The organism is Brevibacterium yomogidense, from assembly GCF_900163715.1.
GTDB classification, from domain to species: domain Bacteria; phylum Actinomycetota; class Actinomycetes; order Actinomycetales; family Brevibacteriaceae; genus Brevibacterium; species Brevibacterium yomogidense_A.
Genome location: NZ_FWFF01000019.1, coordinates 1 through 57,671, shown reverse-complemented (window position 1 = coordinate 57,671; position 57,671 = coordinate 1). Strand labels below are relative to the sequence as shown.

General features: G+C 66.8%; 50 protein-coding genes and 1 riboswitch (1 of these 51 running past the window's edge). Of the genes, 26 read left to right on the top strand and 24 right to left on the bottom strand.

All coding sequences use genetic code 11. The features are described from left to right. The 4 genes from FM105_RS11980 to FM105_RS11965 all read right to left on the bottom strand — a co-directional run. On the bottom strand, window positions 1-776 hold the 5' portion of the coding sequence (locus FM105_RS11980; protein ID WP_087008562.1) for an ABC transporter ATP-binding protein. Its footprint begins 1,018 nt before the window's first position; only the first 776 of its 1,794 coding nucleotides appear in the window; it begins with the start codon at window positions 774-776; the stop codon falls past the left edge of the window. Further along, window positions 776-1,921 (bottom strand): ABC transporter permease, encoded by a 1,146-nt coding sequence (locus tag FM105_RS11975; protein WP_256970375.1) that lies wholly within the window; start codon window positions 1,919-1,921, stop codon window positions 776-778. The genes FM105_RS11980 and FM105_RS11975 overlap by 1 nt, the downstream gene beginning before the upstream one ends. A 68-nt stretch (window positions 1,922-1,989) precedes the next feature. Next, window positions 1,990-3,531, bottom strand: a complete 1,542-nt coding sequence (locus FM105_RS11970) for an ABC transporter permease (protein WP_087008560.1) — start codon at window positions 3,529-3,531, stop codon at window positions 1,990-1,992. A 128-nt stretch (window positions 3,532-3,659) separates the two neighbouring features. After that, a complete protein-coding gene (locus tag FM105_RS11965) occupies window positions 3,660-5,504 on the bottom strand; it encodes an ABC transporter family substrate-binding protein (RefSeq protein ID WP_087008559.1) in 1,845 nt (614 codons plus the stop codon). A 213-nt stretch (window positions 5,505-5,717) separates the two neighbouring features. Here FM105_RS11965 and FM105_RS11960 point away from each other — a divergent pair, with 213 nt between their 5' ends. After that, window positions 5,718-6,377, top strand: a complete 660-nt coding sequence (locus FM105_RS11960; protein ID WP_087008557.1) for a hypothetical protein — start codon at window positions 5,718-5,720, stop codon at window positions 6,375-6,377. A 33-nt stretch (window positions 6,378-6,410) separates the two neighbouring features. Here FM105_RS11960 and FM105_RS11955 read toward each other — a convergent pair whose 3' ends face one another. After that, a complete protein-coding gene (locus FM105_RS11955; RefSeq protein WP_087008555.1) occupies window positions 6,411-7,055 on the bottom strand; it encodes an MBL fold metallo-hydrolase in 645 nt (214 codons plus the stop codon). Between the two features lie 31 nt (window positions 7,056-7,086). Beyond that, window positions 7,087-7,151, top strand: a riboswitch (guanidine-III (ykkC-III) riboswitch). A 13-nt stretch (window positions 7,152-7,164) separates the two neighbouring features. On the opposite strand from FM105_RS11955, the gene FM105_RS11950 reads away from it, so the two are divergent. Both FM105_RS11950 and FM105_RS14950 read left to right on the top strand, forming a co-directional pair. Beyond that, complete coding sequence (locus FM105_RS11950) at window positions 7,165-7,500, top strand: DMT family transporter (RefSeq protein ID WP_256970374.1); 336 nt, start codon at window positions 7,165-7,167, stop codon at window positions 7,498-7,500. A 1-nt stretch (window position 7,501) separates the two neighbouring features. Then, entirely contained in the window at window positions 7,502-7,993 is a 492-nt protein-coding gene (locus FM105_RS14950) for a DMT family transporter (protein ID WP_256970373.1), read from the top strand. Between the two features lie 120 nt (window positions 7,994-8,113). Here FM105_RS14950 and FM105_RS11940 read toward each other — a convergent pair whose 3' ends face one another. The 4 genes from FM105_RS11940 to FM105_RS11925 form a co-directional block, all read right to left on the bottom strand. Continuing rightward, window positions 8,114-9,259: an NADH:flavin oxidoreductase/NADH oxidase gene (locus FM105_RS11940; RefSeq protein WP_087008553.1), complete on the bottom strand. Its 1,146-nt coding sequence runs from the start codon at window positions 9,257-9,259 to the stop codon at window positions 8,114-8,116. A gap of 147 nt (window positions 9,260-9,406) precedes the next feature. Beyond that, window positions 9,407-11,173: an SLC13 family permease gene (locus FM105_RS11935; RefSeq protein ID WP_256970372.1), complete on the bottom strand. Its 1,767-nt coding sequence runs from the start codon at window positions 11,171-11,173 to the stop codon at window positions 9,407-9,409. Between the two features lie 326 nt (window positions 11,174-11,499). Further along, window positions 11,500-12,276 carry an alpha/beta fold hydrolase gene (locus FM105_RS11930; RefSeq protein ID WP_087008550.1) on the bottom strand — a complete coding sequence of 259 codons (777 nt, stop codon included), beginning with the start codon at window positions 12,274-12,276 and terminating at the stop codon, window positions 11,500-11,502. A gap of 179 nt (window positions 12,277-12,455) precedes the next feature. Further along, the gene (locus FM105_RS11925; protein ID WP_087008548.1) at window positions 12,456-13,085 is read right to left on the bottom strand and encodes a thymidine kinase; all 630 of its coding nucleotides are present in this window, start codon (window positions 13,083-13,085) and stop codon (window positions 12,456-12,458) included. A gap of 515 nt (window positions 13,086-13,600) precedes the next feature. Here FM105_RS11925 and FM105_RS11920 point away from each other — a divergent pair. Next, entirely contained in the window at window positions 13,601-15,817 is a 2,217-nt protein-coding gene (locus FM105_RS11920; RefSeq protein WP_087008546.1) for an NADP-dependent isocitrate dehydrogenase, read from the top strand. 146 nt (window positions 15,818-15,963) lie between these two features. Here the strand turns inward: FM105_RS11920 and FM105_RS11915 are convergent, their stop codons facing one another. The 3 genes from FM105_RS11915 to FM105_RS11905 all read right to left on the bottom strand — a co-directional run bounded on the left by FM105_RS11915 (window position 15,964) and on the right by FM105_RS11905 (window position 19,183). Further along, a complete protein-coding gene (locus FM105_RS11915) occupies window positions 15,964-17,640 on the bottom strand; it encodes an FAD-binding dehydrogenase (protein ID WP_087008544.1) in 1,677 nt (558 codons plus the stop codon). Window positions 17,641-17,762: 122 nt separating this feature from the next. Then, window positions 17,763-18,536, bottom strand: coding sequence for a zinc transporter ZupT (gene zupT, locus FM105_RS11910; protein ID WP_087008542.1), 774 nt, complete (start codon window positions 18,534-18,536; stop codon window positions 17,763-17,765). A 143-nt stretch (window positions 18,537-18,679) separates the two neighbouring features. Further along, window positions 18,680-19,183 carry a LapA family protein gene (locus FM105_RS11905; RefSeq protein ID WP_087008540.1) on the bottom strand — a complete coding sequence of 168 codons (504 nt, stop codon included), beginning with the start codon at window positions 19,181-19,183 and terminating at the stop codon, window positions 18,680-18,682. Between the two features lie 410 nt (window positions 19,184-19,593). Between FM105_RS11905 and FM105_RS11900 the strand changes: the two genes are divergently transcribed. Then, window positions 19,594-20,595 carry a hypothetical protein gene (locus FM105_RS11900; RefSeq protein ID WP_143275882.1) on the top strand — a complete coding sequence of 334 codons (1,002 nt, stop codon included), beginning with the start codon at window positions 19,594-19,596 and terminating at the stop codon, window positions 20,593-20,595. A gap of 25 nt (window positions 20,596-20,620) precedes the next feature. Here FM105_RS11900 and FM105_RS11895 read toward each other — a convergent pair whose 3' ends face one another. The 7 genes from FM105_RS11895 to FM105_RS11870 form a co-directional block, all read right to left on the bottom strand. Next, complete coding sequence (locus FM105_RS11895; RefSeq protein ID WP_087008536.1) at window positions 20,621-21,109, bottom strand: hypothetical protein; 489 nt, start codon at window positions 21,107-21,109, stop codon at window positions 20,621-20,623. A gap of 248 nt (window positions 21,110-21,357) precedes the next feature. Then, the gene (locus FM105_RS11890; protein WP_087008534.1) at window positions 21,358-22,506 is read right to left on the bottom strand and encodes an FAD-dependent oxidoreductase; all 1,149 of its coding nucleotides are present in this window, start codon (window positions 22,504-22,506) and stop codon (window positions 21,358-21,360) included. Between the two features lie 8 nt (window positions 22,507-22,514). Further along, on the bottom strand, window positions 22,515-24,641 hold the full coding sequence (locus tag FM105_RS11885; protein WP_087008532.1) for an AAA family ATPase: 2,127 nt from the start codon (window positions 24,639-24,641) through the stop codon (window positions 22,515-22,517). A 50-nt stretch (window positions 24,642-24,691) separates the two neighbouring features. Next, complete coding sequence (locus FM105_RS14945; protein ID WP_256970386.1) at window positions 24,692-25,432, bottom strand: Fic family protein; 741 nt, start codon at window positions 25,430-25,432, stop codon at window positions 24,692-24,694. Window positions 25,433-25,438: 6 nt separating this feature from the next. Beyond that, window positions 25,439-25,957, bottom strand: coding sequence for a Fic/DOC family N-terminal domain-containing protein (locus FM105_RS14940; RefSeq protein WP_256970371.1), 519 nt, complete (start codon window positions 25,955-25,957; stop codon window positions 25,439-25,441). Window positions 25,958-26,095: 138 nt separating this feature from the next. Beyond that, window positions 26,096-27,196 (bottom strand): diacylglycerol/lipid kinase family protein, encoded by a 1,101-nt coding sequence (locus tag FM105_RS11875; protein ID WP_179207179.1) that lies wholly within the window; start codon window positions 27,194-27,196, stop codon window positions 26,096-26,098. A 36-nt stretch (window positions 27,197-27,232) separates the two neighbouring features. Further along, window positions 27,233-29,344, bottom strand: coding sequence for a 5'-nucleotidase C-terminal domain-containing protein (locus FM105_RS11870; protein WP_087008527.1), 2,112 nt, complete (start codon window positions 29,342-29,344; stop codon window positions 27,233-27,235). A 170-nt stretch (window positions 29,345-29,514) separates the two neighbouring features. On the opposite strand from FM105_RS11870, the gene FM105_RS11865 reads away from it, so the two are divergent. The 8 genes from FM105_RS11865 to FM105_RS11830 all read left to right on the top strand — a co-directional run bounded on the left by FM105_RS11865 (window position 29,515) and on the right by FM105_RS11830 (window position 38,705). Continuing rightward, window positions 29,515-29,766: a Smr/MutS family protein gene (locus FM105_RS11865; protein WP_087008525.1), complete on the top strand. Its 252-nt coding sequence runs from the start codon at window positions 29,515-29,517 to the stop codon at window positions 29,764-29,766. Between the two features lie 288 nt (window positions 29,767-30,054). After that, entirely contained in the window at window positions 30,055-31,269 is a 1,215-nt protein-coding gene (locus tag FM105_RS11860; RefSeq protein ID WP_179207178.1) for a helix-turn-helix domain-containing protein, read from the top strand. Between the two features lie 292 nt (window positions 31,270-31,561). After that, window positions 31,562-33,004 carry an ABC transporter substrate-binding protein gene (locus tag FM105_RS11855; protein WP_179207177.1) on the top strand — a complete coding sequence of 481 codons (1,443 nt, stop codon included), beginning with the start codon at window positions 31,562-31,564 and terminating at the stop codon, window positions 33,002-33,004. A gap of 14 nt (window positions 33,005-33,018) precedes the next feature. Further along, window positions 33,019-34,044, top strand: a complete 1,026-nt coding sequence (locus tag FM105_RS11850) for an ABC transporter permease (protein ID WP_087008518.1) — start codon at window positions 33,019-33,021, stop codon at window positions 34,042-34,044. Beyond that, entirely contained in the window at window positions 34,041-35,753 is a 1,713-nt protein-coding gene (locus tag FM105_RS11845; protein WP_087008516.1) for a dipeptide/oligopeptide/nickel ABC transporter permease/ATP-binding protein, read from the top strand. Before FM105_RS11850 ends, FM105_RS11845 begins: the two co-directional genes overlap by 4 nt. After that, on the top strand, window positions 35,750-36,565 hold the full coding sequence (locus FM105_RS11840; protein WP_179207176.1) for an ABC transporter ATP-binding protein: 816 nt from the start codon (window positions 35,750-35,752) through the stop codon (window positions 36,563-36,565). The genes FM105_RS11845 and FM105_RS11840 overlap by 4 nt, the downstream gene beginning before the upstream one ends. Before the next feature lie 50 nt (window positions 36,566-36,615). Beyond that, a complete protein-coding gene (locus FM105_RS11835) occupies window positions 36,616-38,265 on the top strand; it encodes an amidohydrolase (protein ID WP_087008512.1) in 1,650 nt (549 codons plus the stop codon). A 65-nt stretch (window positions 38,266-38,330) separates the two neighbouring features. Further along, window positions 38,331-38,705, top strand: coding sequence for a nuclear transport factor 2 family protein (locus FM105_RS11830; protein ID WP_087008510.1), 375 nt, complete (start codon window positions 38,331-38,333; stop codon window positions 38,703-38,705). A 195-nt stretch (window positions 38,706-38,900) separates the two neighbouring features. Here the strand turns inward: FM105_RS11830 and FM105_RS14820 are convergent, their stop codons facing one another. Continuing rightward, window positions 38,901-39,104 carry an LPXTG cell wall anchor domain-containing protein gene (locus tag FM105_RS14820; protein WP_143275881.1) on the bottom strand — a complete coding sequence of 68 codons (204 nt, stop codon included), beginning with the start codon at window positions 39,102-39,104 and terminating at the stop codon, window positions 38,901-38,903. Here FM105_RS14820 and FM105_RS11825 point away from each other — a divergent pair. After that, on the top strand, window positions 39,103-39,462 hold the full coding sequence (locus tag FM105_RS11825) for a response regulator transcription factor (protein ID WP_218777955.1): 360 nt from the start codon (window positions 39,103-39,105) through the stop codon (window positions 39,460-39,462). The genes FM105_RS14820 and FM105_RS11825 overlap by 2 nt on opposite strands. A gap of 24 nt (window positions 39,463-39,486) precedes the next feature. Here FM105_RS11825 and FM105_RS11820 read toward each other — a convergent pair whose 3' ends face one another. Next, a complete protein-coding gene (locus FM105_RS11820; protein ID WP_179207175.1) occupies window positions 39,487-40,191 on the bottom strand; it encodes a Crp/Fnr family transcriptional regulator in 705 nt (234 codons plus the stop codon). A gap of 197 nt (window positions 40,192-40,388) precedes the next feature. Between FM105_RS11820 and FM105_RS11815 the strand changes: the two genes are divergently transcribed. The 5 genes from FM105_RS11815 to FM105_RS11795 all read left to right on the top strand — a co-directional run bounded on the left by FM105_RS11815 (window position 40,389) and on the right by FM105_RS11795 (window position 45,243). Next, window positions 40,389-40,622, top strand: a complete 234-nt coding sequence (locus FM105_RS11815; protein WP_087008502.1) for a heavy-metal-associated domain-containing protein — start codon at window positions 40,389-40,391, stop codon at window positions 40,620-40,622. Between the two features lie 69 nt (window positions 40,623-40,691). After that, on the top strand, window positions 40,692-42,707 hold the full coding sequence (locus FM105_RS11810; RefSeq protein ID WP_087008501.1) for a heavy metal translocating P-type ATPase: 2,016 nt from the start codon (window positions 40,692-40,694) through the stop codon (window positions 42,705-42,707). Then, window positions 42,704-43,129, top strand: coding sequence for a cupin domain-containing protein (locus tag FM105_RS11805; RefSeq protein WP_087008499.1), 426 nt, complete (start codon window positions 42,704-42,706; stop codon window positions 43,127-43,129). The genes FM105_RS11810 and FM105_RS11805 overlap by 4 nt, the downstream gene beginning before the upstream one ends. Window positions 43,130-43,194: 65 nt before the next feature. Then, complete coding sequence (locus FM105_RS11800; protein WP_087008497.1) at window positions 43,195-44,100, top strand: NADP-dependent oxidoreductase; 906 nt, start codon at window positions 43,195-43,197, stop codon at window positions 44,098-44,100. Window positions 44,101-44,196: 96 nt separating this feature from the next. Further along, window positions 44,197-45,243: an LLM class flavin-dependent oxidoreductase gene (locus FM105_RS11795; protein WP_087008495.1), complete on the top strand. Its 1,047-nt coding sequence runs from the start codon at window positions 44,197-44,199 to the stop codon at window positions 45,241-45,243. Between the two features lie 500 nt (window positions 45,244-45,743). On the opposite strand, the gene FM105_RS11790 is transcribed toward FM105_RS11795, so the two are convergent. Further along, complete coding sequence (locus FM105_RS11790; RefSeq protein ID WP_087008493.1) at window positions 45,744-46,202, bottom strand: pyridoxamine 5'-phosphate oxidase family protein; 459 nt, start codon at window positions 46,200-46,202, stop codon at window positions 45,744-45,746. A gap of 314 nt (window positions 46,203-46,516) precedes the next feature. Between FM105_RS11790 and FM105_RS11785 the strand changes: the two genes are divergently transcribed. Continuing rightward, a complete protein-coding gene (locus FM105_RS11785) occupies window positions 46,517-47,569 on the top strand; it encodes a zinc-dependent alcohol dehydrogenase family protein (RefSeq protein WP_087008491.1) in 1,053 nt (350 codons plus the stop codon). 42 nt (window positions 47,570-47,611) lie between these two features. On the opposite strand, the gene FM105_RS11780 is transcribed toward FM105_RS11785, so the two are convergent. Beyond that, window positions 47,612-48,769 (bottom strand): LacI family DNA-binding transcriptional regulator, encoded by a 1,158-nt coding sequence (locus tag FM105_RS11780; RefSeq protein WP_218777954.1) that lies wholly within the window; start codon window positions 48,767-48,769, stop codon window positions 47,612-47,614. A 191-nt stretch (window positions 48,770-48,960) separates the two neighbouring features. Between FM105_RS11780 and FM105_RS11775 the strand changes: the two genes are divergently transcribed. From FM105_RS11775 to FM105_RS11760, 4 genes are all read left to right on the top strand, one after another. Continuing rightward, window positions 48,961-50,685, top strand: coding sequence for an HAD family hydrolase (locus tag FM105_RS11775; RefSeq protein WP_087008487.1), 1,725 nt, complete (start codon window positions 48,961-48,963; stop codon window positions 50,683-50,685). Window positions 50,686-50,756: 71 nt separating this feature from the next. Then, window positions 50,757-51,680 carry a cell division protein FtsQ gene (locus FM105_RS11770; protein ID WP_087008485.1) on the top strand — a complete coding sequence of 308 codons (924 nt, stop codon included), beginning with the start codon at window positions 50,757-50,759 and terminating at the stop codon, window positions 51,678-51,680. A gap of 2 nt (window positions 51,681-51,682) precedes the next feature. Further along, window positions 51,683-53,536, top strand: coding sequence for an ABC transporter ATP-binding protein (locus FM105_RS11765; RefSeq protein WP_087008483.1), 1,854 nt, complete (start codon window positions 51,683-51,685; stop codon window positions 53,534-53,536). Further along, window positions 53,517-54,356 carry an energy-coupling factor transporter transmembrane component T family protein gene (locus FM105_RS11760; protein WP_087008481.1) on the top strand — a complete coding sequence of 280 codons (840 nt, stop codon included), beginning with the start codon at window positions 53,517-53,519 and terminating at the stop codon, window positions 54,354-54,356. The genes FM105_RS11765 and FM105_RS11760 overlap by 20 nt, the downstream gene beginning before the upstream one ends. 24 nt (window positions 54,357-54,380) lie before the next feature. On the opposite strand, the gene FM105_RS11755 is transcribed toward FM105_RS11760, so the two are convergent. Continuing rightward, on the bottom strand, window positions 54,381-55,469 hold the full coding sequence (locus FM105_RS11755; RefSeq protein ID WP_087008479.1) for a serine hydrolase domain-containing protein: 1,089 nt from the start codon (window positions 55,467-55,469) through the stop codon (window positions 54,381-54,383). Window positions 55,470-55,643: 174 nt separating this feature from the next. On the opposite strand from FM105_RS11755, the gene FM105_RS11750 reads away from it, so the two are divergent. After that, window positions 55,644-57,080, top strand: coding sequence for a sugar porter family MFS transporter (locus FM105_RS11750; protein WP_087008477.1), 1,437 nt, complete (start codon window positions 55,644-55,646; stop codon window positions 57,078-57,080). Window positions 57,081-57,354: 274 nt separating this feature from the next. Beyond that, window positions 57,355-57,606, top strand: coding sequence for a PspC domain-containing protein (locus FM105_RS11745; protein ID WP_087008475.1), 252 nt, complete (start codon window positions 57,355-57,357; stop codon window positions 57,604-57,606). The last annotated feature ends 65 nt before the right edge of the window (window positions 57,607-57,671 follow it).

Here is a 57,671-nt window from a genome sequence, read left to right as displayed (position 1 = left end):
GGGTCGGTGAAGATCTGGGTGGCGGTGCCCTCCTCGACGACCCGCCCCTGCTTCATGACGAGGATCCGGTCGGCCATGTCGGCGACCACACCCATGTCGTGCGTGATGAGGATGATGCCGGCATCGACCTTCTCGCGCAGGTCCCGCATGAGCTTGAGGATCTCCGCCTGGACCGTCACGTCCAGCGCAGTGGTCGGCTCATCGGCGATGAGCAGACGCGGTTCGCACGCGAGCGCCTGTGCGATCATGACGCGCTGTCGCTGTCCGCCGGACAGCTGGTGCGGGAACGAGTCGTAGCGCTCCTCGGGGTCCGGCATCTCGACCAGGCGCAGGAGCCGCAGAGCCTCCTCCTTCGCCTCGCGCGGCCCCATCACGTTGTGGACGCGCAGGGTCTCGGAGATCTGGAATCCCGCCGTGTAGACGGGGTTGAGCGCTGTCATCGGCTCCTGGAAGATCACGGAGATGTCGTTGCCCCGGACCTTCTGCATCTGGTCTTCGCGCATGCCGATGAGCTCTCGCCCGTCGAGCCTCGCAGACCCGCTCGCCCGACCGTTCTTCGGCACCAGGCCCATGAGCGACATCGACGACTGCGACTTGCCGGAGCCGGACTCGCCCACGATCGCGAGCACTTCGCCCTTGCGCACGTCGTACGTGAGACCCTCTGCGGCGGTCATCCATTCGTCGTTGACCCAGAAGCGCACCCCCAGATCGCGCACGGAGAGGATCACGTCCTTCTGCAGCGGTTCCTCCTGCTGCGTCTCACGCTGTGTCGCCATCAGTGGCTCGCCCCCTTTCCTGTGCTGCCCGGTTCGTCCCCTGTGTCTCCCGAGTCCGGTCCGGACGCACGCGCGTCCGTGTCCGGCCTCGGCGCCGTCGCAGTGGTGGTCGACTGCGCAGCGGTCTTCTGCTGGGTGCCGCCGCGACCTGCGCGGCGTTCGGCGCGGTTCATCTTCCGCAGGGACGGCACGGTCTTCATGCGCGGATCGAACGCATCGCGCAGTCCGTCTCCGATGAAGTTCACGCACAGCGCGATGAGGATGATGAACAGGCCGGCCCACCAGAACAGCCAGGGACGTGAGGCGAAGGCGGACTGGTACTCGTTGATGAGCTGCCCCAGGGACACCTGCGGTGCGCGGATGCCGAACCCGAGGAAGCTCAGAGCGGCCTCGAGCACGATCGCCTGACTCATGAGCAGCGTGGTGTTCACGATGATGACGCCCATGGTGTTCGGCAGCATGTGCTTGACGATGATGCGGAAGTCGCCGGCGCCCGCGACGCGTGCGGAGTCGACGAACTCACGCTCGCGCAGGGCGAGGAACTCGCCCCGCACCAGTCGCGCGAGGCTGGTCCAGAGGATCGCTCCCAGCACGACGGCGAGTGCCGGCGCCATGTAGGTGGCTGACGACAGGCCGAACAGCGAGAAGTTGGGCCCGCTCACGAGCTTGCCGAGGATCGAGCCGACCACGATCGTCGGCAGGATGATGAAGCCGTCCGTCACACGCATGAGGAACGCGTCGAGCCTGCCGCGGTAGTAGCCGGCGAGGGCACCGATCACGGTGCCGAGCACCAGTGCGACGAGGCCGATGATCGCCATGACCATGAGGGAGATCTGGACGCCCTTCATGACGCGGGCGAAGTTGTCCCGACCGATGTCGTCCTGGCCGAACGGATGCTCCCCGAAGGCGAACGGGTTGGCGAACGACCACGTCGGCGCCCCACCGGGGTTCACGACCGGTCCGGAACTGGTGTGGTTGTGGATCCACCATCCCGGGATGGGTCCGACGCCCTGAGCGGAGTATGCGAAGACGGCGATCACCGCCAGGACGATCAGACCTGCCATGGCGCCTTTGTGGCCGAGGAATTTGCGACGGACGATCGCTCCCTGGCTCAGCCCCTCGGTCGCTCGGCTCTCGATCGACATCGGTGCAGCCTCGGCAGCTGGCGGGTCCCCCGGCCGCTCCGGGACAGTGGTGTGTGGTGTGTTGCTCATCAGGCATTCACCCGAATCCGTGGGTCGAGGACTGCGTAGAGGAAGTCTGCGACGAGGTTCGCCACGACTGCCAGCAGTCCGGTGATGACGATGTAGGCCATGATCGGGTCGAGCTCATTGCGATTCATCGAATCGATGAACAGCTTGCCCATGCCGGACCACCCGAAGATCGTCTCCGTGATGACGGCGCCGCCGATCATCGTGATGATGTCGACGGGGACCACAGAGGCCAGCGGGAGCAGCGCATTGCGCAGTGCGTGGCGCATCACGACCGTGCGCTCCGGCAGACCCTTGGCACGTGCTGTGCGGATGTAGTCCTGACCCAGCACCTCGAGCATCGATCCGCGCGTGTACCGCGTATAGGACGCGATGGAGATGAGGATGAGCGCGATCGACGGCAGCAGGAGGTGGGTGAACGAGTCGAGGTTGGTCATCCAGAAGCTACCGGACAGGTTCGGCGTCTGCGCACCGATCGTCGCGATAGGCCGGCCGTTGATCGCCGGGTGCTGGTTGTAGTCGCCCCATCCCTGGAACATCCGGTCGACGAAGACGAAGAAGCTCATGACGACTGCGACGAGCGCTCCGGTGCGCGCCGACACCCACGGGTCTCGTCCACGGAACGCGAGGCCCACTGCGAGCCCCACGCCGATGGCGACGACGAGCAGGAGAAGCATCCACACCCAGGACATCTCGACGTACCAGAAGAGGTTCTGGAGGGGCATGTACAGGCCGATGCCGACCACCGCGACGGTGAGCGACGTCCAGAGCGCCCTGCGATTCTCGAGTCCCGTGGACAGGTATGTCAGGACCACAGCGGCTGCGAGGCCGGTGAGTCCGACACCGACGATGCCGAGCGACGGGCTGTTGAGCCAGCCGGTGGCGAGGATGAAGTAGACGACCGCGAACGTCACCACCGTTGCGCCGATGAGCACGTAGAGCCGCCGTCGACTGCTCCCGCCCAGCGCCCCCATCCAGATGAAGCCGGAGACCACCGACAAGGTGATGATCGTGCCCCAGCCCACCACCGGATCGCCCAGGAAGTTGTTGAATTCGATGGCGCCGTACTGCTTCAGCAGCACCGCCACCCAGAACACGGGCAGCGAGTACATGAGGAAACTCAAGAACGTGATGAAGTAATCGAAGCCGGAGTACTGCCGGATCGCGGACACCAGACCGATGAAGATGCCGATCAGGATGGCGAAGATGGTGGCCGCCGTGACCAGCTTGATGGTGTTGGCGATCGCACCGGGCAGCTGGCTGGTGACGTCCTGGCCCAAATACCACGCGGTACCGAGGTCGCACATGCCGACGAGGCATCCGGACGCTCCCGCCAGCCACTGGAAGTACCTCACCACCGCAGGTGTGTCGAGGTCCAGCAGCCGTGCACGCGCCTCGTACAGCTCACCGATGTTCGGCGCAGTGCTCTGCCGCAGATCGAAGAAGTAGTCGAGTGTGTAGTCCAGGAGCAGGTAGAGGACGAAGGTGACGACCAGCAGGACGAGTGCGGTCGAAAGAGTCCGCCTGAGGAGGAATCTGATCATTTCGCTTCACGGTTCTCTTCGGTGGGCACTCCGGCGGCGGGGGTGCTGGAAGGCAGCACCCCCGCCGCCGGAGCTATCCGCTCGGGATCGGTCTGTCCGAGGACCTGACGGGAGGACCCGTCAGGTTCTCAGCTGACCTGCCAATCCCAGTAGTTCCAGAACATCGTCGGTGACACGGTCGTGCTCGACACGTTCTGCACGCGGTCGCTGTAGATCGTGAGCTCCGGGTGCTGGAACAGCGTCACGCCGAAGGCCTCGTCGACGAGGATCGTCTCCACCTCCGCGAGGATCTCCTCCTGTCGCGCCGGATCCGTCTCGACCTGCAGCTCGTCGTACAGCGCGTCGACCTCGTCGTTCGAGAACCCGCCGTAGTTGTTCTGCTGACCGGTGCGGAAGTTCGCGTCCGATTCGGTGACACCGGTGGTCGTCGACTGCCAGCCGAACAGCGAGGCGTCGTACGTGCCGTCGCCCATGCGGGAGCCCCAATTCACATCGCCCTCGTTGACGATGTCGAAGCCTGCCTCTTCAGCCTGCTCCTGGATGAGGGTGAACTGCTGCTCACGACGCGAGTTCGTGTCGTCGTAGAGGAACCGCACGGTCGGGGAATCGACCCCTGCTTCCTCGAGCAGCTCTGCCGCTCCCTCGACGTCCGCGCCGGGGAACTCTTCGGCCATCCCGTTGGCCTCGACGATGCCGTCGTACATGGGCGAGCCCGCGACCATCGTGTACGAGTTGCGCATCTGCGCCTCAGGGTTGAGCGGGGTGATGAGGGTGTCGAGGATCTGCTCGCGCGGGATCGTCTTGAGGAACGCCTGGCGGACCAGCTTGGCGGTCTCCTCATCCCCACCGTACGACTCGGGGTCGAAGGGGCCTCCGTTGTCGAAGATCAGGTCGACGTGCTCATACGTCGCGCCGTCCTCCGTCTCGACCGTGACGCCCTCGAGCTCTTCCGCCGCGGACAGCACGTCCGAGGTCGACTGGGGCTGGATGATGTCCATCTCACCGTTCTCCACAGCCTGCACGGAGGCCATCGGATCACCGTTGATGCGGTACGTCACCTGATCGACGCCCACCTCGATCGGACCGGTGTAGTTCTCGTCAGCCTCGAGCGTGAGGTACTGGCCCTCCGCGAAATCCGTCATCTTGTACGGACCGTTGTGCACGACGAGGTCTTCGTCCTCGGGCATCGACGTGAAGTTGAAGCCCGTGTTCCACGTGTTCGCGATCTTGGACAGCGCTTCTGAGTCTTCGCCCTCGAAGGCGTCCAGCACTGCCTGCTTCGCCGCTTCAGGATCCTCTTCGCCCAGAGCCTTCTCCGCGACGATGTGCGCCGGCAGCCCGATGCCGTCCGCACCGAGGCCCAGCTCGATCTCCCAGTCCGCGAAGGGCTTCGAATAGGTGAAGGTGACCTCCTTGCCGTCCTCGGAGATCTCCGGGAACTCCTCGATCAGAGCCGCACCGGGGCTGGCCGAGTCGAAGAAGACATTGCCCTCGTCCTGCTCCGTGACCTCGCCCTCGTCATCGCGGTCCTCCGCCACGTCCTCCTCGGACTCCGTGTTGAAGTTCGAGGACTTCGCCGCCCAGTGCAGCACGATGTCCGCAGCGTTCACTGGGGTGCCGTCCGACCACGTCGCGTCGTCGGCGAACGTGTACTTCACCTGGAGCGGATCCTCAGAGACCTTCTCCACGGTGCCGAGGTTGCCGTCCTGCAGCTCGAGGTTGTCGTCGTAGTACTTGAAGTTCTCGTTCATCAGGTACGTGACGATCGAGTTGGCCACGGCGTTGCCGTTGGTGGTCTCGGTGTTCATCGACCGGAACGCCTCGTTCCAGCCGACGTTGAGGACCGAGCTGCCTTCGCCGCCGCCTTCTCCTCCACCGTCTCCTCCACCGTCGCCGCCGGGTGGCGTGCAGGCGGACAGCACCATGGCCGCAGCTGCGAGGCCGGCACCGATGCCCAAGTAGCGCTTGTTCACTTCGTCTCCCGATTGTCATGAGGGTTCGTCATCGCCCGAGCGGCTCGAAGGGGCCTTTCGGCCCCTCCTCACAACCACTCGAGCGATTCATGCACAGGGCATGAATTGATTGAACTCTAAGACTCTGATGTGTCACAGCACACATTGAGAGGCAACCCACAGCCCATCGTTACCCATTCGTAACTACGCCTGTATGGACATACACTCGAGCGCATGGAGCATGACGACGATCACACTTCGGGACAGGAGTCCTCACCTCTCGGACGCGGCAGTGGAACCCCAGGTCAGACAGGTCGCGAGAGCGGTCGGGATGGCAGTCTCGATCTGCGGACGAGCAGTGCCGCGACCATCGGCTGGGTCGCGATCGGGGCTGCGGCGGTGGTCGCGATACTCATCGTCCTGCAGGTTCCCGCGACGGCCGCTGTGAGCATGCTGGGCCTGCCGGCGTTCATCGCCGTCCTGGCGTGGACCTGCTACCTCAGGCCACGTGCGACCCTGCGGCCCGACGGGGTGCTCGTCATCAACATCGTGCGGACCTACGACGTGCCCTTCGCACGCATCGTGGACATCGACCGCCGTCTGGGCGTCACCCTCGAGACCGACTCGGGCAAGAAGATCGGCGTGTGGGCGCTGCCGAACTCCGGCCGACGCGCACGTCGCGAAGGACTGTCGCGCGGCGTCGTCGAGGAGCACACGCCCTCGGAGATCGAACGTCTCGAAGCAGCCCAGCGGGTCTGGCTCCAGGCCGACTCCCCAGGGGGGACCGGTGGCAGCGGGGAGGTCATCACGGAGGTCCGCGCCCTGCCGATCGCCCTCTGCGCGCTCACCGCCGTGTGGGCGCTGTGGGGTCTGGGGTTCAGCGCGGCGCTGTGAGCGGCGGGGCGGCGTGAGTCCAGCCGGCTCGCCTCACCAGCGGCGAGCGCGCCATTCCGCGAGGTGGGGGCGCTCCGCACCCAGGGTGGTCCCGTCACCGTGGCCGGGCAGCACCTGCGCCTCGTCGGCGAAGCGGCCGAAGACGCGCTCCTCGAGGTCGTCCATGAGGGAGTCGAAGTCCTCGTCCGACCAGGTCTTGCCGGGACCGCCGGGGAAGAGCGAGTCGCCGGAGAGGATCACGTCCTGACCGTCCTCATCCGAGAGGACGAACGCGATGGAGCCGGGAGTGTGGCCGCGCAGCGCGACGCAGGCGAAGGACAGCCCGCCCACGACCAGGACGTCCTCGTTCGCCACCGTCTCTGCGATGGGAGCGCCTGATTCCTCCGTGATCGCCTCTGCGTCGTCGACGCCCGCGATCGTGCGCTCCGTGAGTGTCTGGGCGGCGTCCTTGAGCGCGCGGACGTGGTCCCAGTGCCGGTGCGTCGTGAGGATCGCGTCGACCTCTCCCCCGCCGGCAGCGCTGATGAGCTCCTGGATCGCGGGGAGGTCATCCGCGGCGTCGACCAGCACATGGGAGTCGGCTCCCTCAGCGGTGACCAGGTAGACGTTATTCTGCATCTCCGAGACGGAGATGGATCGAATGGTGAACCCTGAGAACTCGCGCGTCGAGATGTCCATGCCACCACCCTAGGTGTTTGCTACCGTCCTGTGCAGGCGGAGCACTCCGCCGGCGGACGAGGGAGCCGTACCCGCACTCGCGACAAGACGGCCGCAGGAGGTTTTTCCCGTGTCCCTCGTTCTTCCGCCCGCTTTTGCCTGGGCCGTGCTCATCGGCTCCGGCGCCTTCGAGACGATGTGGGCCTACGCCCTTGCCGCAGATCATCTGCGGATGCGCCGACGCATCGTCCTGTTCCTCGTGGGGACGGCCATCTCCATGGGCGGACTCGCCATCGCACTGGGCACTATCCCGGTGGGCACCGGATACGCGGTGTGGGTGGGGATCGGCGCCATCACGACTCTCGCCTTCGCGATCCACCGCCGCGAGGAGTCGCTCACCTGGATCCGCGCGGTCTTCGCTGCGATCCTGCTGGCCGGGGTCGTCGGCCTCCAGGCGGTGAGCTGACATGCATTGGATCCTGCTCATCCTGTCCGGCTCGCTGGAAGCCGTCTGGGCGCACGCCCTGTCGGACATTCTCGACCCCGTCAATGCGATCGTCTTCCTGCTGGGGCTGACCGGTTCCGTCTGGGGCCTGCAGCGGGCGATGAAGGTCATCCCCATGGGGACCGCCTACGCCATCTGGGTGGGGGTCGGAGCCTCCGTCACCGCGATCTGGTCGGGGATCGAGGGCGAACCGTTCGGCCCGGCCAAGATCGCCTTCCTCGCGCTCATCATGGTGGGGGTCATCGGCCTGGAGCTGAGTCGGGGGAAGGGCACCGACCCAACCGGGGCCTCGGCGGCGGAGGGTTCGGCGACGGACGGTTCCGGCTCACCGGCCGGGGCCTCGGCGGCAGACGGTTCCGGCGCACCAGCCGCCTTCTCGTCGGAAGACGCAACCAAGCGCGGCCCGACCCGAGGGGACCCTGACCCCGGATCCCGCCGAGGCCTCGGCGAGTGAGTACAACCTGGTCCATTCCAGCGCTCGGGTGGACCAGGTTGCACTCACTCGATGCGAGCGGATGGACGGCTGGCGCAGCCCGACCCGACGCGACGCCGCCAGGGCGACCACCAGTGCGCCTCAGTGGCTCGCGCGGAAGGCGCCTCGTGTGTACTGGGCGGGGTAGGGAGCCTCGCGCCAGTCCATGCCCAGATCGAACGCGGCGCGCTGCGGCCACGCGGGGTCCCGCAGTGCGGCTCGGCCGATGAAGACGACGTCCGCGTCACCGGACACCAGCACCTGCTCCGCCTGGGTCGCCTCGGTCAGAAGTCCGACTGCTCCCGTGGTGGCGCCCGTCGCGGCGATCTCACCGGCCAGCGGCACCTGGTATCCGGGCCCCACCGGGATGTTCGCCGGCACGTTGCCGGACGATGAGACGTCGATGAGGTCGCAGCCCTCGGCGGTGAGCAACGCGGACAGCTCGGCGGCCTGCTCGACGTCGAAGCCCTGGTCCTCCCAGTCGTCCTCCGGCCATTCCGAGGCGGACAGCCGGACGAAGACGGGCATGTCCTCCCCCACCGCTTCGCGGACGGCGGCGTAGACCTCGCGCACCAGGCGGGTGCGGCCCTCGAAGTCGCCTCCGTACTCGTCCGTACGGTGGTTCGAGAGCGGCGACAGGAACGAGTGGAGGAGGTAGCCGTGCGCCCCGTGGAGCTCCACGGCGTCGAAGCCGGCGGCCACGGCTCGGCGGGCGCCGGCTGCGAAGGCGTCGACGACCTCGGCGATGTCGTCAGTCGTCATCTCTGTGGGGGTCGCGAGGCCCGGGTACTGCTCAGCGCTGGGTGCGATCGGCTGCCAGCCGCCGTCGGCCTGGGCGATGACGCCCTTGGGGCCGCCGTAGAAGTTGGGGTGCGTGCTGGCCTTGCGGCCGGCGTGGGCCAGCTGGATCGCGATGGCAGCGTCCTGCGAGTGGACGAAGTCGACGACGCGCTGCCATGCCTCGGCCTGCTCGTCGTTCCAGATGCCCGCGTCGTTCGGGGAGATCCGGCCGTCGGGATCCACTGCGGACGCCTCCGCGATGACGAGGCCGAACCCGCCCTGCGCGCGAGCGCCCAGGTGCACGAGGTGCCAGTCGGTGGGGACGCCGTCGCCCGCGAAACACGAGTACTGGCACATCGGCGGCAGCCAGACTCGGTTCTTCACCGTGAGGCTGCGCAGGGTGATGGGCTCGAACAGGCGGGGCACGGAGCCCGCGGACGGAGCCGGAACGGCAGTCGACTGTGTCATGGGACGGGAGCTCCAGGGGTCGGCGGATACGTGACGGGAGCGCTCGATGTGCCGTGGCCGGTGCGGAAGCCGCGGGCGTCCGAGCGCCCCCGTCACCGTACCCACCGCCCGGGGCGCGAGGCACGGGGTGACCGTCAGGCGGACGGCTCAGTACACGATGCCGAAGACCGCGACTGCGAGCGTCATTGTGGCCAGAGTGATGACAACGAGGGAGATCATGTTGAGCCAGAACCCGCCCTTCACCATCTGTCCGATGGTCACGTAGCCGGATCCGAACGCCACGGCGTTGGGCGGGGTGGCGACCGGCAGCATGAACGCGCAGGTGGCTGCGAGCGCGACCGGAACCGTCAGGATCAGCGGGTCCGCGCCGATGCCCAGCGCCACGCCGCCGACGACCGGGATGAACGTGGCCGCGGTCGCGGTGTTGGACGTGATCTCCGTGAGGAAGAGGATCGCGAACGCCAGCACAGCGACGAGGACGATGATCGGGATGCCGGAGAAGCCCTCCACCGCGTTGCCGATCGATTCGGTGAGACCCGAGCTGGTGAACTGGCCCGACAGCGCGAGTCCGCCGCCGAACAGCAGGAGGACGCCCCACGGCATGTCGACGGCTGTGTCCCAGTCGAGCAGGCGCACGCCCCGCTCGGCTCCCGCCGGGAGGATGAACAGGAGAAGCCCGACCGTCATCGCGATGCCCGCATCGGAGATGGGCGCCGGGTCGAAGATCGTGGGGATGAGGATCCACGACAGCGCGGCGAGAACGAAGACGGTGAGGACCATCCATTCGGGCCTGGACATGGGACCCAGCTTCGCGAGCTCGTCCTCGACGAGTTTCCGGCCACCGGGGATCCGCTTGACCTCCGGGCGGAAGAACACCTGTGTGAGGAGGAACCACGCGACGATCATCATGACTACGGCGATGGGCACGCCCACGAGCATCCACTGGCCGAAGCCGATCGAGATGCCGTGGTTGTCCTGGAGGTAGCCGACGAGGAACGTGTTGGGCGGAGTGCCGATGATCGTGCCGAGCGACCCGATCGACGCGGAGTAGGCGATCGCGAGCATGAGCGACGTGCCGAACTTCGACTGGAGGACCGAGCTCTTGATCGAGGATCCCGAGCTGTTGTCGGGTTCGGCGGTTCCGGTGTCTGCGGTGTCAGAGGCTGCGGTGTCTGTGTCTGCGGTCCCGGTGCTTGCGGTCCCAGCGTCTGTGCTCCCAGCGTCTGCGCCGGACTTCGCCTTCGAGCCGTCTGCCGCCGTCTCCCCCTCCGCCGCAAGAGAGCCCACGTCGCCGGAGCGCTCCATCGTCTCGTTGACGAGCAGCAGCACGGACAGGCCGATCGGGAGCATGAGCACAGCGGTCGCCGTGTTCGACACCCACATGGAGAGGAAGCCGGTGGAGATCATGAACCCGGCGATCATGAGGTTCGTGCGATCGCCCATCACGCGCAGGACGAACAGCGCGATCCGGCGGTGGAGGTTCCACTTCTGCATGGACAGCGCGATGAGGAACCCGCCCATGAAGAGGAAGATCGTGTCCGCGCCGTAGCTGCCGCCCACCTCGGACAGGTCGACGCCGTTGAAGATCGGGAAGACCACCAGCGGGACGAGAGCGGTGGCGGGAATGGGGATCGCCTCGGTCATCCACCAGATGCCCATGAGTGCGGCGGTGGCGGCGGTGACCTTCGCCTCGGGAGCCATGGACCCCGGCAGCACGGTGAACATGAGGAGAGCGGCGACGAGGCCGGCGGCGAACCCGGCCCAGCGGATCGTCATCGTCCTCTTCGGGAGCCCCGGTTCTTTGAAGCCGGGCGAGATGATCCGACCGTCCGCGCTGCCTGCCGTGTACCGGGGCCTGCCGGAACTGGCCGCAGTGCGGGTTGTGGGGTCGGGCCGCCGTTGTGTGCCAGCCATCGTCGGTCTCCTTGCCGTCTTGGCGTCTTGCCATCGCGCCGTCGGACGAGGCCCCGTTGCCGGCGAGACAGACCAAGGCTGATCGCCGGCCCGGGGCGCGGGGTGTGCGGCGGTCAGCCTACGCAATCCGGGGGCAGACTGCGAGGGTCGGATCAGCATGGACGGTCAGCGGCGAGAGTCAGCCGCGGGGGCTCGCTGCGGGGGTCGGCTGCGGGGGTCAGCTGCGAGGGTCAGGTGCGGCGGCCCGCAGTGGGTGTCAGGTCAAGTGCGGGCCGCAGCGGGTGTCAGGTCGAGTGTCAGAACGAAAGCGGCCCGCAGGACCGGCGTCAGTCGTCGGAGGACGCGAAGAACTCCATCAGGTGGTCGGAGACGAGATCCGGGTGCTCCACGAGCGGCAGGTGTGCAGAATCCGGCACGACCGCGAAGCGGGAGCCGTCGACCTGCTCGTGGAGCTCGCGCATCGCCTCGGGCGTGTTCCCCGGGTCCTGGGAACCGGCGAGGAAGAGCACCGGGGTGGTGATCTCGCCGACTCGGGAGCGGATGTCGTAGCGGGCCAGCGCACCGCAGCAGTCGATGTACCCCTCCGGATCCGTCTGCGCGAGCTGTTCGAGGACGATGGGGCCCGACGAGTCGTCCTCATCGAGGAAGCCCGCGGCGAACCAGCGACCGGCCGTGTCCGGGACGAGCGGGCGGAGACTTCCGGCCTCGCGCACCTCGCGGATCCTCTCATCCCAGCGCTCTGCTCCCCCGAAGAAGGCTCCGGTGCACAGCGCGGCGACTCCGCGCAGACGGTCGGGGGCGCGCAGGGCCAGGGTGAGGGCGATCGCGCCGGAGATCGACACCCCTGCGAAGCCGAAGGTCTTCGCGCCGTACGAATCCGCGATGGCGACAATCTCATCGGCGAGGTCGTCGATGGTCACGTTCGGCATGCGCTGGCTCTGGCCGTGGCCGGGGAGGTCGACGGTCACGACGCGGTAGTCGTCCGCGAGGCGGTAGGCCACGCCCGCCCACTGCGAGCCGTGCGTGCCGAGCGAGGGTCCGAGGATCAGGAGGGGCGCGGTGGGATCGGCGTCGTTGATGAGGGTGTGAGCGAGAGTGGGCATGAGCGGTCCCTTCCAACGGATACGGGTCGCTCCCACCCTATCCAGGCGCGACGGACTGCGGCAGTGGTGCGCGCGGTCGTTCTGCGGATCATGTGCGACGGGGATGGTGGCCGGGGCAGACACCGTGACCGGGACTGACGCCGTGACCGGGGCCGAGGCCGAGGCCGAGGCCCGCCCCGTCAGCGGAGGCGTCCGCCGGACTCCCGCAGATAGCACGCGGGGCACAGGGACTCGTATGTCACGTCCTGTCCGTCGATGGCGACCTGATCGCCTGCGAAGACGAAGCGGCCGTCGATCTTGCGTCCGTTGAACATCGCCTTGCTGCCGCAGCGGCAGATCGTCTTGAGCTCCTCGAGCGTGTGCGCGGTCTCCAGCAGGCGACCGGAGCCGGGGAACGCCCGCGTGCGGAAGTCGGTGCGGATCCCGTAGGCCATGACCGGGACGCGGAAGTCCACGGCGACGCGCATGAGGCCGTCGACCTGCGCCGGGTCGAGGAACTGCGCCTCATCGATGAGCAGGCAGCTCACCGGCAGGCCCGGATCGTCGAGCGTCTCGATGAGCGCGTCATGGTCGACGCGCTCCACCGCGTCCTTGAAGAGCTGTTCGACGTCGTCGTCCGGCTCGATGAGGAAGTCCACTCTGCGCGAGACGCCCAGGCGGGACACGATGAGGTCATCGCCCTTCGTGTCGATCAGCGGCTTCGCCAGCAGCACTCGCTGACCGCGCTCCTCGTAGTTGAACGCCGCCTGCAGCAGAGCGGTCGACTTGCCGGAGTTCATCGCCCCGTATCGGAAGTACAGCTTCGCCATCCGGCTCCGGCCCTCGTTTCACCCGCGGAATCACATACGTCTTCGGCATCTACGGCATCAGCGGCATCGGTGGCCCGACCGCGCGTACCTCCCGGCGCAGCGACCGCCCTCGTGGACGACCGCGGACCGGGACACCGGAATAGTAGCGCCTCGCCACAGCCCCTCCACACCCACCAGCCTCTCCACACCTACCAGCCCCTCCACAACTACCAGCCCTTCCACACCTACCAACTTTCATCAGACCGCATAGGAAAGAAGTTGTGCGGCCTGATGAATGGTGGTGGCTCGCGGCTACAGGTTCACGGCAGCAGGCTCGCGGCAGCAGTACGGTCGCCCGGCACGGTGCCCGCGATGGCCCCCTCGCACGGTGCCCGAGATGGCCCCCTCTCACGATGACCGCGATGGCCTCCTCGCCCGGTGTGGCTGGATGCACGTGGACAGCCGATGCCAGTCCGCAGGGGTACCGATAGACTCGGGACGATAAAACCCCGACCGAAAAACGGAGATGCTCTTTCATGGCAAAGATCATGTACACGCGCACGGACGAGGCTCCGCTGCTGGCCACGTATTCGCTGAAGCCGATCGTCGAAGCGTTCGCCCGCACAGCAGGAGTCGAGGTCGAGACCCGCGATATCTCGCTGGCCGGCCGCATCCTCTCGCAGTTCCCGGAGCGGCTCACCGACTCCCAGCGCAAGGATGATGCGCTGAAGGAGCTGGGCGATCTGGCGAAGACCCCCGGCGCAAACATCATCAAGCTGCCGAACATCTCCGCCTCCGTCCCGCAGCTCAAGGCGGCAGTCGCAGAGCTCCAGTCGCAGGGCTTCGACCTCCCGGACTACCCGGAGGATCCGCAGACCGATGAGGAGAAGGACGTCCGCAGCCGCTTTGACGCGGTGAAGGGCTCCGCCGTCAACCCGGTGCTGCGCGAGGGCAACTCGGACCGCCGCGCGCCCAAGGCGATCAAGCAGTTCGCGAAGAAGTACCCGCACTCGATGGGCGAGTGGGCGAACGATTCGAAGACCTCGGTCGCGACGATGAGCTCGGACGACTTCGCGTCGAACGAGAAGTCGGTCGTCTCCCCCGCAGAGGACACCTTCACCGTCCGCTTCACGCCTGCCGACGGCGAGGCACGCGAGCTCAAGTCGTTCCCCGTGCTCGCCGGCGAGGTCGTCGACGGCACGTTCATGAACGCCGCCGCCCTGGACGCGTTCCTCAAGGAGCAGATCGCAGAGGCCAAGAAGACCGGAGTCCTCTTCTCCGTGCACCTCAAGGCCACCATGATGAAGGTGTCCGACCCGGTCCTGTTCGGCTACGTCGTGCGCGCCTTCCTGCCCGAGGTCTTCGCGACCTACGGTGAGCAGCTCGCCGCCGCCGGTCTGTCCGCCGACGACGGCCTCGGCGCCATCCTGTCCGGCCTCGACGCACTGGACGGCGACACGGCCGCCGGTGTGAAGGCCGCGATCGACAAGGGCATCGACGAGGGCCCGGCGCTCGCGATGGTCGACTCCTCGAAGGGCATCACGAACCTCCACGTCCCCAGCGACGTGATCGTCGACGCCTCCATGCCCGCGATGATCCGCGTGGGTGGCAAGATGTGGGGCGCGGACGACGCCACCCACGACACCCTCGCCGTCATCCCGGACTCCTCCTACGCCGGCGTCTTCCAGGCCGTCATCGAGGACTGCAGGGCCAACGGCGCCTTCGACCCGACAACGATGGGCTCCGTCCCGAACGTCGGCCTCATGGCGCAGAAGGCGGAGGAGTACGGCTCGCACGACAAGACGTTCGTCCTGGACGCCGACGGCACCGTCGAGGTCGTCAACGGGGCGGGCGAGGTCGTCATGAGCCACGCCGTCTCCGCAGGTGACATCTGGCGCGCCTGCCAGACGAAGGACATCCCGATCCGCGACTGGGTCCGCCTCGCCGTCGAGCGTGCGCGCCTGTCCGGAACGCCTGCCGTGTTCTGGCTGGACGAGAACCGCGCACACGACGCGCAGCTCATCGCGAAGGTCAAGGAGTACCTGGCCGACCACGACACCGATGGCCTGGACATCCGCATCATGTCGCCGATCGAGGCCACCAAGCTGTCCGTCGAGCGGATCCGCCGCGGCGAGGACACGATCTCCGTGACCGGCAACGTCCTGCGCGACTACAACACGGACCTCTTCCCGATCCTCGAGCTGGGGACCTCGGCGAAGATGCTGTCCGTCGTGCCGCTGATCGCCGGCGGCGGACTGTTCGAGACGGGCGCGGGCGGCTCCGCTCCGAAGCACGTCCAGCAGCTCGTCGAGGAGAACCACCTCCGCTGGGATTCCATGGGCGAGTTCTTCGCGATCGCGGAATCGTTCCGCCACTTCCAGAACAAGGAGGGCAACGACCGTGCGGGCGTGCTCGCCTCGACGCTGGATGACGCGACCGCGACCTTCCTCGAGGAGAACAAGTCGCCGTCGCGCAAGGTGAACGAGATCGACAACCGCGGCAGCCACTTCTACCTCACGCTCTTCTGGGCCGAGGAGCTCGCGAAGCAGACCGACGACCAGCCGCTGGCCGACGCGATCGCACCGATCGCCAAGGCGCTGCGCGAGAACGAGGACGCCATCGCGCGCGAACTCCTCTCCGTGCAGGGCAGCGAGGTCGACCTGGGTGGGTACTACAACCCGTCCAACGAGAAGGCCGACGCAGTCATGCGCCCGTCGAAGACGCTCAACGAGATCATCGACCAGCTGGCCTGAGGGCCTGAGGGCCTGAGGGTCAGTCGGCCTGATGCGTCAGCCGGTCTGAGAGTTCAGCCGACCTGAGAGCGGCAGAACCCGACGATAGCCGAGGCGGGGGTGAACGGACACGTGCACCCCCGCCTTCGTCGTTCCCACCTGGCCGCTCACCCGTCGAGCCCGGCAGCAGCGCGTCCGGCCACCCGCCCGGAGAACAGGCACCCGCCCAGGAACGTCCCCTCGAGCGCGTTGTGGCCGTGCATCCCACCGCCACCGAACCCAGCGGCCTCCCCCGCCGCGAACAGCCCCTCGATCACCGCGCCGCTTCCCAGCACTCTCCCCTGCAGGTCCGTGTGCAGCCCGCCCAGGGTCTTCCGCGTGAGCACCCGCAGCCGCACAGCGATGAGGGGGCCGGCCTCGGGATCGGTCAGCCGGTGCGGCGGCACCGCGCGCATGATCCTGTCACCCAGGTACCCGCGCGCCGCATGGATGGCCTGGATCTGCCGGTCCTTCGCGAACGGGTTGTCGACCTGGGCGTCGCGCTCCGCGATGAGTTCGGCGATGTCCTCCGCGTCCAAGACCGCCGTACTGGATCCCCCATCGACCAGCTCCGAACCGGACGCGCTCACCGCGTTCATGCGCGCCACCAGTTCCGCCACGGAATCCGCCTGCACGAAGTCCTCGCCGTGGCGCAGGAAAGCCTCGATCGGCTCCGGTGCCCCGGATCCCAGCCGCCCGGCCAGCTGCCGCACCGACTTCCCGGTGAGGTCGGGATTCTGCTCGGATCCGGACAGGGCGAACTCCTTCTCGATGATCCGTCGATTGAGGATGAACCACGAATGGTCGTGGCCCGTGCAGCGCAGATGCCGCAGCGTCGACATCGTGTCGAAGCCGGGGAACGCGGGATCGGGAAGCCGCCGGCCGAGCGCATCGATCCACAGCGACGACGGCCCCGGCAGGATGCGGATGCCGTGCCCCGGCCAGACCGGATCCCAGTTGCCGATCCCCTCGACGTAGTGCCACATCCGATCCGGATTCAGCAGTTCCGCGCCAGCCGCCCGCGCGACCGGCATCATCGACCCGTCGACGAACGCGGGCACTCCCGTGAGCATGTGCGCGGGAGGGCGGCCCAGCCGCTCGGGCCACTGCGCGCGCACCATGTCGTGGTTGGCTCCGATCCCACCGCTCGTGACGATCACGGCATCCGCTCGGAGCGAGAAATCGCCCACCACCTCCCGCGAACTCGCGACACCGCGAGCGGTGCCGTCGTCGGACAGCACCGCGCCCGAGGCCCCAGTCACCCGCCCGGCCTCCACCACCAGGTCGGTGACCCGGTGCCGGAAGTGCACGCGCATGCGGCCGGCGCGGATGTGGTCCTTCGCTCGGGCGACGAAGGGCGCGAGCACGCCGGGACCGGTCCCCCATGTGATGTGGAAGCGGGGCACGGAATTGCCGTGCCCGTGCGCGCGCCCGTCGCCGCGTTCGGCCCACCCCACGATGGGGAAGAAGCGGACGCCCATGCGGTGGAGCCATTCGCGCTTCGGTCCGGCTGCGAATTCGAGGTAGGCGTCTGCCCATAGACGCGGGTTGCGGTCGTGGTCCTCGAACTGGGCGGATCCCCACCAGTCGCGGCGAGCCAGGTCGAGTGAGTCGTGGACGCCCATGCGCCGCTGCTCGGGAGAGTCGATGAGGAACAGGCCGCCGAAGCTCCAGTAGGCCTGACCGCCGAGGTCCGCCTCCGATTCCTGGTCGACCACCGTGACGGTCGCGCCCGCGTCGCAGGCCTCCGTCGCTGCGACCAGGCCGGACAGGCCGGCACCGATGACGAGGACGTCCGATGACATGTCACACCTCCGGGTGGGGGAAGGGCCGCCCGCTGCGGAGCCTGGCCGATGATGTGACGAGCGTAACAAGGAGGTGGGTGGTGCGGCGGTCGTTCGCGCGGGGGTGAGGTGGGGTGGTGAGGTCAGGTGAGGAGCTGGAGGCTCACCCACATGACGACCACCCCGGACGCGATGCCCGCGATGACCGTGCGCTTCTCCTTCTGCGCGATCGCTGCGGGCAGGAGCTCCGCGACGCTGATCGTGATCATGACACCGGCGACGCCTGCGAGCACTGCGGCGAGGACGACAGGGGTGAGCAGCGGTGCCAGCAGCAACCAGCCGATCACCGCGCCCGCAGGCTCCGCGAGTCCCGACCCGACGCTCGCCCACAGAGCGCGCTTCCGTGATCCGGTGGCGTGGTGGATCGGCACGGCGACGGCGATGCCCTCCGGCACGTTGTGCAGTGCGATCGCCGCGACGACGGGCAGAGCGAGGTACGGGTCGTGCAGTGCGGTGAGGAACGTGGCGAATCCCTCGGGGAAGTTGTGCACGGTGATGACGATCGCGGTGAGCACTCCGGTCCGCAGCAGGGCCCGCTTTTGGAGAGCGTCTGTGCTGGCGGGAAGCTCGGCGCGATTGCGGAATCGTGCGGCTGCGGAGAAGAGCAGGACCACGACAGCGCCGATGAGGGCGGCGACCAGGGCCATCCACGGGGTCACCCCTGCGGCGCGGAGATCAATCGCGGCGTCGGGGATGAGCTCGACGAGCGAGATGCAGACCATCACCCCGGCGGCGAAGCCGAGCGCAGCGGCGAGGAAGCGCTTCGACATGCCTCCGCCGAACACCGCGATGAGGCCGCCCAGACCGGTCGCCAGACCAGCGATGATGCTGAGCGAGAGCGCGATGAGAGGAGCCACTCCCCAGAGATATCGCTCCTCAGCGATCGTTCACAAGTCAATCGTTGCGCAGGTGAGCGAATGTCAGCGCTGAAGGGCGACCTCCGTGGACGACGACGGGCCGCCCGCATGTGCGGACGGCCCGGAGTCTGACGAGCGAGCGGTCAGCCGCCGATCGCCTTCTGCACCTTCTTGAGCCTGCGGCTGAGGACGAAGATGCGCACGCTGCCGACGATTCCTGCGACCAGCACGCCCGCGATCGCGGCGAGGAGCATCGCGACGCCCAGCGGGAGCGAGAAGTTCCACCCGAAGTACTGGAACTGCGCCGCCGTGTTGTTCTGGATGATGAAGACCAGCAACAGCACGGTGATGACGGCGCCGAGGATCAGCGACACCCAGACACCACCGGACATGCCTCCCTTCGACTCTTCTGCCTGTGCGCGGCCGGCCTTCGACTCGCCGGTGCGGGCGGGGGCCTGCTGAGTGGGCGCTGGTGCCGCAGCGGGGGCTGTCGCATCGGCCGGAGCGGGCGCGGAGTCGGGGTGCGCACCTCCCACGGACTGACCTGCGTCGGGTTCGAGGAGTTCAGCCGGGAGGCTGTCGCTCAGGTTCCCGGTGCCTTCGGTCCCAGTCGTCTGAGCTTCGCGCGGATCGGGGTTCGTCGTCATACGACCAGCGTACCGCCGCGGACCACCAGCCACAGCCTTTCATCAGGCCGCACAACTTGTTTCCTATGCGACCTGATGAAAGCTGGTGGGTGGTGAAGTGAGGCCGGGAGGTGAGGCCGGGAGGGATGTCTCAGGACATCAGTGACAGTTCTGCATCAGGACATCGGTGACAGTGCGCGCGTCGTGGCCGGAACACTGCGCCCCGCCTCGCGCACGTCGTGCCTGTGGACAGCCGCCGCCAGTCCACAGGTCATCGCGGGTGGCTGCCCTGCGCTCGTGATCGAGGCACGATGCCGCACATGTACAACGTCATCACAGCACGCGAGTGCGCGTCCGCAGGCATACCCCGCGCAACCGTCGACGCGGCCCGATCGTGCTGCCTCACTCGTCTGAGCCGCGGAATCTTCACCGTGACGCGACGAAGCGGTCGGCACGAGGACTTCCAGACAGCAATCGACGACCCGACAGTCCTGGACCTCCGCTCCTCACTCGCGCAGAAGAAGTCCATCGCGGACTCGGAGCAGCTCCGCAGGCTGGAGCACCTGAGCGTGCTCGACGCCTATCGGTTCTACAAGCCGGACGATGTCATCGGTGGGACGTCGGCGGCGATCATCCACGGGATCCCGCTCTCACGCGGATTTCCTCCCCAGCGCACGAGGCGCACCCGCACGGACGCGGCAGGAAGGGAGTACGACGCTCGTCTGACCCTCGGCGCACCGGGTTCGCCCGTCCGGGTTGAGGTGTGGAACGTGCGCCGGACGTACACCTCGCGATGGGTTGTCAGGCGCCAGGCGGAGCTCGGTGACACGCAGCGCACTCCACGGTGGCAGGGAGTGCCCGTGACGACGGCACCACGCACCGCGATCGACCTTGCACGCATCGGCACCACGCTGGATGGACTCGTCGCATGCGACTGGCTGCTGGCCGATGCAGCAGGACGCCACGGTCACGACGGCAGACAGAGGATGCGCGAACGGATGGCAGAAGCGATCAACGATTGCAGTGGGCTGCGCGGGGTGAACCGTGCTCGTGCCGCGCTCGACAGCGCCACTGGATCGTCTGAGAGCGTCAGCGAATCCATCGCCCTCCACAGGATGAACGAGCTGGGCATCGAGGACATTCGCCAGCAGATCGTCATCCGTGACAGCGAGGACTCCGTCATCGGGCGGGTCGATTTCCTCGTTGTGGCCGCCGACAGCACGCCTGTCGTCATCGAGGTCGACGGGGCGATCAAGTACTCCGGCTACCACTCAGTTGGGACAGCCGGCGCAGACAATCCGCTGTTCCGGGAGAAGAAGCGTGAGGATGCCCTCCGCCGGATGGGCTATCGCGTCGTGAGACTGGTGTGGGCAGACCTCTGGGATGTCTCACGACTGCGAATGCTCCTCCGCGAGGCGCACATCGCCTGTTGAGGATCGGCTGCGAACTGCTGATCCCTCATGGCCGACTGCACACTGCATCGTGTCGCAACACGGCATCGTGTGGAGACACTGCATCGCGTCGAGACACCACATCGTGTCGAGCCGACACCCGTCGCACACGCCTCGTCATGAGGAGACGATCGATCTCAGCCACCGCGAGCACCAGGATGAACGCCACCGCACTCGGAATGCCGGCCAGGATGAGATAGGCAGTCGCGTCCCACAGCGAGAACGTGGCTGCGGCTTCGAGCCCGCCCTGCACCGTGACGCTGAGGAAGCTCATGACCGACTGCATGATCGCCAGCACGCACAGTGCGACCGCGGCCTGCGCGATGGGATGAGAGACACGAGACCTGTGCGCGGCGATGACGAGCCCCGCGACGACGGTCGGCACGAGGATGTCCATCCCCCAGTACCGCAGGTCCATGACTCGGACGTTCCACACCAGGACGGACGGCAGCAGGTACAGAAGGACATGCGCCAGCCCGGCAGCCCACATGCTCATCGCGACCCTCATAACAGCAACATACCGACGATGTGCCGTGCGTCCTCCGCCGGACGAAACGCGAGACACAGACTTTCATCAGACCGCACAACTTCTTTCCTGTGCGACCTGATGAAAGTTGGTAGGAACGGAGTTGGTACGGAGTTGGTATGGGCTAGGTACGAGGTACGTACGGAGTTGGTGGGCTAGGTACGAGGCAGGTACAGACCAGGTTCGGAGGAGGTGCAGTCAGCCGAGCGCCCCCGCCCTCACCTGTCCTGCGAGTCCAGGTACTCCTCCAGCTCGCGCGCCACCCACCGTCCTGCCCGATTCGCACCGATCGTCGAGGCGCTGGGCCCGTATCCCGGCAGGTGCACTCCGTGGTTCCGGACCGCGCGCGTGGTTGCGCGACCGTCGACCAGCAGACCGCCGTCCTCCGTTCTCAGTCCCAACGGGGCCAAATGGTCGAGCCGGTGCAGGAACCCCGTCGCCCAGAGGATCACGTCGACGTCGATCCGCCGAGCCTCCGGCGCGCTCCCCCACGACCGCAGCGACAGCGCATCCCACACGGCACCGTGCGCGTCGAGCCGGTCGAACATCGGATGGCACTGCGGCAGCGAACCGGTCTCGACCGCATTGATCGGCAGGCCCGTGTTCGACACGACGGAAGCCGGCGGCAGCCCCTGCCGCACACGCTCGTCCACGCGCGCCACCACGTCCGCACCGACCTCCGGAGTGAACTCCGCGTTCCTGATGTCCGGCCGCGTCCGCGTGACCCACGACGTCTGCGCGACCGGCGCGAGTTCCGCCAGATGCTGCACAGCGGAGATCCCCGCCCCGACCACCAGCACCCGCTCTCCGGCGAAGTCCTCCGGCCGCGTGTAGTCGCGCGTGTGCAGCTGCCTGCCGGCGAACGTCCCGATCCCCGGGTAGTACGGGATGCGCGGCCTGTCCCACGTGCCCGTGGCGTTGACGATCGCACGGGCCCGGATCGTGCGAGCAGTGGCGCCGACGCCCGCACCGCTGACGGTCACCACGAAGTCAGATCCGACTCCCCCGGGCTGTTCCACCCGGTCCACGGTCACCGGTCGGATCACCTGCAGCCCGAACCGCTCCTCGTACGCGCGGTAGTACTCCGGAACCGTCTGCGCAGCGGGGACCTCCTCGTCGACGTCGATCGCGTCCTCGAGTCCCCACCCGGGCAGATCGTTCACCCGGTTCGCAGTCTTCAGCGTGAGACTGGGCCAGCGATGCTGCCATGCACCGCCCGGCCCCGGGTTCGCGTCGAGCAGCAGCATCCGCTCGCCGAGCTCATATCCGCGCCGCTGCAGGTGATAGGCCGCGGAGAGCCCCGCCTGCCCCATCCCGATGACCACGACGTCCACACCCACGTCTGCTCCAGGATCCAGCTCCGCCATGTACGCGCTCAGTCCTCATCATCCAGATCGAGGTCCAGGAGGTCCTCCCCCGACAGCCCGTCATCGAGGTCGTCGATCACCTCGACATCATGACCACCACGGTCGAGGCCGTCCCCACCATCAAGGCCGTCACCCTCGCCAGGATCATCGTCGTCGAACCCACGGCCGCCGCCGAGGCCGTGGTCGCCTCCGAGACCGCCGTCGCCGCCCGGGTTGGCTTCGTGATGGCCGCTGCGGAACGCGCCGTCCGCACCGAAGGAATCCCGCTGGCCCTCTCGCGCACGGAGGACGGCGAGGACATCGCCCGCTCCTCTGACTTCCGCGACAGTTCCATCAGGCCACGGCCACTCACTGGGCTCACTCGATTCGTGGGGTTCCGTCGCGGTCGGCCCGCGGTCGTCCCCAGTCGCCTCGGGTGACGCAGTGCGCAGCTCATAGCGCTCCGCCATGAGCGCACGGACAGCTGAGAGGAGTCGTGAGTCATCGACCTCCGCACCCTGCGACAGTGCGCCGAGCACGGCTGACCGGACCGCGTGCCGAGGGAAGGATCCGGGGGTGGCGACAGCGGCCTCGGCGGCGGTCCGCAGACCTGCGGCGGTGACCGGCAGCGCCCGAGCCGATCGTGCGAACAGCCGCTCGCGCTCACCGACATCGGGCTGAGGCACCTCGAGTGCCAGGTCGATGACGCGGGGACGGCGGGCGAGCGCCTGCTGGATCGCCGCGGCGTCGCGGGTCGTGAGGATGACGGCGATGTCCGCATCCTCGTCGTCGCGCAGCTCGTCGAGCGCATCCAGGACGTGTGCGAGGCCGGAACGGTCGGCATCGTCTGCGGCGTGGCCGGCGTCGATCAGGTCCACGTCCTCGAGCACGACGATCGCGGGGGTGAGCTGCCGAGCGGTCGCCGCCACCTGACGGATGAAGCCCGCCGCACCGTCCTCACGCCTGGCGGCCCCGTGCATGCTGTCCGCGTGCGTGGCGTCCACGTACGTGGCGTCCGTGGGCGAGTCTCCTGCGCGCAGGCTGCTCAGGAACGTGCCCGGCAGGATGAACGCGGTGGTCTCCGGTGACTGCGAGAGGAGGTAGCGAACCGTGTGGGTCTTGCCGGAGCCGGCGGGGCCGTGGAGGAGGACACTCCGCGACAGGTGCTGGCCGGCCGCCCGCAGGCCGGCAGCGTTCTGCGTCATTCCGAGCACGATCGATTCGACTCGTGTCAGGCGGCCGGCAGGCAGGACGACGTCATCGGCGGTGAGGCCGGGGCGTTCGACGAAGTCGATCACGGGGTGGGGAAGCGCGGGTGGCCTGGGCAGTGCGGAGGGGCTGTGCTGCGTGGAGGGACTCTGCAGCGTGTAGAGGCCGGAGGTCGCGGTGCGGAAACTGACGACTCGGCCACGCAGGGATGAGACCGCCCAGACCGCCGCATCGATCTTCTCGAGCGCAGAACGGGCGGCCGGCAGGTCTGCGGCCAGCACTTCGACCCGCACACCCGTGTCGCCTCGGGAATCGCCATGGGAGTCGCCGCGGGAATCACGTGCGAAGACGACGACCGGCACCCTGTCGACCCGGATCAGGCGCAGTCCGTTCGTCGCGACGAAGCGCACCTCGTCCGGCCCTACGGGGAACGCTGATCGGTGCACTGGTCCCAGTTGGAAGTCGACTCGGCCCGATCCGTCGCCGTGGCGATCGTTCAAGTACCCGTCGCGACCCGCTCGATCATCGTCGGGAGCACTCCGGAGGAGTTCGGCCAGGCCGCGGACAGCGGGGCCCACTCCGAACAGAGTCTGATCCTCGTCGAGCCAATCCAGCGCCGCGTCCACATCAGCCCAGTGCCACGCCGGGTACGTCGAACCGACGAGTTCGAGGCTGGATCCAGACGCGAGGCTCGTGCGATGGGCTGGGCTCTCGCGTGCTGTGGAGCTCTCACGTGGAGCGAGGCTCTCGCCAGAGGCAAGGCTCTCTCCAGACGCAATGCGCTCACCGGGTTCCCGGCCGGAACGGGAGCCCTCCAGATGGCTCATGATGAGCTGCCCCCAGGAGGCGGAGGGTTCGCTCAGTCTGGATCCCGACTGGCCGACCGCAGCGTTGTCGCTCACGTGCAGAGACTCGCCCATGCCACGCGCGCTCGATGACTCGCTCATACTGCAAAGCGTACTTCCACGGACACGAACCCTCAGCCGGCTCGATCAGCTCACCGACCGGCTCCCCGACCCATGCGGCGGATCGTCTCTGCGTATTCGTCGAGCACTCCGATGACGCCAGGATGCTCCCACACGCGGCCGCGCGACCGTCCGGTCCGCTCACGGAGCACTCCTCGGTCACTCAGTGTGTCCAGAGCACGCAGCGTCGCCATCTCGCCGACTCCCAGCGCGGTCTGGACGTGCTTCGCATTGACGACGGGTTGCGCGATGAAGTGTGGGATGAGCCGACGCGCAGTCGCGTGTGCTCTGATCCCCTGCAGCCGCTCCCAGGAGTCAGTGAACACGCCGACGAGGTCATCGACGAGTCTTGTTCCCGTCGTCGCAGCGATCCGCGCGGCACCGGCGAACCGACGAACGATCGGCCCTGCATCGCCGGCGCGGAACTCGTCAAGCGCTGTGAAATAACGCTCGGTGTCGACGAGGAGCCCAGCGGAGATCGGCACCGTCGCACTGACGAGGAGCGCCTTGTTCCGGATCATCGACTGCGCAAGCGCACGACCTGTACGGCCATTGCCGTCGACGAACGGATGGATGATTTCGAACTGCGCGTGAGCGATCGCGACTTGCACGAGCACCGGCAGATCATCGCGCTGAGCGAAAGCGACGACATCGGCGAGTCCGTCTGCCACCCGGCTGTGGTGAGGAGGGACGAACTGGGCAGTGCGCGGACCGGCCTCACCGGGGCCGATCCAGACCTGCTCTGTGCGGAACGTCCCAGCCTCATCCGCCAGCAGGTACTAGTGGCGCAGCAGCTCCCGATGCATCGCCAGGACCGAATCGATACTGAGCTCGTCCGCCAGGCGCAGCGCGGCCTCCATCGCCCGCACATTGCCGAGTACGGTCTCCGCATTGGCCCCGTTCGTCTCATCGAGCTCAGCCAGAGCGAGTTGCTTCGCACTCGTCGTCAGCTGCTCGATCTGCGAGCTCGACGCACTCTCCGTGCGCAGCAGGATCGCTGACATCGGCCCGATCGCGACGCCGCGATCTCCTCCGTCACCGACCAGCGCGGTCCGTGCATGAGCATCGAACTCGACGAGGGCTCTCGTAGCGTCCTCAACATCGGCGAGGTCGGCCGCAGCCATCACAATGTCGTGTGCGGCGATCGGCGCGGTGACCGCCGAGGAGTAGTCGCCGGTCTGCCTGCGCACCTCGGCTCGCGAGTGGATCTGCGGAGCGCGAGGCGTCCACGAACGGGTCTCCCAGCGCACCGGGTCGATCGGGATCGGGGTCCCTCCATCGGTACTCAGTGTTGCCATGAGGCAATCATGCCAACACTTTCTCTTGAAAGTGTTGGTAGCGAGCGCAGGTGCCATCACATCGTCGCCGTGCGGGAACCCTCGCAATCTGCTGCCAGCAGTGGAATCGGAACCTCAGTGCATGAGGCCCCGTCGTCGTCACCTGTTGGGAACGACGACCGGTAGGGCCTCCGGTGCGACTCGCACCTGCAGCGACGTGACCAGCCCCGCTGCCTCTCCGTCCAGGTGCACCGGCAGAGGGCGGATGCTTCGCACCCGCGCACTCGTGACACTCATGAGGTCGAGGTCGTCGACTCGTTCGTGCCCGCCACAGATCCCCGCCTGGAAGATCCGACCCCACGACGGGACGGTCCGAGCAGCAGGGACCGACCGAGCACCCAAGACAGTCCGTGCAACCGACCCCGTTCGGACACAAGGCTTCGTGCCCGTAGAGGGCCTTGCGCCCACAGAGGACCATGCGCCCGCCGAAGACTCCTCACGGCCGGAGCTCGGCACGACGAGAAGACCCGCGAGTTCTCCTGTGCGCACTCCCCCGTGGGGGAACACCGTGATCCCGTACGGGATGTGCGAGATGTTCCCGAACTCCACGGCCCACACGCCGAGGTCCCGGTCCACTCGGTCCGCTCCCTCCCCCGCGCTGACGGTCACTGGGAGCGGACTCGCCGTCAGCCGGGTCAGCGCGCCGACACCGTAGCCTGCGGCTCCGCCCACGTCCTTCGCCCATCCGGGCGTGCGCAGGAGCGCGCCTCCGCTGTGGCCGATCCCCGCGGTCACGAGGAACGGCTGCTCCGCCGAGGTCCTGCCTCCTACCGAGGCCGTACCACCTGCCGAGGCCCCTCCCCCTGCACGCTCGAGCGTCGCCCACCCGAGGTCGCAGTGGATGACGGAGCGAGAGGTGACCTCGCCCCCCAGCACATCCTCCAGGACTCTCAGTCCGTCAGCAGTCCGCCGGATGCCGACGTTGAGGGCGAAGAGGTCTGCCGTTCCCGTCGGCACAGGCAGAAGCGCGCCTCGCCAGCCCGGGGCACCCACCAGCGCGCCTGCGACCTCGCGCAGCGTGCCGTCGCCGCCGATGACCACGGTGAGTGCGGCCTCGGGAGCGGGATTGCCGTACGGACGGGCGATCGACGTCGGGCGCACACGCACAGGCACGCCCGTGCGTGCACAGAGGGCCTGCACGCGCTCACACGCCTGCAGGCCCTCCGGGTGCACGGGATTGACGATAACCTCGACGCTCATGCGCCGGAGCATAGCGAAGCCCGTCGTGAACGACGCTCAGCGACGCCTGCGGCTTGCGATCACCGCAGCGGTGCCGAGGCCCGCGAGCGCGATGGCCGCGCCGATCACACCGACGAACTCCGCACCGGTCCGCGGCAGGCGGCTGTCGTCGTCGCGGTCATCCTCGCGTCCCTCATCCTCGCGACCGTCATCATCACGCCCGTCGTCATCACGACCGTCATCGCCGTCGTCACCGTCTTCCGGCCGATCAGAGGGGTCGTCGCTCGGCTGATCAGAGGGCTGGTCCGTGGGTTCGCCGGACGGGTCATCCGACGGGTCGTCCGACGGCCCGTCCGTCGGATCATCCGTGGGCTCCGGCTCGCTGCGGTCGATCGACTCGCTGGTGAGCAGCCAGTTCTGCTCGTGGAAGTCGTCCGGATCGATGACCTGCTTCTCGACCGCCCAGTCGATGAGCGCCTCGCGGATCGCGACCTGCTCGTTGTAGACCTCATCGAGGCCGTCCACCGGGTAGCCGCTGCCACCCGACTGGCGATAGTTGTTGATCGCGAGAACGAATTCGTCGTCTTCCGCGACCTCCGTGCCGTCGGCCATGCGGATGTTCTCGATGCGCTCGCCCAGCGGCTTCGAGATGTTGATGTCGTAGTCGACGCCGGTCAGCGCGTCGTATGCGTAGTCCGGGATGTCGCGGCCGTCGACCTCGTCGTAGGCGTTGGAGACCTCTTCGGGATCGAAGTCCGCGCCCTCGTCGACCTGGTCGTAGAAGCGGGCGGCGTACTCGAGGTAGTCCTTGAGCTGCGCGCCGTTCATCGTCACCCCGGCCAGGGTGTTGTCGAAGACGTAGAGGGCGGCGACGTCGCGGACCGTCACGTCGCCCTCGCTGAAGACCGCGTCGCGGCTGAAGGGCGAGGTCTGGGCGAGCACTGGCAGATCCTCGTACTCGGTGCCGGCCAGCCCCTCCGCAGTCTTCTCCGTCATGATGTGGCCGATGAAGTCCAGGATCGCCGTGTCCTCGTAGCGCGAGGTCTCCGCGCTCATCGTCTCCGAGGCCTGCGCGATCGTCTGGTTGACGTAGTCGACCGTCTCGTCGTGATAGTCGGACAGGGCGTCGGCCATCTCCTGGCTCTCCGCGACATCGCCCTGCAGGTAGTGCGGCGTCACCGATGGCACGGCTTCGTCCCAGTCGACCGCGAATCCGTCGCCGTCCGTCTCCGGCACGAGGCTGAGTTCGACCTCGGACACGGACCGGGCCCAGTAGTTCGGCTGAGTGATGAGTGCCTGCGAGCCGTCCGACTGAGTGACGACCTCGGAGGGCTCGTCGAGGTGTGAGTGCCCGGCGACCAGCACGTCGATCTCCGGCACCTGCTCCGCGACGGTGCGCGAGAGGTTCTCCTGGAGCAGGGACGGATCCCACTCCTGCCCCTGGGGATCCTTCCCGCTGTGGGCGAGCGCGATGACGACGTCCGCGCCCTCTTCCTTGAGCTGCGGCGCGTACGTCTGTGCGGAGGTGACCATGTCCTCGAACTCGATCGCGCCCTCGAGATGCTTCTTGTCCCAGATCCGCGAGCCGGGTGTCGTGAGCCCGATGACGCCGACCGTGACGGTCTCCCCGTCGATCTCCCGTTCGATCAAGGCGGTGGGCTCGCTGTACGGGTCTCCGCTGGCCGTGTCGACCGCGTTCGCAGCCAGCAGCGGGAAGTCGACCTGTCCCTCGTAGTAGTCGAGCATGTCGAGGCCGTAGTTGTACTCGTGGTTGCCGACCACCTGCGCGTCGTAGCCCATGAGGTCGTTCGCCACGGCCATCGGGTGGTCCAGGCCGGACTCCGTCACCGGTTCCGTCGCCGAGTAGTAGGACGTGAGCGGGTTGCCCTGGATGGAGTCGCCGTTGTCGACCAGCAGGACCGACTCCTCGCCCTTCTCCGCACGGATGCCGTCGACGACGGTCTTCGCCCGGTCCAGGCCCAGCTCCTCACCCGCCGGGTAGGGCGAGTCGGTGAAGTAGTCCCAGTTGAGGGCGTGGCCGTGGACATCGCTCGTCGCGAGGACTGACATGGACAGAGCCTGCGGTGCAGGCATCGCCGTGGCCGAGGCCGCGGGCCCCACCACGAGTGCTGCGGCTGCCAGCGCGGCGGGGACGGTCGGACGAATCATACGGATCTCCTCGAGTGCATCGATGCTCAGACTCAGCACCGATGCTGAGTGTTCTCACTGCCGCCGTCCACTCTATTCCCAGCCACGGACATATGGCATGGCCAGAGGACGACGATCGGGTGAATCGCGCTCATCCCGCCCACCCATGGAACTCCGTCTACGCTGGAGAGATGAAGCTCAAGCTCGACCTGCACGACATCTTCAACAAGGGCACTGACATCGATCGAGCCCTGAGCGACATCCTCGACGAAGCGGAACGCACTAAGACGAAGACTGTCGAGATCATCCCCGGCAAGGGCAGCGGACAGCTGAAGAAGCGGGTGCTGCGGTATCTCGATCGCAAGGACGTCAAGGCGCGCTATCACCGGGTCGAGAAGGACAGCAAGAACCACGGTCGGCTCTTCGTCCACTTCAAGCACTGAGCCACCCGACCCTCCGCTGACGGCCAGCATCCCGGGGACCGGGTCCTCGCATGTCGCGCACAATCGGAACACCCGCCAGTTCGAATGTGGGGCCATATCAACGGCGTTCGCTCGGCAGTTACGCTCGAAGTCATGAGCACCAATCGCGCGCGGCCACCGTCGGACCCTGCAGCGCACTGGGGCCGGGGACCGAAGGAAACCGAGTTCTCACTGCATCAGTCGCCCAGGCGCACTGCGATCGATGTCGAGCAGCTGCAGGTGGACTTGCGGACTCCACGACATCGAGCGATGACGGCGACCCTCGAGTATCTCGCGTGCGCCCTGACCTGCTCGGTGTATATCGAGGACATACACGGCCATCTGCTCTTCGCCCCGAGCCGCCCCACTCACGACGACTGGAGGAATGACTTCACTCCGCTCTCCACCCCCGCCGCACCCGGCTTCTCCACTGCACTGGAGAACTGGCGGAAGCAGTCCTCCGCCTATGCCGCTCTCACGGGCGATCGGTCTGTGAAGTACCAGCGCACAGTTGTTCCACTCGTGTATCACGGCACTGCTTTCGCCTTCGTGCACTTCGTGAACTCCACGTCGTCGGGAAGCAGTGCTGGGCTGTTCTCAGAGGAGCTCACTGCGATGATCGCGGATAAGCTCTACATGCTGTTCTTCGGCGAGATGAACGAGCACAGGGAGAAGATCGTTCATCACTCGCGGACCGTGCGAGTACCCCTGTCGAAGGAGAGCGTTCATTCTCATGCCTCCGAATCCTCCGGACCCTCCGGTGACGGCCAGCCGTCTCACAGTATCTGTTTCAAAACGGTCTTCCATCTTCCCTCAGCAAATCCAGTCGTCGACTATTCGAGCATTGCGAGAAGGGTCGGCTGGTCTCTCGTGAGGCAGATCGAAGTCGAATGGCCCGAGATCGTCGCGTCGCACGTCAGCGCCGTCGAGACTGCAAGCGATGTCGAGCTCTCCATCCATGCGAGGGCCACCCAGGTTCCGGACTTGCCGTCGGCAGCAGCAGTTGCTCGGCGAGCTCTCCTCCAGCTTCAATGGAATCTGAAGATCGGCATCGGGTCCGCTATAGCGGACGGTGCGGCAGCGGAGTCTTCTGCCGTCAACGACGAGCGCGCGTCTCGCGAAGCGAGCGTGATGCTCGCGCTCGCTGACCAAGCATCACCGGGCACGCAGCAGGTCCTCACCCGTAGGGAAGCGCCTGCGAGCACCATTCTGCTGTTCCGCGACGATAGTCAGTCGTTCCGGGCGTACGCGGCATTCATCGCACAGGAGCTGGAACGAGCTGAGCCAGAGTTGGTGACGACCGCACGCACCTATGCACTCAGTGATTGCAACGCCTCCGCAACTGCGGAGATGCTCCAGGTGGACCGTCGGACGGTCAGTGACCGGCTCCACCGGATCTCACACCTGACAGGACTCGAGATACCCTCATTCGCGTCGAAAGTCATCATCTACCTCGCGTTCATCTCTCCCGCATCGCGATACTGATGCGGTGACTTCCCAGATGGGAAGTCACCGCACGCTAACTGCCTCATCGCGAGACAGTGACACAGGTAACAGTTGTTCCTAGGCTGGTTGACATCCGAGCTGCGAGGCATAGAAGTCCGGTTCACTGTGGCGCCGGGCAGTACGAGCACACGCTCCGCAGCTCCTGTCGGAAGCGGGGATAGTCATTCCAAGGTCCATGAATGCCAGCAGCACCCGTCTTGCATCAGTCATCGCAGTGCTGACCCTGGCCCTCGCGGGATGCGTAGGTGGTCCGGCAACAGATTCTGACACCGTGCGGGCCCGTTTCTCCGCGGATCCGCAGAGTTTCGACCCTGCCAAGCTGGTAGGCAGCGATGACTACTACGCAAGCCGCATGCTGTTCGACACGCTTCTGCGCTATGACGACGATGGTGACATCGTCGGAGGTCTCGCTGAGGACTGGGACTTCGACGCTTCGGGCGGGACAGTCGAACTCGCTGACGGCGCCACGTGCACCGACGGCACCGCCATCGACGCCGCAGTAGTCGCTGAGTCCCTCAACCGCTTCGCATCGCCGGATACCCAATCCGGCTCGAAGATCCTGGTCTTCGGGAATGGCGACGTGACAGCGAGTGCGAAGGACTCGAATACTGTCGAGATCAGTCTGAGCGAGCCGTTCTCCGAGCTGGATGCGGGCCTGACGATGGTCGCCTCTGGGATCGTATGCCCAGCAGGACTCGAGGACCTCGACGGGCTGTCTTCCGGCAGTGTGCCCGACGCGTTCAGCGGACCGTTCACGCTGGCTTCCGCGACCAGCGGAGTCGAGTACGTGATGGAGCTTCGCGATGACTACGACATGTGGCCGGACTTCGTCAGCCGATTGGACGGTCGACCACCCGAACGGATGTCGTTCTCAGTCGGGAGCGATGTCGCAACGAACGCCAACGAGGTCCTGGGCGGATCGCTCGACGTGGCTGGGGTCAGTCCCACCGACACGGAACGGTTCCCCAACGTGGCTCTCGTCTACATCGGTGAGCAGTACATCGTGTTCAACCAGCACGACGCCAGCCCCTTCCAGGACGAAGACCTCCGTCGTGCTGTAGCCAGAACTCTGTCTGGTGAGGCGTACAACGAAGTCACATACGCAGGCAGGAGCGAGGTGGAGTACACGATGGGAGATTCGGGGATGCAGTGTGCGAACACCGACGAAGGGCTCGTCGAGGAGTATGACCGCGAAGCCGTCCAAGCGGAGGGACTGCTCGAAGGAGTTGAGATGGTGTACTCCGCATCCAACTCGTTCGGTCCGAATGGAATCGGGGCAGAGTACGTGTACCAGGAGCTCAGCGATGCCGGTGCACACGTGGATTACCAGATCGTCGACAATTCGACATGGGCATCACTGGTCCTGGGGCCGGACGCACCGTCATGGGACATCACCCTGTTCGGCACCGTCAATCAGACGAACACGCTGTGGACCGGGGTGAGTCGGATCATGGGGGCACCGATCGAGGACGGCGGTCGAAGTATGTCGCGTGCCGACAACCCGGAGGGCGAGCAGCTGGCCGACGAGATCATGCGCACTACTGATCAGGACGAGAAATGCGCGACGTATCAGGAGCTCCAGCAGAACTTCCTGGAACGCGTCGATGTCGTCCCGCTGACAGCGAGTGTCGAGGTGTTCGCGCTGGCTGATGGCATCCAGTACGAGCCGCCCAACTCCCGGATGGACTACACCGCCGTCCGCGTCGCCGATTGACCGAGGAGCGGCAGATGACAAGTGTGCACAGCACCGTAGAAGGTCGCCTCGGCCATGGCGTTCCGCAGCGGTTGATTCCGGCATGGGTCGGAACTCCGTGGGCGTGGTTCCTCACCAGGAAGCTGGGGACCCTTGTCCTGTCATTCGTGTTCCTCGTCATCGTGACGTTCTCCATCGTCCTTCTCATTCCGGGCGACGCCGCCCGCGCGGCAGCCGGCCCGGACGCCTCACTGGAAGTGGTCGAGGCGACACGCCAGACGCTCGGCCTGAATGACCCCGTCTGGCAGCGGTTCCTCACGTACGTGGGTGACATCTTCTCCGGCACCCTCGGAACCTCATTCCGCGTCGGAACTGTCAGTGAGCAGATCGCCGTGCGCGCGCCATACACTCTCGTCGTCGCTGGCGCGTCGATCGTGATCACACTCGTTCTTGCCTTCATCCTCGGAGTCGGCGTGACGGTCCTTACTCGCAATGGTCGCCGCACATGGCTGGCCCAGGCGTTCAGTTGGGTCACGGCAGTCATCGACGCAGTCCCCGTCTACGTGCGTGGCACGCTTCTCATCATCCTGTTCGCCCTCACACTCGGAGTCCTCCCGGCAGGCGGAGCGCAGCAGCCATCGTCCTACGTCCTCCCGATCGTCGCTCTCGCGATCGGTCCGGTGTGCTCTCTCAGCCGCATCGTGCGCCGGGAAGCGGAGAGCGCCCTCCAGGCGAACTACATCCGCACTACAGAAGGATGGAGACTCAGCGGCCGAGTCGTGTATCTGAAGTACCTTCTCCCGAACGTGGTCACGGCTGCTCTCACGCTGTCCGGTCTCATGCTCTCGGGCATGATCGGCGGTGCGCTGGTGATGGAGCAGGTCTTCTCCTGGCCCGGACTCGGAACGAGCGTCGTGAACGCAATTCTCACGCGCGACTATCCAGTCATACAGGGCACGATCCTGGTGCTCGGCATGGTCGCAGTCATCATCAACATCCTGATTGACGTGGCTCTTGCAGCAGTCGACCCCCGCCACCTCCAGTCGAGGAGTGACGCATGAATGAGACGCGCCGTCGCAGACGCGGCAATGCGGTGTTCTGGGCCGGGGCTCTGCTGATCGCTGCGTTCGTCGCGATCGCTGTCATCGGGCCGATGGTCTTCTCCAGCTCGGCGAACGGGATCGACCCGCTGAATGCCCGAAAGTCGCCATCTCTGTCGAACTCCTTCGGGACAGATGGATTCGGACGGGACATTCTGGCCCGGGTGATAACGGCAACGCGTTTGACGTTGCTGCTCACCTTCGGGGCCAGCATCATCTCATTCGCCGCGGGCACGTTCATCGGCGTTGTCGTACGGCTACTCGGTCCCCGCCTGCAGGGTGCGATCCTGCAGGTCAATGCGGTCGCTGTTGCATTCCCCGCACTCATTCTCGCGCTTGTGGTCGCAGCTATCCTGGGCCCAGGCTCAACGTCAGCGATGGTTGCAGTGGGTATCGCAGGAATTCCCATGTACATCCGTCTCACGTCCACTCTCGCCGCGCAGGTCGTGAACGAGGACTTCGTGAGGATCGCGGAGCTCCAGCGAGTGCCGCGGGTCGTCGTCGCGATCCGCCACGTATTGCCCAATGTGGCCATTCCGCTCTCGGTCGCCGCGGCGAACTCGACTGCATTCACGCTTGTCGAGCTGTCGAGCCTCTCGTTCCTCGGACTGGGAGTCCAAGCGCCAGAATATGATTACGGTCGTCTCTTGAACGAAGGCCTGGCCGAGATGAGCAGCCAGCCCTGGGGCGTCTTCGGACCAAGCATCGGAATGGTCGCTCTTGGTCTGGGCATTCTCCTGTTCGGCGACGGCCTCGCCGCCATGGTGGATCCTAAGATGTCCGCGCCGCAGGGTGCGATCACACGCTTCATCGAGAAAGTGAAGTCCGGCACTCGCACCTCGACGCGGTCAACCGCAGAGCCCGAACCTGCAGTGGCAGTGGAAAATCTCAGTATCGGCACGATCAGCGAAGCCGGTGACCGACACACGCTTGTGAATGGCGTCTCGCTCCATATTGCGCCTCAGGAGATTCTGGGGATCGTCGGCGAATCAGGCTCTGGCAAGTCCCTCACAGCGATGAGTATCGCGGGATTGGCTCCGAACGGGCTGTGGCGCACCGCCTCCGGGATGCGCATACGCGAGACAGATATGCTGAACCGCCCTGCTCCTTCTGTGCTCGCCCGGACGGTCTCACTCATCTACCAGGACCCCATGTCGACGTTCAGCCCGTCACTTCGCCTGGAGAGTCAGCTCGGCGACGTCTTCCGCGAGCATATGGGCTGGGATAGGGACCGGATCCACCGTGAACTGCTCGAGGCTCTCACATCGCTGAGCACGCCGAACCCCGAGCGCGTCCTGAGCCAATTCCCTCACCAGCTGTCCGGAGGACTCTTGCAGCGGTGCCTCATCGCGCAGGCGCTGCTGCTCGACCCTGAACTCCTCATCGCCGATGAGCCTACGACCGCGCTCGACGTATCCGTCCAAGCCGACGTGCTCCGCAAGATCTATCGATTCCGCGCCGAGAGCGGTGCGTCCATTCTTCTCATCTCCCACGATCTGGGTGTCGTCGAGGAGCTCTGCGACCGCGTCCTGGTCATGTACCGGGGTGAGTTCGTGGAGGAGCTGACACCTGCTCAGATACGGACTCGCAACGTCCAGCATCCCTACACGCAGCGCCTTCTGGACGCCACATTGTATTTGGAAGCAGCTCGCGAAGGAGGAGACCGTTGAGTTCCCAGAAGACTTCGTCTGCGGTGGTCGACGGCGTTTCGAGCGTCAGAGTCGAGGGGGTCTCGAAGAAGTTCGGTCACGGCGTCCGTGCGAATCACGTACTGGATTCAGTGTCCTTCACCGTGGAGCAGGGTCGCTCAGTGGGGCTGGTCGGCGAGTCCGGCTCGGGTAAATCGACCATCGCGAAGATCGTGTGCGGGATGTATCGCTTGGACGCAGGTCGGCTGAACATCACGGGGACCGAGATCACTCCAGGGCAGCGGTTTCCCACTGCTGTTCAGGACGCTGTGAGCTTCATATCGCAGAACCCATTCTCGTCCTTCAACCCACGCCTATCCATCGGCCAATCGCTTACCGAGGCACTCTCGCCCCTGACGACTCGGCCGGCTAAACACAAACAGAACATCGCCGACTGGCTCGAGCGCGTGGGGCTGCCCGGGGACAGCATGAGGCTGTTTCCTCACGAGTTCTCCGGCGGACAGCGCCAACGTCTGGCAATAGCACGCGGGCTCATCCGTCGCCCGGCCGTCGTCGTAGCTGACGAGATCACGTCGGCATTGGACATGTCCGTCCAAGTGCAGGTGCTCAAACTTCTGGCTGAGCTGCAGCGTGAGTACAGCTTCTCGATGCTCTTCATATCGCACGACCTGTCCGTGGTTCGAACTGTCTGCGATGACGTCATGGTGATGCAACGCGGATCGATCGTCGAGCGAGGAGCCAGCCACGACGTCCTCACACGTCCGTCACATCCCTACTCCCAGCAGCTATTGGATTCGATTCCAGGATCACCCGGGTTCTCACTGACCGACTGACCCATATCGTCAGATGGGTAAACCGCCACACCAGCGAGGAGCGCGTCCATATGAACACCCAGAGTCTCCCCACCCCCTTGAAGGGTGGCCTGCGGGTCTTCTCCAATGCCCGCGTCTTGGCTGGTGATCACTTCACGGGCCCCTGTGACGTCATCACCGCGCAGGGACGTGTACGCGCAATCGTTCCCGCTGGGACTGGTCTCGCCGAAGCGACGTCCCCACTGGAGCAGCCCGCTGTAACGGACGTAGACGGGCAATATCTGATGCCCGGATTCGTCGAGTCCCACGGCCACCCTGTGAGTCACGGGATCAACCGTCTTCAGCTCGACATGCGGCCGGCCGCCGTCAGCAGCATCGCGGACATCCGTACAGCCGTGCGACGGAGCGCCGAGCGCAGCGCTCGAGGTTCTTGGATAGTCGGGGCCGGATTCGACGAGACATATCTCAGTGACGGCCGCATGCCTGACCGCGGGGACCTCGACGAAGCCGCCCCGGACCACCCTGTCGCCATCGCCCGCACTTGCGGTCACATGCTGGTGGCGAACTCTCGCGCTCTCGCGCTCTCCGGCATCGACGAGGCCGTCGAAGACCCACCCGGTGGCAAGTTCGTCCGCGATTCGACCGGGAGACTGACCGGTCTGGTACAGGAGGACGCCACACGGCTGATCGCGCAGCCCGAACCCGACGACGCTATGCGAGAGGAGGGCTTCTCCCTCGCACAGGACGACTTCCACTCGTGGGGAGTCACAACTGTCAACGACGCTATCGCCGAGCCGTCGCACATGCGCTTGTATCAGCGGCTCAACACCACCGGTCAGCTCCGGGTCCGCATGCGGCCCTGGCTGTACGCGATCCCTTTCTCCGGTCGTGAGGGTGTCCTCGACGACCTGGTTGCCGCCGGCATAACGTCAGGGCTGGGCAACGACATGCTTCGCGTGCAGGGCGTGAAGTTCCAGCTCGACGGCTCACTCGGAGGCCGAACTGCCGCGCTGTACGATCCCTACACAGGAAGCGATAACCGCGGAATCCTGACTCATCCGACCGAGCGCCTGATCTCAGCTTTCCGCACCGCCGCACGCGGTGGACTTCGCATGGCGATCCACGCTATCGGCGATGCGGCGATCGGTCAGGCTCTCGAGGCATTGGAGAAGTCGGGAGAGCTGCCATGGATCATAGCCAACCGCAATCGCATCGAGCACTGCTCATTACCCACGCCTGAGCAGTTGGACACGATGGCCCAGTGGAGTCTCATCGCATCTTCGTCCATAGGGTTCGTCTACAACCTGGGAGATTCGTACCCCGAGGCGCTGGGAGACGAACGAATTGAACGGCTGCTCCCGCACCGCGATCTCATCGCACGCGGCATAGTCGCTCCCGGGAACTCCGACGTCCCTGTGACGTCCGGCAACCCGTGGCACGGCATCTTCGGTGCCATCACACGCACCACTCGTACAGGCACCGTCCTTGACCGGAAACAGAGCATCACCCTTGCAGAGTCACTTGCGATGTATATGACGGACGCGGCTTATGCGAACTTCGAAGAGGACCGCGCAGGGATGGTTGCTCCGGGCGCTTTCGCGGACTTCCAAATCTATGATCGAGACCCGTTTGCTCAGGCGCCGGAAGAACTCCTGGAGCTCTCCCCCGAGTCGGTGTTCCTATCAGGCAAGAAGGTATACGAGCGCTCAGAACCTGTCTGAGTCCGATACGACGCAGCAAGAACCACGGTCGGCTCTTCGTCCACTTCAAGCACTGAAGGAGAAGCATGGAGATCACCCTGCCCACGGACTGCGGCAATGCCCCGCGGATCGCCATCGTCAGCGACTTCGTCGTCGCCTGGGCTGCCGGAGACATCGACGCCATGTCACCGTGGATCGCGGACGACGTCTCCTGGACGATCGTCGGCGCAGAGACGCATCAGGGCCCGGACGCTGCAGAGGCAGTGGTCCCGGAGGTCTCCCCCGAACGGGTCGACATCGCATCGGTCATCACCCACGGCAGACTCGCCTCGTGCGACGGGTTCCTGGACGACGGCACGACGCGGATCAGCTTCAGCCACGCCTTCCGCTTCTCGAACACCACGAAGACCGGCTGCGTCGCCGAGGTCCGGACCTACCTCATCGAGTCACAGGTCGACTGAGGACGCCGCTGAGACTGCTGTCGACGGGCACAGTTCCGTTCTGCGGACCTGCCTGAGCCCATTTCCGCACCGTTGAATGCCATGTGCCGGCCTGCGTTCTGCAGACCGGCACACGGCATTCAACTCTCCAAGCAACTGCTGTCCGGCTCACCGCCGCCGGTCATGGTGTGACCGGCGGCGGCTGGCGCGCTTCCGTCAGGCGTGGTGCCTGCGGACCGTGTACAGGTACACGCCCGCACCCAGTGCGATCAGCGCGAGACCTGCACCCAGTGCGCCCCAGGGGGACATGCCGGTACGCGGCAGCGGGTCGCCGCCATCCGGCGTCCCCTCGCCACCCGGCTTGCCCGGCGTACCCTCGTCGCCCGGCTCACCCGGCTCAGCCGGCACCTCGGGCAACATGGTCGAATACCTCGTCGACGACGTCGTATCCGAACAGGGCGCGCTGGTGGATCTGGCACTGCTGCAGCGTCACGCGGTGCTCACAGATTCCGACCTGAAGAAGCTGTCCAGTACTCAGCGAGCGCGGCTGGCCACGATCTCACCGGTCGTCGAACAGGACGGCGCCCGGCCCGCCCTGACCCCGCGGGAGCTCGAAGTGCTCGATGGACTCCGGCAGGGACTCACGCGCCGGCAGATCGCTGAGCGGCAGTTCCGATCGGAGAACACGGTCAGGTCCCAGGTCAGGAGCCTCTATCAGAAGCTCGGCGCCGGAACGCTCGACGAAGCCCTCGAGACGGCGCGCCGCTGGGGATTGTGAAGCAGGGGCTGCGAGGCGCATTCCTCACCCCTCCGCGACGCGATCCTCCAGCGCCTGAGGGTCCACCAGCGTGACCGCATCATTGTCGACGCGGATGAGCCCATCAGCAGTCAGCCGAGCCAGCGCTCTGCTCAGCGACTCGGGAGTCGTCCCCAGCAGTGAGGCGATGTCCTTCTTGTCCAACGGCAGCGTCACCTGAGCTGTCGTCCCCTGGCGCAGAGGCAGCTGCAGCAGGAAATCCGCGAGGCGGATGTCGACGCTGAGTGTGCCGAGCGTCAGGTCCTTCTCCGCTCGGGTGAGCCGATCCCCCAGAGTCCGCAGCATCCGCATCGCGATGTCCGGATAGTCGTCGACGAGTTCAGCGAAGTCCTCGTGGACGAACACGCACAGCTGGGTATCGCCCAGCGCAGTCGCCTCTTCCGCGGTCGTGTCACCGGAGAGGAACGCGTGCTCTCCCACCGTCTCGCCGGGCTGTGCCACACGCAGCAGCCGATTCCGACCATTGGGCATCGTGCGGCTGAGCTTGATCTGGCCGGTGTGCACCACGAACATCGATCCGACCCGAGCACCGGCGACATGGAGCACGTCGCCACGTTCCAACCGCATCGGCCGGGCCCTGGATGCCACCAGGTCCTGCTGCTCGGGAGTCAGCCCGGCGAAGATCGGGACGCGCCGCACGCAGTTGGTCTCTTCGCTGTGAACCTCACGCAGCGGAAGCATTCTTCGCATACCTCTGGACCATACCGGGCTGTGCGGGTTCACTCCCTCCACGAGCACTCCCACAACTCGCATCTCCACTCCCCTTCAACAGCCATCTTCGCGCCCCTTGACGAACGTCAAGGACTGTCCGCCCGCGGCTCCATAGTCTGAGAACAGCTCCTAGGAACACGGGGACGAACCACACGACTCAGTCGAAAGGAACCATCATGACTGCCTCCACCACCACTCACACGCTCCTTCGGGCCGAAGGCTTCTCCTGCCCCTCCTGCGTGCACAAGATCGAGAAGCAGGTCGGTCGGATCAAGGGTGTTGAGAACGTGAAGGTGCACTTCGCCACGGCCCGCATCGAGGTCGACCACGACGAGTCGCAGGTGTCCGTCGACGATCTCGTCACCGCTGTCGACAAGGCGGGATACAAGGCGGCTCCCTCCTTCTTCTGACATCCCGCCCCACCCCTCACCCGCGATCAGCCCTCCGCGCGATCCGGCAGCATAGAAAGGTCAGCCTCCGTGAATGCGCTTCAGAAGTGGTGGAACGGCAACTGGTCCGTCCCGGTCATCGCGGGAATCCTCATCATCCTGTCGTTCGGGGTGGAGCACCTCGCCAGCGGTGCGTGGAACCTCGTCGTCGGTCCGCAGTGGTGGAACGATGCCGGGGAGCACGCACACGGTTCGGGCCATGCCTTCACCCTGGCGAACCTCCTCATGCTCGCGGCTGCCGTCGTGGCGGGATACGGCATCGTCATCAAGGCGATCCGTGCTCTCACTGCGCGGCTGATCAGCATCGATCTGCTGGTTTCGATCGCTGCGATCGGCGCCGTCCTCATCGGAAACTTCTGGGAGGCCGCCGCGGTGACCACGCTCTTCGCGATCGGTCACGCGCTTGAAGCCGCCACGATGAACAAGACGCGTTCGGCACTGGCCGCGCTCGTCGCCGTCGCCCCCGATTCCGCAGTCGTCGTACGCGACGGCGAGCAGGTCGAGATCCCCGCTCACCAGGTGCGGATGGGTGAGATCGTCCTGGTCAAGAACGGGGCGAAGGTCCCCGTCGATGGTCAGGTGGTCGCCGGCACGGGTGCTGTGGACGAGGCGTCGATCACCGGTGAGTCCATCCCGGTGGAGAAGGCGACGAAGGACCAGGTCTTCGCCGGTACCGTCTCGCGCGGAGGCTTCCTGCAGGTGCTCGCGACGGGGATCGGCGCGGACACCACACTGGCCCGCATCATCCATCGCGTGGAGGAGGCACAGGACGCCAAGGCGAAGACTCAGGCGTTCATCGACCGGTTCTCCACGTGGTACACGCCGGGCGTCATGATCCTCGCGCTGCTCGCCGGCCTGCTCACCCAGGACGTCGTCCTCGCGCTGACGCTGCTGGTCATCGGCTGCCCCGGCGCACTCGTCATCTCCATCCCGGTCGCGATCGTCGCGGGGATCGGCCGCGCGGCCCGCAACGGCATCCTCATCAAGGGCGGGGAGTACCTGGAGACCTCCGCGAAGATCTCCGCCGTCGCCGTCGACAAGACGGGCACCCTCACGGAGGGCCGCCCCCAGCTGACGGACGTCGTGGTCCTGGATCCGTCGCTCGACCGGACCGCTGTGCTGACGTGGGCAGCCGCCGCCGAGGCCGGATCGGAGCATCCGCTGGCCCGCCCGATCCTGGAGGCGGCTCGGGACGAGGGCGTGGGGCCCACCGGCGTCCCCGGTCAGGTGACGCCGGTGCCCGGCAAGGGCATCGTCTCCACCGTGGAGGGTTCTCGCGTGCTGATCGGCAACGCCCCTCTCCTCGAGCAGTACGACGTCTCCGATGACCGAGGTGCCGACGGCGCGGCCCACACGCTGGCGGCTGCCGGCAAGACCCCGATGATCATCGCCGTCGACGAATCGGTGATCGGCGTGATCGGCGTGGCCGACCAGATCCGGGAGGACGCACCGCGGATGGTGTCGCGTCTGCACGCTGCCGGCGTGGAGAAGGTCGTCATGCTCACCGGTGACACACGCCTGGTCGCAGAGGCCATCGGCCGCGCCACCGGGATCGACGAGATCCACGCGTCGCTGCTGCCGGAGGACAAGCTGGATGCGGTCGCCCGCATGCAGCGCGAGGGCCACACGGTCGCCATGGTCGGCGACGGGGTCAATGACGCGCCGGCCCTGGCCACTGCGGACATCGGCGTGGCGATGGGCGCTGCCGGTTCCGCCGTCGCCGTGGAGACCGCGGATATCGCGCTCATGGGCGACAACCTGCTGAAGCTGCCCGAATCGGTCAGCCTGGCGAAGCGCACCGTGCGCGTGATGAAGCAGAACATCGTCATCGCGCTCGCCACCGTCGTGGCGCTGCTGATCGGCGTCTTCGCAGGTGGGGTGACCATGTCGGTGGGCATGCTCGTCCACGAGGGATCCGTCCTCATCGTCATCCTCAACGCGATGCGCCTCATGCGCAACGACAGTCACTCCACGGCCATGCCGAAGACCGCACGCACCCCGAACACTCAGAACAGCACGTACGAAAGGAACACGATCACATCATGAGCGACAACCACTTCACGATCGCAGACAACATCCAGCACTTCACCATCGAGGACATCGCGAAGGAGAGTACGGACTTCCGCAAGGTCATCTGGACCGGCAGGCACTCCCAGATCGTCCTCATGACAGTGCCCGTGGGCGGTGAGATCGGTGACGAGGTGCATGAGGAGACCGACCAGATCCTCACGTTCGTCGCCGGCACCGGTCACGCGGATCTGGCCGGCGAGACGCACCCCATCGAGGCCGGCGACCAGTGCGCCGTGCCCGCCGGTGCACAGCACAACTTCCGCAACACCGGTGACGAACCGCTGGTGCTCTATACGATCTACTCACCGCCGGAGCATCCGGCGGACGCCCAGTACGCCACGAAGGAAGAGGCAGACGCGGCCGAGGCATCCGGCGAGGATGCCCCACCGCAGGCCTGAGAACGCACAGCGTGCCCGGTCACAGCGATGCACGGCCGGGCACGCCACTCGAGGAGGAGAGTCAGATGTCCACAGTGCTGGTCTTCACGCAGTTCGGCGGTCCTGAGACCCAGGAGTTCATCGATCGTGAGCTGCCGCCGCCGGGTCCGTCCCAGATCGTGGTCGAGGTACGAGCGGCAGGTGTGAATCCGGCCGATTGGAAGATCCGCGCGGGGCAGATGGGAGACCACTGGCGGCTGCCGGCCCCGATGGGGCGCGAGGCGGCGGGCGTCGTCACGGCTGTGGGCGTCGACGTGGAGGGAATCTCGGTAGGCGATGAGGTCGTCGGCCTGGCGGCGAAGGGTCACGGCACGTTCGCACAGCACACCATGCTCAATGCGAAGGAGACCGTACTCAAGCCCGAGGAGCTCTCCTTCGCTGAAGCCGCCGCCCTGCCCGTCGCCGGTGCCACCGCCTATGACGTCACGCATCAGATCGAGCTGGAGCCCGGCCAGACGATGCTGATCCTGGGAGCCGGAGGCGGCGTAGGGTTGCTCGCTTCCCAGATAGGGAAGGTCCACGAGTTCACCGTCATCGGTGTCGCCAGCGCGTCGAAGCAGCCGATCGTGGAGTCCACAGGAGCCGCGTTCGTCGCATCCGGTCCGGGCGCCGCGGATCGCGTCCGGGAGATCGCGCCTGACGGAGTGGATCTGCTGATCGACCTCGTGGGAGGTCAGGCACTGCGGGACATCGCCGAGGTCGTGAGGGATCCGCAGAACATCGTCACCACTGCGGACCCGGACACTGCGGAGCAGCTGGGCGGTTCCGGTGTGAACCGGACCGCCGAAGGCATGCAGAAGATCATCGAGGTCGCACAGTACGGACTGGTCGATCCGCACATCGGTCAGCGGTTCGCGCTGGCCGATGCGCAGCAGGCGATCGCGGCGGTGGAAGGCGGGCACACCACGGGCAAGGTGATCCTCGAACTCTGAGGAGGAGGCGGTCGGTGAGGAGTCCGCACACCAGCCGGCCCAGCGAGACGTCCGCCACCTCGGGAATCTCGGCCACGACCTCGGCGTTCAGCCAGCATGAAGTCCTTCGGATTCTTGAGCTTCGGCCACTACGGAGCCCCAGCCAGCGGGTACACCGCCAAAGACATGCTCACCCAGGCGATAGATCTGTCCGTCGCTGCGGACGAACTGGGGGTGAACGGTGCGTTCTTCCGCGTTCACCACTACGCCCGGCAGGCCGCCTCACCCTTCCCGCTGCTGTCCGCGATCGCCGCACGCACCGAGCGCATCGAGGTGGGCACGGGCGTCATCGATCTCCGATACGAGAACCCGTACTACTTCGCTGAGGAGGCCGCGGCACTCGACCTCATCGCCGACAACCGGATCGCGCTCGGCATCTCCCGCGGATCACCGGAACCGGCACTCCGCGGCTGGGAGACCTTCGGCTACACCGGCTCCACGGACCCCCGGGGCGCGGACATCGCACGAGCGAAGTTCGACCAGCTGCTCGAGGCGATCTCCGGTCGGCCCGTCGCGCCTGCCGATCCGGCACAGTTCGGTCCCGGGCAGAAGCTGCCGATCGAACCGCACTCCCCCGGCCTCATGGACCGTCTGTGGTGGGGTGCCGGATCCCGCGACACCGCTGTGTGGGCGGCGCAGAAGGGCGTCAACCTCATGAGCTCGACGCTGCTGACGGAAGCGACCGGCCAGTCGTTCGGCGACCTGCAGTCCGAGCAGATCGACCTGTACCGCCGGGCGTGGAAGGAGGCCGGCCACGCACACACGCCACGTGTGTCCGTGAGCCGCAGCGTCTTCCCCGTCGTCTCGGAGCAGGACAAGCAGTTCTACCAGCTGCGTCAGGGCCAGGGAGCAGACCAGATCGGCGTGATCGACGGGCACCGTTCTACGTTCGGCCGCACGTACGTGGGTGAGCCGGACGAACTGATCAGCGAACTGCAGAACGACGCGGCCGTCATGAGCGCGGACTCCCTCATGCTCACGATCCCCAGCCAGCTGGGCGTCGAGTTCAACGTGCACCTGCTGCAGTCCTTCGCAGAGCACGTCGCACCGGCTCTGGGGTGGGAGTCGAACCGGGAAGGACCGACAACCGGCTACGACGTGTGAGACGCAGCCCGTTCCGCACCGATGCGGTCAAACGGTTCGCCTAGGCCGAAGACGGCAGTGCTACATTCGTAGCACGATATCCCCCACGCCTCTCAACGAAGCGCACTTGGGGGATTTTTACTGCCGTAGCCCAGGAGAGCCCACTGAACCGCGGGCAGAGCGCATCGCGGCGTAGAGCAGCGGGGCTCCGATCGTCGACCGCGGACAGACCCGGCATGACCGAGTGCGTCCACGCGAGGACGTACCCCGCGACCAGGGTGACCGTCAGAGCCGCGAGGGCGAGCGAGAGAATCATTGCTGTCATGGTCACCTGACGCTATCAGCGCGCAGGAGCGGAGTGACGATCTCGCGGTTCGGTTCGGTTCGGTTCGGTGCCGGGCCTGCAGGTTCCGCACGATCGAGAGCTCACGATCCACACAAAACGCGCGATGGATATGTGCGGATTGTGAGCTCTCGATGCCAAAGGTGCGGCTGGTGCACCGGCAGCACGTCCCCGGCCTCTAGTCCTCCGAGGTGACGGGGGCCTCCGAGATCGGCGTCCACCACGCCTCTGGTCCCGCGATCGGGAACCGCCTGCCGGTGACCTGTCGCGGCTGCACCCGCAGGAAGACCGGTTTGTCCCCCTTGTGCCAGGGGACGAGCGGCAGGTCCACGGTGGCCAGCACCTCCTCGGACTTGTGGATCCGCTGCGTGTGGCCCTTCACCACGACACTCCACGCGTGATCGGTGTCGGAATTGCGACCGTCGACCTCCAGAGCCACCGGACCATTCAGCGCGGCGGACACCTTCGTCCCCTCAGCCGACCGGAACACGATCGTCCCGCCGTCCACCGCGATGTTGATCGGGAAGATGTCCGGCCCGTTCGCCGTCTGCACTGCCAAGCGGCCCACCGTCGTGCTGCGCAGCAGCTCCCAGCACGCATCGACCGACAGGTTCTCCACTGCTTCCGAGGTTGTCATCGCCGGACCGTCCTCCCCTGCTCCCGAGGCCCCGCGGCCTCGCCGTCCTTGCGATGACCGTACTGTGCATTCGCGCCGAAGTGAATGACTTCCAGCGCCCGCCCACTCGTGCAACCCGCCCACTCGTGCAACCCCGCCCCACCCGTGCAACAGGGATGCAACGGTCGCGTGGCTACAGTCATATGCATCGGGATTGATGCGAATGGTCCCGACGCACACCGATGGACATCATCGATCCGGGTTCAGCGCAGATCACGGTCGACGGCCGCAATCGATCGCTGGGCTCGATCAATCACGAGTGATCGGAGCATTCCATGCGAGCTGCAGTTGTCAAAGAGGCCAACAAGCCCCTAGTCGTCGACGAGATGCCGGACCCCACGCCCGGACCCGATGATGCAGTCCTCAAGGTCGAAGCCGCAGGCATCTGCCGCAGCGACTGGCACGGGTGGCAGGGAGACTGGAAATGGATCGGCCTGGGCCTCGAGCTGCCCGCGATCCTCGGCCACGAGTTCGGCGGCGAGATCGTCGAACTCGGCAAGAACGTCACGGGCTTCAGCGTCGGAGACAAGGTCACCGCGCCCTTCCACCACGGCTGCGGCGGGTGTGAGTTCTGCGTGGCGGGTCGCCCGAACCTCTGCGCGTACGTGTCCGTGTACGGCTTCGCCGGCATGGACGGCGCGTACGCACAGTATCTGCTGGTCACGAACGCGCGTTCGAACCTCATCAAGCTTCCCGAGGGTGTGGGCGCCACATCTGCGGCCGCACTGGGCTGCCGCTACATGACCGGCTACCACGCCGTGGCGCGCGGTCGGACCGAACCCGGCGAATGGGTCGCGGTGCAGGGTGCCGGCGGCGTCGGGCTGTCCGCGATCCAGACCGCAGTCGCGGTGGGCGCACAGGTGATCGCCGTCGACATCGCCGACGACAAGCTGGAGAAGGCGCGTGAGACCGGTGCTGTCGCAGTCGTGAATTCGAAGACGCAGGACGTCGGAGAGGCGATCAAGGAGATCACCGGCGGTGGCGCGCACGTCGGCATCGACGCTCTGGGCATCCAGGAGACCATCACGAACTCGATCAGCGGTCTGCGCAAGGGCGGCCGACACGTGCAGGTCGGACTCACCGGCGCGGACGAGCAGGGCATCGCCCAGGTCCCCATCGATGCGGTGACCGCCTCGGAGATCGAGATCCTGGGCAGCTTCGGCAACCCGCAGCCCAAGTACTCGGGGCTCCTGGCACTCGTGGCGCAGGGGCGTCTCGATCCTCAGCCTCTCATCGAGCGGGAGGTCGGGCTGGGCGACGTCAACGACGTCTTCAGCAACATGTCCGCCTTCACGACGAAGGGCTTCAACATCATCACGACGTTCTGATCAGCAGCAGATCAGCAGCAGAACCGCACGCGCGGTCGGACCTCACGGGGTCCGGCCGCGCGCTGCGCTCCTCACCCCGGGCGCGCTCGTCGAGGCCCGCTGTGCGAGCGACGGAGCGACGACCTCACGGAGCGGTTCGACCCGCCCCTCGATGCGCTCGAGCAGCAGCTGCACCGCACGGCCCCCCATCATGGTGCGCGGCTGGTCGATGCTGGTGAGCGCCGGCCTGATCGCCGCGGCGAGCGCAGTGTTGTCGTAGCCGATCATGCTGAGCTGCTGGGGAACGCTGATGCCCGCGTCGAGCGCCGCCCCCATCAGCGCGACAGCCGCCCGGTCGTTCGACACGAAGACCGCTGTCGGCGCGCCGGCCTCAGTGAGTCCTGCGTCTGCGAATCCGGCCCCTGTGAAGCCAGTCCCTGCGTATCCGGCCTCCGTGACTCCGGCTGCCGTGAGCCCGGCGTCCGCGAGCCCAGCCTCCGCCAGCACGGCCCGCGCACTCTCCGCTGAGACTCCTTCCTGACCCCAGTGGATGACCCAACCAATGCCGAGCCCGGCTTCCTCCAACGTCCGCCTGTAGGCACGCTGCCGCGCCTGCATCGCCTCCCGCTGCGAGGTCGCAACGAAGACGATCCGCTCGTGGCCCAGGTCGATGAGATGCCGCACGGCCAGGCGAGCGCCAGCCTCATCGTCATTGTGGATCGAGTCGGCCGCCTCCGGCACCGCGGCCGGCCGCCCCACGACGACGAGCGGTCGTCGCGCAGCCGCCTCCGCCAGCCGTTCGGCGGGCACGCGCGAGGACACGACGACGAGCCCGTCGACTCCGAGTCGGAGCATCTCGTCGACCTTGTCCGCCAAAGTCTCTGGGCTGCGACGGCCATGCGCCAGCAGCACCCCGTACCCGTCCCGCTCTGCCTCATCCTCGACGGCCGTGACGATCTCCGTGTGATAGCTGTTCGCGAGGTCGGTCGTCACGACACCGATCAGCTGCGTCTTCCCCCGCACCAGCGAGCGCGCCCAGGTGTTCGAGGAGTAGCCGAGGTCGCGCGCGGTCGCGAGGATGCGGTCGCGGCTCGCCTCGCTCACTCCGCTGCGACCCGCGAGCGCGAGCGACACCAGAGACTTCGACACCCCGGTCTCGCGGGCGATGTCCTTGATGGTCGGCCGCGGTCGGCCGCCCTCCGGTGTCCTCGTCATTGCCATACGGCAGTTCTACCAGGAACGACCCCCGCGGACACAGCGGCTGGAACGTTCCACTCGACTGATTCTGGAACGTTCCACAGGCGGACATGTGGAACGTTCCAGCCGTTCACCTCGACGACGTCCCTCAGCCATGAACCGTCCCTAGCGTTGCTCCCACACGCTCGGCACACCGCAGACGAAGGACACGCTCCGTGGACACGCACCCCTCACGCCTCGCCGCACCGTCCCAGCCGACTCTCGCTCGGCCTCGGGCGGTGCTGCTCGACTTCGGCGGAGTCGTCTTCGAGACCTCGAAGCACCCCGACGGGCGCGACAGCATGGCGGCGTGGATGTCCACACGACTCAACCGGGCAGGGTTCGACTACTCCCCTGAGAGGCTCCGCGCGTCGCTGGACGCAGGGCTGACTGCACTCAAGCAGTGGAAGAACGCCTCGAGCCGCCGCCTGGAGCCGCAGGAGCTCACGCACCGCGAGATAGTCACCGACTTCCTCGCATCGGATCTGCCCGCCGGGCCGCGCGAACTCCTCGCAGCGAGTGCGCCCGAACTACTCAGGACCATGAACACGACGATCTCCGGCCACACGGTGCGTCCGGGCATTCCCGAGCTCCTCGCATGGTGCGGGGAGAACAACGTCCAGCTGGGTATCGTGTCGAACGCCCACTCCGGTGCCAGCCACCGCGAACTGCTCGCCGAGCACGGCCTCGCCAGCCACTTCGCCGTGCAGATCTACTCGGACGAGGTCGGCATCCGCAAACCCCACCCCGGCATGCTGCAGCTGGCGGCCGATGCGCTCGGCGAACCGATCGACGAGTGCTGGTACGTGGGCGACACGCAGGACCGAGACCTCGTCGCCGGGCGCCGCGCAGGAGCGGGCGCCGTCCTCATCACCCGCTGCCACCACACGGACAGCCCGCCGTTCGCCGTCGACGAGGTCGCTGATGCGGTGCTCGACACCCCCGAAGGCCTCCTCGACCTGCTGACCGACGCGGCTTCCGATTCCAACAGCGTCGCGGCCACTCCTGCCCCGGCCACGTCCTCGCTTCCCGCCGCAGCGACTGCCCCTGTCCCGCCCACAGCCCCCGCATCCCCCACGACCGCACCCTCGCCGTCCTGCGGCCGGGCCCTCCTCATCGACCATGGCGGGGTCATCGCCACATCGGCCCCCGACCCACAGGCCCGTGCCGAGTTCCTCACGCGGCTCGCGGAGCTGCTGGGCACGGGCGAGCAGCAGGCCGACCTCACGCACGCGGAGGCCGTGCTGTCAGCTGCGACGGAACAGTATTCGGCGGGCAAGAGCCATCGCCGCGACCTCTGGCAGCGACACGAGGCGAGCGCGCTCGGCTTCCCCGTCTGCCCCACGGACGTGCTCCGCGACGTGAGTCCCCGCGAGTTCTGGCACATCGACGGTGCCGACGCACGGACCAATGCGCTCCTGCGGTCGGAGTCCATCGCGCTCATGGAAGCGTGGGGACTCGCGAAGTCCCGGCGCACTCTCCGCCCGGGCGTCCGCGACCTCTTCGACCACTGCGCCGCGGACGGCATCCCCGTCGTCGTGGTCTCGAACACCGTGTCCGGCACCGGAGTGCGGGCGAACATCCAGGCCCACGGCCTCCTCGACCAGGTGCGCGCGGTCCTCGCCTCCGACGAGTTCGGCGTCCGCAAGCCGCACCCCTCGATCGCCGCCGCGGGCCTCGCGATCGCCCAGTCCGATCCCACCCGCACGTGGTTCCTCGGTGACAAGCCGCAGAACGACGCCGAGGCCGCACGGGCCGCCGGAATCACTCACCGCGTGCTGGTGCGCGGGGGTGCGAGCGACGACGCCGCTCTGCAGGCGGCGCTGGACAGCGGACTCGCGACCGACCTCATCGACGTCCCCGGCGACCTCACCAGACTGCTCGACCGTTCCGGCGAGTGACCACTCCGACCACCGACGACTCCGACCACCGACGACTCCGCCCCGCACCATCTCGTCCTGAGGAGAACCCCATGTCCACCACCCAGTACCAGCGCGCCGGCCAGCTGCGCGGCACAGGCGACGGTCTCAATCCCTACGCGCTCACCACACCCCAGAAGCTCATGGTCTTCGTGCTGTCGATGGCGCTCTTCGGCCTGTCGAACATCATCCTGGAGATCATCCCCGACGTCACGATCGGTCCCTTCGACTTCTCGATCGCCTACTTCGTCTTCGTGCCGCTGACCATGGCCGCTCTCTTCTCGCCGTTCTGGGTGGCTCTGGGTGCCCCGCTCGGCGAGATCATCTTCACCGACCTGCTCATGGGCGACTTCTCCGGGCTCGCAGAGATCGAGGGCTTCATCCAGATGTTCCTCGCGATCTTCATCGCGGGCTCCGTCATCCGCAATCCGCGCAACCGCGCCCAGATCGCGCTCGGCGCGCTCCTCATCGTCTTCATCGACAAGCTGCTGTCCGCCGCCGTCGACCTGTCGAAGGTCTGGATCGGGGTCGAGGACGCCGAGTACGTCGAGGGCCTGCCCGAATCCATGCTGCTGCTCGAGGGAGTCGGCTTCGGCATCGACCTCATCATCTCCGGATTCCTCTTCGGCATCCTCCCCGCTCTCTGGCTGGTGCCCGCGCTGCACGGCCGCATCGAGCCGCTCATGGGCATGCGTCCGCGCGTCGCCGGGGAACCCATCCCCGGCCAGGGGAAGAGCTCCGGTCCGTTCGTGGGGGCCGTCGTGCTGCTGGCGGTCGCGTCGTTCTTCTTCGCCTTCCTCGAGGCGTGGGATGTGAGCGTCGGCGCGTGGGAGCCGGAGCTCCTCGAGCAGTTCGGCATGGGCTTCCTGTGGGTCTCCGTCGCCGCGATCGTCGTCCTCGTCGCGGTCGCGCTGGTCCTCTTCCGCGCCGCGCAGAAGAAGGACGCACGCACTCCCACCCACACGACGGGCGTCTGACCATGCCCGCCTCCCCCGTGATCTCTCTGGAGAACGTCTCCTTCCGGTACCCCGGCACGGCCGAGGACACGCTGCGCAACGTCACCCTCCAGATCGCCGAAGGTGACTTCGCCGCGGTCGTCGGCGGCAACGGCTCCGCCAAGACGACGCTGTGCAAGACGTTCAACGGGCTCGTGCCGCACTACTGGTCCGGCGAGTTCTCGGGGGTGGCGGAGGTCTGCGGCATCGACACCTATACGTCGTCGGTCGCGCAGCTGTCGAGCCAGGTCGGCTACGTGTACCAGGACTTCGCGAACCAGCTCGTGCGCCCTACGGTGCGCGACGAGATCGCGTTCGCACCCGTGAACTTCGGCCACGTCGATCACGCCGAACGCACCCGCGAGGCGCTGGAGATGCTGCGCATCACCGACCTCTCCGAACGGTTCGTGTGGCAGCTGTCCGGCGGCCAGGCCCACCTCACGGCGCTCGCGTCCGTGCTGGCGCTGCGGCCGCGCGTGGTCGTCGTGGACGAGCCGGTCGCAGAGCTGGATCCTGCCCGCGCACAGGAGATCTACCAGCGGCTCGAGGTGCTCAACGAGCAGTTCGGCCTCACGATCGTGACGATCGAGCACCATGCGGAGTTCATCGCCCGGTTCGCGAAGTCGGTCGTGCTCATGGCCGACGGAGCGCCGGTCTGGCACCTGCCGGTGCAGGACGCGGTGAACCGCTCGCACGAACTCGCCGAGCACGGCATCCCCGCCCCGCAGATCGTGCAGGCCGCCCACCGGCTGGGGCTGGCTGACGCACCCCGGACCGTTCCCGAGGCCGCCCGCGCCCTCCGTGCGCACGCACCCGTCGCAGCCACGGCCTCGGGCACGGCCTCGGGCGCGGTCGCGGGCACACGCTCGGGCGCGGGTCCACGCCCGTCGCTCGAACAGTTCACCCGTCCCGCAGCGGAGCAGGCGAGCGCGCCGTTACCGGTCGTCGCCCGCGCGACCGCCGTCCAGCACGGCTACCGCACAGTCCACGGCAGGCTCCACAACGTCCTCGACGAGTTGGACGTCGACCTGCGTCGGGGCGACCGCGTCGCACTGGTGGGCGGCAACGGATCGGGCAAGACGACCCTCCTCAAGCTGCTCGCGGGCATCCTCGTGCCGCGGTCCGGCGATGTGGAGGTCTCCGGGACCAACACGCGGAAGAAGTCTGCGGGTCAGCTCGCCGATCACGTCGCGTACCTCTGGCAGCAGCCGCAGCAGATGTTCCTCAAGGAATCGATCCGCTCCGACATCGCGCTCTTCCCCCGCGAACGCGGAGTCCCCGGCTGGGAGGCGATCGTCGATGACACCCTGTCCCAGGTGCGCCTGGACGACTTCGCGGACCGGGACGGCCGCAGCCTCTCCGGCGGGCAGCAGCGCAGGGCCACCCTGGCGATCGGACTCGCGATGCGACCCGACGTCCTCCTGCTCGACGAGCCGACCGCATCGCTCGACATCGCATCCCGCGACGCGGTCGTGCGCATGCTCGATCAGCTGTCCGGCACGATCGCCTGCTCCGTGGTGGCGACCCACGACATGACGCTCGTGAGCGAGTGGGCCAACCGGGTCCTCGTCATGGAGGGCGGCCGCGTCGCCTCCGACCTCAGCCCGCACGAGCTCTTCGACCAGCCCGATCTCCTCACACGGGCCAACCTCGTGCCGCCGCAGATCACCCAGCTGGGGATGAGCCTGGGCATGACTCCCCCGCCGCTCGATGTGCGGGAGTTCGTCGACCGCTTCGACGGTCTCAAACTGCAGCACGCAGATCTCCACCCGGCTTCTGCAGACCTCCACCCAGCTTCTTCTGCCGAGATGAGGGCCTATGGCACGCAAGACGCGTGATGTGATCAGCGTCGAGTGGATCAAGCTCGAGCTCATGCGCGCCGCATACGCGACGCGGGGCGGCACGTTCTCCCGCATGGATCCCCGGATGGTGCTGCTCTGGTATGCGGTCATGGCGATCGTGCCGTGGTTCACCCACAACCTCACGGTGCTCGCGGGTCTGTTCCTGCTCAACGCGGTCGCGGTCATCCTGGCGCGGGTGGGACCGCTGCTGCTCTTCCTGTTCGTGTTCGGGATCGGCATGGAGGCGATCTACATCCTGGCCGCTGCGTGGCTGTTCGGCGGCGACCTCGGCACGCTGTACGCGCTGTCCGAGCTCACGCTCAAACTGGGTGCGATCTCGATGGCGTCGATGGCCGCGTTCGTCTCGCTCGATCCGGAGAAGCTCTCCGATGCGCTGCTGGCTCTGCGGGCGCCGGCGCTGCTCGCGTTCGCGGTGTCGTACGGCTATCGGATGCTGCCGATCCTCGTCGAGGAGTTCAACACGGTCTTCGACAACTACCGCCTGCGGTCCGCCCCGCCGCGCAGGGCCGGGTTCCTGGGCGTCAACCACCTCTACCGGTGGGTCAGGATGGCGATCCTGTCGTTCTATCCGATCTTCCTCAACACGGCGCTTTCGGTGCGCACGACCGTCGAGGCGCTGGAGACCCGCGGCCTCACGTACGCGACGGTCGATGATCGGGGACGTCGGATCCGCCTGGGCTACCTGAAGGTCCGGCCGCTCGACATCCTCGTGCTCACGGTGTCGATCCTGCTGGTGGTGGCCGTGTTCGTCACCGGTCAGCTGTGGCCGATCTTCCGCACGGACCTGCTGGGCTGAGGCGGTCGAGGGTGCTCGGGCGGCTCACGACACGCGCTTGAGCAGCCGCAGCGCCGCAAGATCCGCACCCGCCGACTGATTCACCAGCACCGTCACCGCTGTTGAGTCGCCGGGGCGGAAGGCCGCGATCGTGCGGAATCCTCCGGTGCCACCGTTGTGCCACAGCACTTGCTTCCCCGCACGATGCCAGCCCAGCCCCATACCCGCAGGTCCACCGGTCGGCGTCTGATGCGTCAGCCGGATCGCGTCCTCGAGAGGAGTTTCCGCCGGCTCCATCTGTGCCTGGAGGAACCTCAGCACGTCCGTCGCCGTCGAGCGCAGTGCTCCCGCCCCCGGCAGACCCTCCAGCGGCCACGGAGCGGCCGTCCGCTTCCTGCTCCGGAATCCCTGCGCCGAACGCTTCCGCTGCTCCTCCGTCAGCTGCCACTCCGTCGCCGTGTCGTTGAGGCCCAGCGGCTGGCAGATCCTCTCCCCGATGATCGTCCCGAAGTCCTGCCCCAGCGCGTGGGCGAGCACATGCCCCAACACGCCGTATCCGAAGTTCGAGTACTTCACACCGCCGGTGCCCGGCTTCCGCCGCAGCCGCGTGGTTGCCAGAGCTGCCAGCAGGTCGTCGCCGGTGAACCCCGCGTACACGTCGTGGCCGAACTGCAGGAAGCGGATCGTCTCTCGCACTCCGATGGGAAAAGGCGAACGCACCAGGCCCGAGGTGTGCGTCGCCAGATGCTGCAGCGTCACCTCGGCACCACCCCGGCTGGGAACCTCCGCGCCGGCGGGCAGCAGGTCGCGGACCGGAGTTCGCAGCTCCCAGTCACCCCTCACCACACCATCGGCCAGCAGCAGCGCGGTGAACACCTTGGTGATGGAGCCGATCTCGAACAGGGTGTGGGCGTCCGGCCGCTGTTCAGGGCCGGGGGTCGGTCCATTTCCTCGACCTGAGTCCGGAGCCGCCCCCTGACCCTGGCTCTGGCCAAGTGCCCGACCGGTATCGCCTACACCTACGACGGCAGTCTCCGCGCCGTCGCGCACTCCGACGACCACTCCCCTGCGCCGCCGGGCGATGCGCTCCGCGGTCCGTCGCGCCTCCGCCTCGAGCATTCGTCCCGTCGTCATAGCTCGCGCCCTGTCGTCATGTTCGGTGCCCCGTCGTCATGCCGACGACCCTACGGGCACACGCACCTGCACGTATACGCTGTGCCGCGCGTCAGACCTCGTCGGAGCAGACATCATCGGATACCGTCGACGCCGATCACATCCCGTATCCCCACGCAGATTCCCCAGGTGACCATGTCTTCCACCCCCGCAGCCGCATCCCCGCAGTCCGGGTCCCCGCAGACCGGCTCGTTCGTCATCGGCCGAGTCGTCCATCTCGCCGTGGTCGCGGCACTGGGCGGCTTCCTGTTCGGCTTCGACACCTCCGTCATCAACGGAGCCGTCGATGCGATGGCCGACGAATGGGCGACGCCCGCATTGCTGACCGGCTTCATGGTGTCCTCAGCACTGCTGGGCTGCATGGCCGGAGCGGCACTGGCGGGACGGATCTCCGCGCGGATGGGACGCGTGCGCGTCATGCTCATCGCCGCGGTGCTCTTCACCGTGTCCTCCGTGGGATCCGCCCTGGCGTTCGGGCCGACGGACCTCATCATCTGGCGCATCATCGGCGGTCTGGGCGTGGGCGCGGCCTCCGTCATCGCACCGGCCTACATCGCGGAAATCTCGCCGGCCGCCGTCCGCGGACGTCTGGGCTCGCTCCAGCAGTTGGCAATCGTGCTGGGCATCTTCGCCGCACTGATGTGCGATGCTGCCCTGGCCGGTGCTGCAGGCGGTGCCGCGGAGGTGCTGTGGTTCGGACTGCCCGCATGGCGGTGGATGTTCCTCACCGAGGTCGTGCCCGCCGTCGTCTACGGCATCCTCGCACTCACGATTCCGGAGTCGCCGCGCTACCTCGTCCAGCAGGGCCGCGAGGAAGAGGCGACCCGCGTCCTCTCGGAGATCTTCGTCGAGGGCGTCGAGGTCCGCATCCAGGAGATCCGTCGCACCGTCGTCACGGAGACCACCCCCAGCTTCCGCGACATCCTCACTCCGTCGAAGACGAACCTCCAGCCCATCGTGTGGGTGGGCATCGTGCTGTCCGTCTTCCAGCAGTTCGTCGGCATCAACGTGATCTTCTACTACTCCACGACGCTGTGGCGCTCCGTCGGCTTCACGGAGTCCGATGCCCTCACGATCACCGTCATCACGTCCGTGACGAACATCGTCGTCACGGTGCTCGCGATCGCGCTCATCGACCGGATCGGCAGGCGGAAGCTGCTGACCATCGGATCGGCTGGCATGACTGTGTCCCTGGGACTCATGACTGCGGCGTTCTCGATCGGTCGCGACCCCGCCATCACCGACACCGTCATGCTGCTGCCCGGCTGGGACCTCACCGCGCTGGTGGCGGCCAACGCGTTCGTCGTCTTCTTCGGGATGAGTTGGGGGCCGGGTGTCTGGGTGCTGCTGGGCGAGATGTTCAACAACCGCATCCGCGCGATCGCCCTGGGCATCGCCGCTGCCGCCCAGTGGCTGGCAAACTTCCTCATATCCACGACGTTCCCGTCCATGGCGGAGGTGGGCCTGTGGTTCGCCTATGGCTTCTACACGATCGCCGCGTTCGCGTCGTTCCTCTTCGTGTGGAAGTTCGTGCGCGAGACGAACGGGGTCGAGCTCGAAGACATGCGGTGATCAAGCGGGAGGCGCGTGCGGGTGCGACCCTGCGCCCATTCGCCCCCACCCTGGGCCCATTCGCCACTCCCGTGCTTCACTGACCGCCGCTCTGGGCTCGCTCCCCCCCCCCACCCTGCGCCCGTTCGCCGCTCCCGTGTTCGACTGACCGCCGCAGTCACCGGCCAGCGGAGCACGGAGGCGGCGAGCGGCTCAGCCCCCTCGGGTTTTCCCCACCTCACCCAAGGGCCAGCGCCACTGCCGCGCCACGTCCATCGCGCGTACCGTCGATGTCATGAACGCATTCTTCTCGTCCATTCGCAGCCTTAGATTCCGTCGCGGTCCCCAGCGCCTTGCCGGAGGGATCTCGGGCGGACTCGCAGCCGCCACCGGACTCAACGTCTGGCTGGTCCGTCTGCTGGTCCTCCTCGCCTTCCTGCTGCCCGTGGTGGGGATCGGTCTCTACGTGGTGGTCTGGATCCTGACGCCCTGGCAGGACGGGTCCATTCCGCTCGAGCAGCTGTTCGGCGGTCGCGAGATCCGCTGAACCGCCCCGCCGCCGAGGCCGCCGAAGCCCACCGCCCCCTCTCTCTAAAACACATCAGACGCAGC

Coding starts and splice junctions, on each gene's coding strand:
- FM105_RS11875 (WP_179207179.1), bottom strand. CDS start 27,196: ATGAGCGTCGAGGTTATCGTCAATCCCGTGCACCCGGAGGGCCTGCAG.
- FM105_RS11935 (WP_256970372.1), bottom strand. CDS start 11,173: ATGGCTGGCACACAACGGCGGCCCGACCCCACAACCCGCACTGCGGCC.
- FM105_RS11915 (WP_087008544.1), bottom strand. CDS start 17,640: ATGTCATCGGACGTCCTCGTCATCGGTGCCGGCCTGTCCGGCCTGGTC.
- FM105_RS11830 (WP_087008510.1), top strand. CDS start 38,331: ATGGAGATCACCCTGCCCACGGACTGCGGCAATGCCCCGCGGATCGCC.
- FM105_RS11850 (WP_087008518.1), top strand. CDS start 33,019: ATGACAAGTGTGCACAGCACCGTAGAAGGTCGCCTCGGCCATGGCGTT.
- FM105_RS11760 (WP_087008481.1), top strand. CDS start 53,517: ATGGCACGCAAGACGCGTGATGTGATCAGCGTCGAGTGGATCAAGCTC.
- FM105_RS11815 (WP_087008502.1), top strand. CDS start 40,389: ATGACTGCCTCCACCACCACTCACACGCTCCTTCGGGCCGAAGGCTTC.
- FM105_RS11805 (WP_087008499.1), top strand. CDS start 42,704: ATGAGCGACAACCACTTCACGATCGCAGACAACATCCAGCACTTCACC.
- FM105_RS11800 (WP_087008497.1), top strand. CDS start 43,195: ATGTCCACAGTGCTGGTCTTCACGCAGTTCGGCGGTCCTGAGACCCAG.
- FM105_RS11745 (WP_087008475.1), top strand. CDS start 57,355: ATGAACGCATTCTTCTCGTCCATTCGCAGCCTTAGATTCCGTCGCGGT.
- FM105_RS11845 (WP_087008516.1), top strand. CDS start 34,041: ATGAATGAGACGCGCCGTCGCAGACGCGGCAATGCGGTGTTCTGGGCC.
- FM105_RS11865 (WP_087008525.1), top strand. CDS start 29,515: ATGAAGCTCAAGCTCGACCTGCACGACATCTTCAACAAGGGCACTGAC.
- FM105_RS14950 (WP_256970373.1), top strand. CDS start 7,502: ATGCATTGGATCCTGCTCATCCTGTCCGGCTCGCTGGAAGCCGTCTGG.
- FM105_RS11960 (WP_087008557.1), top strand. CDS start 5,718: ATGGAGCATGACGACGATCACACTTCGGGACAGGAGTCCTCACCTCTC.
- FM105_RS11975 (WP_256970375.1), bottom strand. CDS start 1,921: ATGTCGATCGAGAGCCGAGCGACCGAGGGGCTGAGCCAGGGAGCGATC.
- FM105_RS11825 (WP_218777955.1), top strand. CDS start 39,103: ATGGTCGAATACCTCGTCGACGACGTCGTATCCGAACAGGGCGCGCTG.
- FM105_RS11820 (WP_179207175.1), bottom strand. CDS start 40,191: ATGCGAAGAATGCTTCCGCTGCGTGAGGTTCACAGCGAAGAGACCAAC.
- FM105_RS14820 (WP_143275881.1), bottom strand. CDS start 39,104: ATGTTGCCCGAGGTGCCGGCTGAGCCGGGTGAGCCGGGCGACGAGGGT.
- FM105_RS11765 (WP_087008483.1), top strand. CDS start 51,683: ATGCCCGCCTCCCCCGTGATCTCTCTGGAGAACGTCTCCTTCCGGTAC.
- FM105_RS11940 (WP_087008553.1), bottom strand. CDS start 9,259: ATGACACAGTCGACTGCCGTTCCGGCTCCGTCCGCGGGCTCCGTGCCC.
- FM105_RS11955 (WP_087008555.1), bottom strand. CDS start 7,055: ATGGACATCTCGACGCGCGAGTTCTCAGGGTTCACCATTCGATCCATC.
- FM105_RS11920 (WP_087008546.1), top strand. CDS start 13,601: ATGGCAAAGATCATGTACACGCGCACGGACGAGGCTCCGCTGCTGGCC.
- FM105_RS11770 (WP_087008485.1), top strand. CDS start 50,757: ATGTCCACCACCCAGTACCAGCGCGCCGGCCAGCTGCGCGGCACAGGC.
- FM105_RS14940 (WP_256970371.1), bottom strand. CDS start 25,957: ATGGCAACACTGAGTACCGATGGAGGGACCCCGATCCCGATCGACCCG.
- FM105_RS11785 (WP_087008491.1), top strand. CDS start 46,517: ATGCGAGCTGCAGTTGTCAAAGAGGCCAACAAGCCCCTAGTCGTCGAC.
- FM105_RS11890 (WP_087008534.1), bottom strand. CDS start 22,506: ATGGCGGAGCTGGATCCTGGAGCAGACGTGGGTGTGGACGTCGTGGTC.
- FM105_RS11870 (WP_087008527.1), bottom strand. CDS start 29,344: ATGATTCGTCCGACCGTCCCCGCCGCGCTGGCAGCCGCAGCACTCGTG.
- FM105_RS11970 (WP_087008560.1), bottom strand. CDS start 3,531: ATGATCAGATTCCTCCTCAGGCGGACTCTTTCGACCGCACTCGTCCTG.
- FM105_RS11790 (WP_087008493.1), bottom strand. CDS start 46,202: ATGACAACCTCGGAAGCAGTGGAGAACCTGTCGGTCGATGCGTGCTGG.
- FM105_RS11795 (WP_087008495.1), top strand. CDS start 44,197: ATGAAGTCCTTCGGATTCTTGAGCTTCGGCCACTACGGAGCCCCAGCC.
- FM105_RS11895 (WP_087008536.1), bottom strand. CDS start 21,109: ATGAGCATGTGGGCTGCCGGGCTGGCGCATGTCCTTCTGTACCTGCTG.
- FM105_RS11755 (WP_087008479.1), bottom strand. CDS start 55,469: ATGACGACGGGACGAATGCTCGAGGCGGAGGCGCGACGGACCGCGGAG.
- FM105_RS11835 (WP_087008512.1), top strand. CDS start 36,616: ATGAACACCCAGAGTCTCCCCACCCCCTTGAAGGGTGGCCTGCGGGTC.
- FM105_RS11905 (WP_087008540.1), bottom strand. CDS start 19,183: ATGACGACGAACCCCGATCCGCGCGAAGCTCAGACGACTGGGACCGAA.
- FM105_RS11885 (WP_087008532.1), bottom strand. CDS start 24,641: ATGAGCGAGTCATCGAGCGCGCGTGGCATGGGCGAGTCTCTGCACGTG.
- FM105_RS11925 (WP_087008548.1), bottom strand. CDS start 13,085: ATGGCGAAGCTGTACTTCCGATACGGGGCGATGAACTCCGGCAAGTCG.
- FM105_RS11780 (WP_218777954.1), bottom strand. CDS start 48,769: ATGGCAATGACGAGGACACCGGAGGGCGGCCGACCGCGGCCGACCATC.
- FM105_RS11930 (WP_087008550.1), bottom strand. CDS start 12,276: ATGCCCACTCTCGCTCACACCCTCATCAACGACGCCGATCCCACCGCG.
- FM105_RS11750 (WP_087008477.1), top strand. CDS start 55,644: ATGTCTTCCACCCCCGCAGCCGCATCCCCGCAGTCCGGGTCCCCGCAG.
- FM105_RS11860 (WP_179207178.1), top strand. CDS start 30,055: ATGACGGCGACCCTCGAGTATCTCGCGTGCGCCCTGACCTGCTCGGTG.